Genomic DNA, 54,911 nt, shown 5'->3' with positions numbered 1-54,911 from the left:
AGATACCACACAAGAAAAACAAGAATGACGGCAAGTGTCGTCCATATTGTTTTTCTCATTTTGCTGCTCCTTCAGCAGCGTCTTCCGTTTCGGGTGAGGCGTCGATCCAGACCTTGAACAGCTCGTAGAAGACAGCGAACAGAACCGGTCCCATGAAAATGCCGATCAAGCCGTAGGCCATCATGCCACCGAGAACCCCAATCAGGATCACCAGCATTGGTGTCTCAAGACCTTTTGAGATGAATACCGGACGCAGGAAGCTGTCCATGATGGCGACAGGGATGGCCAATATGGTGAAGACCAAAGCCGCACCACCGGACATCGAGCTCCATGCGTAAATAACTACGGGCAATAGCACCAGACCGGGCCCGATCTGAATGATGGACAGGATCAGGCAGATAAACGCCAGCGTCGCCGCGGAACCAATGCCAAACAGAACCAACAGCAACCACACGACGACAGCTTGAATTGCCGCCACGCCGATGACACCCTTTGTGACATTTCGGATTGTTGCACCCGCCAGAGTCACGAACTCACCCCCGCGTGGCGCAAACACGCGGTTGGCAAATCGTTGCAGGCCCTGAACCAGGTTCGGGCCGGGGCTGAACAGGGCTCCCATGATCAAAACCGAAAGGGCCAGTCCCAAAAGCCCGATCCCGATACCCAGAACCTTACCAAAGAGGGATTTGGTCACTTCCAGGATTTGTGTGCCATATTTGGCCAGCGCACCGTCCAGGTTCCTTTCGAACATCCCCCAGACTTCGGCGATCTTGTTCCCGACTAGGGGCAGCTCCTTGAGACCTTCAGGCGCCGGTGGGACTTTCAATTCACCGCTGTCCGCCTGTTCCGCAAACTCGCCTCCAAGCTCCGCTGCGCCCGATACTGCAGTTGCGACGGGCCCCAATGTCAGAACCAGACCCAGCAAAACCAGAATGGTTGCGGCCAGCGACTTGCGTCCGCCCAACTTGGACTGAAGCCAATCAAAAACCGGATAAAGCGCGACGCAGAGTATCGTCGCCCAGATCACCACGCTTGCCAGCGGCGCGATCATGACCAATGCGCTGTAAAGGAATAACCCAAGAAAAAGCAAGCGAATTGCGAGATCCACAATTCTTGCGTCTTGTGTCTTTTCCATACCGTCCCTCCATTACTCGTTTTCCAAACCTTACACTCAAAAAACGTGATATGTACATTTTTTCAAACATCGTCGCTTGGTATGGGTTTGATGAAGCGTCGAAAAAACGAACTGCGGCTTCAGCACTGCAGTTGTTTTTTGAGCGCAGCGTCAGGGCTACGGTCGTTTTACTCGTCTGCTTTTTTGTCATCCTGAGACAGGATCGTGTCCGCAATCGTGGTTGCCGCAGTCACAAAGACACCCAGTCCGACAATGATATAGACCATGGTAAAAATCTTACCTAACGCGGTCTCGGGCGAGAAGTCACCGAATCCGACGGTCGAAATCGTCACTACGGAAAAGTAGATGGAATCCAGCCAACTCCAGCCTTCTACATAGTGATAAAAAACAGACGCCCAAAGGATCATGCCTAAGGTGAAGGCCAAAAGACTCTTCACCCTGCCGTCCTTCAAGGCGACGCCTATCCCGCGTGTTATTCTGGTTAGTGAGTTCATTACGCCCCCGCCCGCAAAATAAATTCATACATAACAGTATTGGAATGAAATACAAAATTTGGATCGGTATTGGCCGGTGACAGTTCAAAAAATGCGTTCAGGTTCTTCCCAAACATGCCGCGAAGGCAATTTCCGCAATGGGATCGGAATCGGTAAGCTTTTCGAGTATCTCCAGCGCCTCGGCAATCCAATCGACAGACACGTTCCAGGCTTGCTCAGCGGCTTCTGTGCGTTCGACCTGAAGTTCATGAGTGCCCGCATCCAGGTCATCGGCATACTCGATGTTTCTGTAGAGCCCTGAGTAGGAAAAGTTTGCGGATCCGGCGACGGCACCTTTTGGTGAGCTGACGATTTTTGAATGTAGCCGCCGATCCCCAGATATCCCCAACTTGCGTTTGGCAAGCTCTGGATCGAAGACACGTAAATCAATTTTGCCGGTTTTGATGGCGTGTTTTGCCAGCACCGCGATAAGATCGTGATCCTCTTCCACTTGAAGCCCGGAGCGCTCCAGCCAGTAGAGTTTCATTTTTTCGGTGACTGGTATTGGGTTGGTCAGCCTTTTGGATTCGCAGTGTCGATCCCGAACGATATCCGGATCCGGATATCGTTGTCGTTTTCCAGATCCGTCAGCTCGGGCAATTCCTTCATCAAAATTGACAGCGAAGACAAGAAGTCCTGATACCCGGTGACAATCAGACAATCCCCGGAGGTGATATGGGGTCGATAAAGATTGATGACCGGCCGGTCGATATTGGTGCCGACCTTCGCAACCGGTTCGGCATCAAGCTCGCTTTCGGGCTTTTGATTTACTTCGGTGAGCTGCTTTGGCTTGGAACGCAGCCAATCTGGGAGTGATAACAATGAACAAGACTTGGTATAAGTAAGCTTAGTCTAATAGTGATACTGCGGACATCGTCCTTCAAGACATCACCGGCAGAAACATTCGCCTTCCTGAACTTGTCGAAAACGGGCACCGGTTTTGGGGTAAGGCGTGACATGCTACCCAGATTTAAGACCCAAGCCGTTTTAGTGTGGGTTCTGTGTCTTTTTCTTGCCGGTGAACTGTCAAGTTTAACTCTAACTAAATTTGGCCAGAAAAACGAGTTTAGGAGTAATTGGTAAGGTTGCGCCCATTCGGGCCAGATATTGCGTTGACGAAATGCCCAAAGAGTGGCCAGTACTCATCGGTTGCCAGGTTTCATGACAGCCTGCTCCCAATCGTAGATGCCAGCTTGAACTATGCCAATTTGCCGATATGATTCTCCGTGATCGACCCAACCATAGGTGCGGTACGCAATCGGATTCAGCATCTGCCGATGCAAATGTGAACGTGAGATCAAATGGTACAGATATGGTACAAGTAGCCGACAAAAGGATGTGCGCGAAGCAACGACATCATCAACAACCACAATTTCAGGGATAAATGGTAGCGGAGGTCCGTCTTGGACACAAACCCCACACATTAACCCTCTGTAAAATACGGGTGCCGCAACCTTCGAGCGGTAAACCGGAAGGTCAATTGTCGTAGCGGTACACTGACTGGCGAATTCGATCAAAAGAATTTGGCCTTCACCGCGTTGTCCTACGTTGAAGGCCGTCGCAATTGCGGCATGGGGAATGTCCTACATAGCCTCCAAGGTATGCTCGAGGCCATTTCGAATGTGATCTTCCAACAACTTCTTGGCCATATCCGCGTCTCTGGCCAATGCGGCATCGAACATGTGTTTGTGTTCTTTGGCTGCTACCTCACCTCGATAGGTCAGTACGAGCATCTGGTAGCGAAGATACTTGTCATAGATGATTGAGTGAAGGGATAGAAGATTCTTGGAATTGCAGGCTGCTATCATCGCTTGATGAAACTCCGAGTCGTACCTCTTCCAGGTTTCTTTCTCAGATTCATCTCCTTTGAGAAGCCGTTGCTCCATCAAATGCAGCTTATGATGCGCGGCGACAAGGTTCCCCTCCCAATCCGTGTCACCATTCTCGATGGATAATTCCAATGCGTGGCACTCCAGCAGGACACGCAGCTCTGATATCTCGATCAGGTCTTCACGGGAGACCGGTGTAACCAGGAATCCCCGTTGCTCAGGAGCTTCGACAAATCCGTCGCTGGCGAGCCTGTTTAGCGTTTCACGAAGTGTCGAAAGGCTTGCCGAGTAGCGTTCCTTCAAGGCGTCCAGCTTCAGTTTGGAGCCGGGCTGCAACTCCCCGAAGATGATGTCCCGCTTGATGCGCTGATAGGTGCTTGCACCTATCGTAGACGGCTGTTTCGCCATGCGTTTCACCCGATATTATCAGTTTCCTCGTTCAATTAGCATTTTTCAGAGACATCAGCAATCCAAACTGATGTATGGTAAAAATAAAAATATCATACATTATTGCGGAATCGCGAAAACCCCAATACGGTCGTGGCCAAGTTGGGCAAAGCAGCTCGATCGCAATCATCGGTTTCGGGATTTTCCGGACCCTCCGGAAGGAAGCAAAGTGTCTAAGAACTTTCGCATTGCCATTGTCGGCATTGGCCTTGTTGGACGCCGCCACGCAGACGCGATCCGAGCGTTGCGCCATGTTGATCTCGTCGCGGTGGTCGACCCCAGCGATGAAGGCCGTGCTTACGCCGTTGAGCACGGGGCCGCATGTTACGAGACCCTTGAGGAAATGTTTGGAAATCAGACGCCGGACGGAGCTGTTCTTGCGACCCCGACCACGCTTCATGTCGAACAAGGCCTCACGTGTGTTCGACATGGTTGTCCTGTTCTTGTCGAAAAGCCGATCGCCGTGGAAGCCACTGCTGCACTTGAGCTTGTTCAAGCAGCGGAGAAGGCCAATGTGCCACTGATGGTTGGACATCATCGTCGGCACAATCCTCTGATCCGGTCGGCCAAGGAAGCCATTGTCGATGGGAAGATTGGAGATGTGCGCGCTGTCCATGCGAATTGCTGGTTCTATAAGCCAGACGAGTATTTTGATGCTGCGCCCTGGAGAAAGAAACCCGGTGCAGGGCCCATCTCGGTCAATCTGGTCCACGATGTGGATCTGCTGCGGTATCTGGCCGGAGAAGTCGTGACCGTTCAGGCTCAGTCGGCTTCATCGCAGCGGGGTTACGACAACGAAGATGTTGCCGGTGCTCTGTTGACGTTCGAAAGCGGGGCGATAGGGACCATAAGTGTGTCCGACAGCATCGTCGCCCCGTGGAGCTGGGAGATGACGTCTCAGGAATATCCCATCTATCCTGCAACCACTGAGAGTAGCTACATGATAGGTGGCTCTCATGGTTCGTTGTCCGTTCCCGATCTTCGCCTGTGGAGTTACCAGAGTGAGCAAAGGGACTGGTGGACACCTATTTCATCGACCGCGCTGAAGAAGGGTGCGTCTGACCCTCTGGTCAATCAGCTCAGGCACTTTGTTGAAGTAGCTCGGCACGAAGCAGTGCCGATTGTGTCTGGATGGGAAGGGTTCAGAACGCTTCAAGTTATTGAAGCTATTCAGAATTCTTGCAGAACTGGCGAGGCTGTCAGGATAAGAAACCTTCAGGAAACGCAGCAACAGAGATTGCAGGTAATGAAAAATATCTGATATTTTGTAAAACATCTTGCAAAATGTCCAAAATAGGTCAAAACTCTGAATCGCAAAAAAGAAGCATCATGATGTCTCAGGGAGGAGCAAAGTGATTACCAAACTTACCCGCCGGGCTGCTGTATCAGCCCTGGTCGCAACCGGTGTTATGTTCAGCGCAACAGGCGGTGCGCTGGCAGAAGACAAAGTGCAACTTCGCCTCGCAACATCAGGATCGGAGACTGATCAGCGCTCGGTCGCCATGGCCGAGGTTTTCGCGCCCATGGTCGCCGATTTCGCAAGTTATGAACCCAGCTACAACGGCACGATCTTCGCGCAAGGCACTGAGCTGGACGCTATCAGTCGCGGCAATCTGGAGATGTCGATCACCTCGGCGCAGGAGCTGGCGCAGTTCTTCCCCGAGTTTTCGATCTTTACAGCAGGCTATGTCCACCAGGACGCCGCGCATCAGGTGGCTGTCTTCAACGATCCCTTAATGGATGCCTTCAAGCAAAAGGCCGAAGAAGAACTGGGCGTCAAACTACTGTCGGTCATGTATTTGGGCCGTCGTCAGGTGAACCTGCGCCAACCCAAGGATGAACTGACCGTCAGCACTCCGGCTGATCTGGAGGGTGTGAACCTGCGGATGCCGGGCACAGATGCGTGGCAGTTCCTTGGCAAAGCGCTGGGTGCCGCCCCGACACCAATGGCGTTCTCAGAAGTTTACACAGCTCTGTCGACTGGTGCCGTTGACGGTCAGGACAACCCGTTGCCGACCGTGGTTGATGCCAAATTCTACGAAGTGACCAATCAGATCATCCTGACATCGCACTTGGTTGACTTGAACTATATCGCCATCGGCAAAGAAGTTTGGGATGGATTGACACCCGAGCAGCAGGCCAAGGTTCAGGAAGCTGCGGATGCAGCGGCTGAATCCGGTCGCCAGAAACAGCTTCAGAAAGAAGAGGACCTTGTCAGCTTCCTGAAAGAGCAAGGCATGGCGATCTATGAACCCGATCTCGCGGCGTTCCGCGATCAGGTACAGTCTATGTATCTGGACAGCGAGTTCGCTGGCTCGTGGCCTGAGGGCGTTCTGGATCAGATCAACGCTCTGGGCAACTGAGCCCAGCAAGACAAGGGGGGAGAACCATATGAAAGCCTTTATGAAGGGGTTCTCCCGACTGACCGAAGCGATTGCCGGCGGGATGCTGGCGGCAATCTTTCTAATCTTCCTTCTACAAATTCTTCTGCGGTACTTCTTTACCCCCGCCGGATGGACGCTTGAACTCATCGGCATTCTGTGGGTCTGGGTGATCTTCTTCAGTTGCGCTTTCATCGTGCGCGAGAGAGATCACGTGAAGTTCGATATCATCTACCTTTCTGTGCCGATGCGCGTGCGGCAGGTCTTTGCGATGCTGGCGGCCGCAGCGATCGTGGTCGGTATGCTCTACAGCTTCCTTCCGACGTGGGACTACATCGATTGGATGAAGATCCGCAAGACATCGACTGTCCGCAATCCGTTCTCCGGCGAGAAGATACCTTTGCGCACAGTATTCTCGATTTACGCGGTATTCATGCTGGTCGTCGCAGCGCGCTACGCGTGGCTATTCTTCGACGTCATGCGCAATGGCCCCCCAAAGACAGAGTTGGAACTGGTTGTTGGGTACAACGTGGTTGACGACCATCCACGTGTCGACGTCGAAGAGGACGAGGAAGTTAAGAAATGAGTTTTGAACTTCTTTCCTGCCTGCTCGCTCTCTTTCTTCTGGCAGGCATCGGGACACCTATTGGCTATTCCATCCTATTGGCCTCATTAGTGTACCTGGGCACGGCCGGATTGGACGTCGCACTCGCAGGCGAGAAGATCCTGCAGGGCTTCTACAAAAGCACGATTCTGCTTGCCGTGCCTTTGTTCATCGTCGCCGCGAATATCATGAACGCGGGGTCGATCACAGACCGCTTGCTGAACTTCTGCGTCGCTGCGGTCGGTCGGTTCAAGGGCGGCCTTGGGCACGTCAACGTGGTTGCGTCGTTGATTTTCTCCGGCATGTCCGGCTCTGCCGTCGCGGATGCTGCCGGGATCGGCAAGATCATCATTGAGATGATGACCAAGGATGGCCGCTACAGCCGTGGTTACGCAGCCGCAATCACGGCAGCGTCGGCGACGATTGGCCCTATTATTCCGCCCTCGATCCCGATGGTTTTGTACGCGCTCGTTTCCAAGGCCTCTATTGGGTCTTTGTTCTTGGCAGGGATTCTGCCGGGCCTGATCATGGGCGTCGTCCTCATGGCGATGAACTACTATCTGGCTGGAAAGCGGAACTTTGCATTGGAAGAACCTGTTCCTCTGCGCGAGTTGCCGGCTAAAACCGCCAACGCGTTCCCGGCACTGCTGATGCCCGCGATCCTGCTGTACGGTATATATGGCGGCGTCACCACTCCGACCGAAGCCGCCGCAGTTGCTGCATTCTACGCTCTGCTACTGGCAGCGTTGTTCTACCGCGCGCTGACCTTCCGTGGCCTTTATCAAGTGTTCGTCGACAGCGCGCGCTCCTCCGCCGCCGTCGGGGTGGTCATTGGGGGTGCGTTCATTCTGAACTTCATCGTCATTCAGGAACAGATTCCACAGTCGATCTCGGCACTGCTGGAGGGTTCGGATGTTAGCCCGATTGTATTCCTGATCCTCGTAAACCTGCTGATCCTCGCGCTGGGATGCGTTTTAGACGCGACAACGATCATTCTTGTTATCGTGCCCCTCTTCATTCCAACCTGCGAAGCGCTTGGGATTGATCTGGTGCATTTCGGAGTGCTGGTCGTCGTGAACTCGATGATCGGTCTGATCACGCCGCCCTATGGCATTCTGCTCTTCGTTATCAACGCCGTGACGGACATTCCGCTGCGCGAAATCATCTCGGAAATCTGGGCCTTCCTCGCGGTTCTCATCTTCGCCCTGGTGATCATGATGCTGATGCCGGATCTGGTCCTGTGGTTGCCGCGTATGTTTGGATATCAGGGATAATGTGCCTCTCGGTTTCGACAACGTCGATCCCCGGTGATCTGGCCGAAAAACTGAGTGCAATCGCCGACGCGGGGTTCGGAGGTGTCGAGTTACACGAACCGGATTTGACCGCTTTTGACGGACCGCCATCGCAAATTCGGAACATTGCATCAGATCTCGGCCTTAAGATTTGCCTGCTGCAGCCCTTCCATAACCTTGAAGGCCAGTCCGGCGGTGGACGGGAGCGCGCCTTTGATCGACTGAAGCGCAAACTCGACCTGATGAGCGAGCTGGGAACGGAATTGCTGCTTATCGGGTCTGCCTTCGAGGTCGATGTCGCTGCGACCGAAGAACAGGTAATCGCAGATCTTGGCGAGGCGGCCCAAATCGCTAAAGAAATGGGGATGCGTCTGGCCTATATGGGCTTGCCATGGTCGGATCTTATTCACTCGGATGAACAGGCGTTAGGCGTCGTTGATGCTGTCGACAGCCCTAATCTGGGGTTGGCTTTGAATTCCTTCTTCTCGCTTGCCGACGGATCCAAACCAGCCCGCCTTCGGGACATTCCCGGAGAGCGGCTGTTCCATGTGCAACTGTCCGATGCACCCCGGCTTGAGATGGATATACGTCGGCTCAAGCGGCACTTTGGGCTTCTGCCGGGGCTTGGGTCGTTGAACCTTGCGGGCTTCGTTCGCGTGTTGTCCCGCGCCGGATACAAAGGGCCTTGGTCGGTTGCACGCGTCAACGAAGCAGCTCCTCAACCCGGTGGCCGAACACTGGCCCGAGACAGCTACAGGTCGCTGGTGAACCTGTTAGATGAGGTTTCCCGGACCGAGCCGGGAACCGATTTCGGCATCCCGGACTTGCCTGAACGCGTCTATGCGTCAGGCTTTGAGTTCGTTGAATTTACAGCCGACGAAACAAGCGGCGCGCAGCTGGCAGATATGCTGTCAGCAATGTGTTTTCGAATGGAGCGAAAGCATGTGAGCAAGTCCGTCGAGTTGTGGCGGCAGGGCGCGATAAACATCGTTGTGAATACCGAAAAGGAAGGTTTTGCCCATTCGGCGTTCCTGGGTCACGGCCCCTCGGTTTGTGACATGGGGTTGCGTGTCAAAGATGCGGATAAGACTGTTCAGCGGGCGACCGCGTTGGGCGCGCCGAATTTCTCACAGCCGGTGGGAACAGGGGAACTGGATATTCCGGCCATTAGGGGCGTCGGTGGCAACGTCGTTCATTTTATCGATGAGAAATCCGATCTGCATCGGGTGTGGGATATCGAGTTCGAGCCTGTTGCGAAAACCAAAGCGACCCAGCCTGCCGGTCTGCGCCGCATCGACCATCTGGCACAGACGATGCGTAACGATGAGATGCAAAGCTGGCTGCTCTATTACATTTCGACTTTTGAGATGGCAAAAGCCCCGATCGTGAACGTTGCCGACCCGTTGGGTGTTGTGCAAAGCCAAGCCATCGAAAGCCCCGAAGGCGAAGTGCGTTTAAACCTGAATGGTGCAGTTGGGCGTCGAACACTGGCGGCTTCATTCCTTGAAGACGGTTTTGGTGCCGGTGTTCAGCACGTCGCCTTCCAGTCGGACGACATATTTGAAACCTCAGCCCAATTGCGGAAGTCCGGTTTTCCCAGCCTGTCCATCCCAGAAAACTACTACGCTGATCTGCAAGCGACATTCGGGTTAAGTGAAGACCTGATCGCCCAAATGCGCAGGGATAACATACTCTACGATCAGGCGGCGGGTGCCGAGTATTTTCAGATCTACAGTCGTCCTATCTTTAACGGCTTTTTCTTTGAAATTGTTGAGCGCCGAACTGGTTACGCCGGCTATGGCGCGCGTAACGCTGCGTTTCGATTAGCGGCTCAAACGCGACACCACGTGGCGGAAGGAACAACCTAATATGAAGGCCGCACTAATCGGACAAGGGATTTCTGGCTCCATGACGCCTGAGATGCACGAGGCGGAGGGCCGGGCGCAGGGTATCGATCTGAGCTACGGTAGGATCGACACTGTAAAAGAGCCATTTCGTGGAATGTCGGTCGCTGATTTACTGCGCTATTCCGTTGAATTAGGCTGTGCGGCGGTCAACGTGACACACCCCTACAAAGCATCGGTCATTGATCATCTTGATGAGCTTTCCAAGACTGCTGAGGAGCTTCAAGCTGTCAACGCGGTGGTTTTTTGTGACGACCGAATGGTTGGCCACAACACCGACTACATAGGTTTCCACAGTGCCTTCGGAGATTTTTTGGGATCATCGAAGACTGAAACGGTTCTCATGTTTGGTGCTGGTGGCGCGGGCAGTGCAGTCTCTTTGGCTTTGCTTGATTCAGGTGTTCGAGATCTGGAGATCATCGATCCTGACTTCCACCGAGCGCAGGCGCTGGTCAGTCGACTAAAGGTCTTGCGCCCTTATGCAAGGCTTCAGGGTTCCCCCTCGATTTCGTTGGATCGGGTCAAATTTGTGGACGGAGTGGTCAACGCAACACCGCTGGGGATGGACAAGTACCCCGGGTCGGTAATTGATCCATCATTGTTGCGGCCGGGTGCTTGGGTGGCAGATATCGTATATTTCCCGCTCGAGACACATCTTCTGAGCAGCGCCCGCACAATCGGGTTAAAAGTGATGAATGGGGCTGGAATGGCAGTTCATCAGGCTGCAGCGTCTTTTGAAATCTTCACCGGCTGCACCGCCTCAATCAGTCGTCTTCAAAACGTTTTCGATTCACTTCGTCAGCAGCGCATGCGCGAGTTTAGAGGTGCAACGGTATGACAAACGACGAGCAAGCTATCCGCCAATGGTGGCGCACATCTATCATCGACATGAAGCCCGGCCAGATCGCGTTTCGCGGCAACGCAATAGAGGACCTGATCGGGAACGTATCTTTCCCGCAGATGATCTGGCTGATGGTGCGGGGCGACTTGCCCAGCGACGCGCAAGCGCGCCTTTTCGAAGCTGCTTTGGTCGCAGGCGTGGATCACGGCCCACAGGCTCCCTCAATCGCGGCTGCGCGTATGGCTGCCACCTGCGGGGTAGGTCTCAATAATGCGATGGCGACTGCGGTGAACATGCTGGGCGACGTGCACGGCGGGGCAGGAGAGCAGTGTGCAGAGCTGTACAATGATACCGCAGTCCGCATGGATGCGGGAGCTTCGCTGAATGACGCTGTTCGGGATGGCTTGGGCAATTGGCGCGAGACCTACGGCAAGATCGTATCGGGCTTTGGTCACAGGTTTCACAAGCCTGTCGATCCACGCGCACCACGATTGATGCAACTTGTTCGTGATGCGGCGGCAGAAGGCACAGTTTCTGGCCGGTTTGCCGATATCGGAGAAGAGGTTCAGGCCGAACTCGGTCGTCAACGCGGCGGTCGGCCAATTGCCATGAATATCGACGGCGCGACAGCCGTGATCTTCTGCGAACTTGGCTTTCCTGCGCCCTTGTCGCGCGGATTGTTCTGCCTGTCCCGCTCGGTCGGGATACTCGCTCACGCCTGGGAGCAGATGGGGCAGGGCGGTCGCAACAAAGGGCCGATGCCTCCGAATTATTTACCCCTCTACGAAGACAGGAATGATGACACGTGAGACATCGAAATCCTTCCGGGTCGGCCTTATCGGCTGTGGTCGTATCAGTGATATCTATCTAAAAACACTATCCAAATTCTCAAACGTTGAGGTCGTGGCTTGCGCAAGCCTTGATCCTTCGGAAAGCCGCGCCAAGGCGGATCAATACGGCATCGCCAAGGCCTGCACGCCAGATGAAGTGTTTGACGATCCGACGATTGACTGCGTTCTGAATCTGACAATTCCGGCGGCGCATGCCGAAATCAGCCTGCGCGCGTTGGAGGCGGGCAAGCACGTCTATTCCGAGAAGCCGCTGGTTATGAATCGAACGGATGGTAAAGCGATCCTGCACATGGCCTCTGAAAATGGGTTACTGGTCGGTTGCGCACCCGACACATTTCTGGGCGGTCGCTGGCAGACCGTTCGGCGCTTGATCGACGAGGGTGCCATTGGCAAACCGACAGGGGTTTTTGCCCATGTCGGGACCCACGGGACGGAGCGCCACCATCCCAACCCGGATTTCTACTACCAGGCCGGTGGCGGGCCCTTGCTGGACCTTGGGCCATACTACCTGACCGCAATGATTTGCTGCCTTGGTCCCGTTGACCGGGTCGCCGGAATGGCGCGATGCACTTTCGACAAAAGGATGATCGAAAACGGCCCTCGCAACGGCGAATGGATGGACGTCGAGGTCGACACGCACTCCCTAAGCCTGCTGCAGTTCTCCTCCGGAGCTATAGGGTCGATGACCATGAGCTTCGACGTCTGGGACAGCGAAACTCCGCGGTTCGAGATCTACGGTGAAAACGGCACCATCAGCATCCCAGACCCAGACCCGGTTCATGGTGCCAATATCTTTCAAGGGGATGTCTGGCTGAAAACGCGGGAGACCTCGCGCTGGTCTCATCAGCCTCGTCCAACCGGTCGCGAAGACTGGCAGGCGGTCGAAAACAAACACGGGATCAATGAAGACAGCCGTGGGCTCGGCCTTTTGGATCTGGCCCTGGCGGCACAAGAAGGACGCCAACCCCGTGCAAGTGGAGCGCTTGCCTACCACGTTTTCGAGGTCATGGACGCGATTGAACGGGCACCGAAATTTGGCGCCTATCAGACGATAGAAAGCCGTTGCGCGGCTCCGGAGCCTTTGCCGGTCGATTTCCTTAACGATGAGAGGAAGGAGTTGGCGCATGCCGATTGAGACACTCGACTTTGCCCAGCCATTCTTTCGTGTCCAGCACATCACCGATGAAGACAGAATATCTGTCGAGGGTCGCGCAATTGTTCTGAACGTAGGGGAGCGAGACCTTTCGGTCGTGGATCAGAACGTTGCACCGCTTTCGTCTGTCATCGTGCAAGACAGCACGCTTAACAGCGTAGAACGCGCAGTCATTGTCTACGGTTTCGACGCCCATGGTGATGACAATGAGCTGTTCGCATGGGTGAAAGATACATGGCCATCCGCTTTTGATATCCGCCAAGAGGAGCGTCTGCGTGGCGTTAGCCACTACATGTCACCAAAGGTCTTCGTGGGTAACGTCGGACTGACCATGTACCATTCCGGCTCGGTCCCACTGAATGTTGGATTGCACAAGGATCATCCGTTCTGCCCGGTTCCGGGGTTCCGCGAAGTGCACACGCAAATCGTTGGCTTCGGTAAAATGCAGCAATGCCGAGAGCGGGACGTTGAGACGCTTTATCTAGAAGAATTCATGGCTCCGGGCACGACACACAAGCCTATGTATGACGCCAAAGGCAATTATCCCTGGCATCAATACGAGACGATTACCCCCAGCATCTTCATGGCGGTGGAAATGCTGCCGGAAGGCGTACGGGCCCCGGAAATGGAGGTTCAGAATGGCTGAGAGACTTCTACCCGAAGACCTGAACTTTGACGGTCCTTTCCCCCGGTTGTCCCGCCGTTTGCGGCTGGGCGTTGTTGGCGGCGGACGGATCTCTGTCACGCAGGCAACGGCCGCGCGGATGACCGACCAGTGGGAGGTCGCCGCAGGCGCGCTCAGTTCAGATGCCGAGCGCAGCAAGGCGCGCGGGGCCGAGTGGTTCCTGCCTGCCGACCGGTCCTACGCATCGTTCGAGGAGATGGCACAGGCCGAAGCGGAGCGCCCGGATGGCGTGGATGCCGTGATGATCACCACCCCGAACCACGTTCATTTTGAAGCTTCCAAAGCGTTTCTGGAGGCAGGCATTGATGTACTGTGCGACAAGCCCCTGACCAACGAAGTTGCCGAGGCCGAGGGGCTTGAGGAGATCACCGCGCGTACGGGACAAATCTTTGCTGTCGGCTATGCGATGTCGTGTTTTCCAGTAATCCGTCAGGCCAAACAAATCGTGGCGGAAGGCGGCCTCGGTAAAATCAACCAAATCCACGTCGAGTTCATGCAAGACTGGATGACGCCCGATGATGTGGCTGATGCGCCTCATGTAAAGTGGAGGCTGGACCCCAAGATTTCTGGCCCGACCAGTTGTGTCGGCGATATCGGCACCCATGCCGCGCATCTCGCCAGCTTTGTCTCGGGCCTGCCCTTGACCGACCTACGGTCCGAATTTCATGTCTGCGGCGCGCCCAAGCCTTTGGAAGACACGGTGTTCATGTTCACCCGCTATCAAAACGAGGTTCCGGGAACCCTGATGGCGACACGCCTTGCCCCAGGAAACCGGGGTGGGTTGCGGTTGCGGATCTTCGGGAGCAAAGGAGGGCTCGAGTGGGATCTGGAGAATTCGGAGCGCCTGAAGTTCAATCGGTTCGGTGAGCCGGATCGTATCATCAGCCGAGGTCACGGGCACGGCATCGGCCGCGGTGCGGAACGTCTGATCCGTACCGCGCGTGGCTTCCCCGAAGGGATTATCGAAGCCTGGGCCAACCTCTATACGGAATTTGCCATGGCCGTGGCCGCGCGTTGGGATGGCGTTACCGTTCCGGCCGATTGGCTTGCTTACCCCAGTGTCGAACAAGGCGCAGACGGTGTCCGATTCATTGATGCCTCTGTGCGCTCTCACCAGTCCGGAGGTGACTGGGTCACCATCTAATGCTCTGCCAGCATAAAGGTTAAACACGCCCGGGCTATTGCTCGGGCGTTTCTATTTTCTGCTCAGTATTAAAAGTTGATATTTTAAAAAATATCAGATATTTTTTACTACGTGTGATGAATTTAAGATTCGCAGACACGTGGAGCTGTCGTTCATGGTGAAACCCGAAGAGGCTGGCGCAAGCCCCTCTCTTTATTCCTTGGCGCATCTGACGCTGATTGGCTGTACGCCGCCCGAGTTGGTCTATATCGCCGCGCGGGCCGGTTACGATGCCGTCAGCCCTCGGTTCATTCCGATGCATGTGCCCGGTGAATTCACTCAGTCTCCAATCGACAAGGCGCAGGTTCAGGCCACCAAAACGGCTCTCTCAACCACAGGCTTGAAAGTCCTTGATGTCGAGCTTGCGCGCATCACCGAAGATGTCGATCCGCGCAGTTTTGAGCCTTCGTTGGAGGTGGGCGGGGAGCTGGGCGCCAAACGCATGATCATGAGCGCGTGGACAAACACCCGCGATGATCGTGACTTCCTGATCGACGTCTATTCTGAAACCTGCGAACTGGCGGCGCCCTACGGGCTGACAGTGGACTTGGAATTCCCAAGCTTCTCTCGCTTGCGCACTCTGGATGAGGCTCTGGATATTGTCCGCGCCTCTGATCAACCGAATGGCGGTATTCTGGTCGATACGCTTTATCTGCACCTCAGTCGCGTTGATCTCGGAGAGCTTCTGCACGTCCCCTCGGAGTTGTTTCACTTCCTGCATATCTCCGATTGCCTACCCGGGATCGCCGATACGCGAGAGGGCATGATCCAACTGGCCCGCGATGCGCGGCTCTATCCCGGCGAAGGCTGGATTGACTTCACTGGCATCATCGAACGGATGCCGCCCGTCGACTACTCCATTGAATTACCCAACCAAAGCCGCGTTGCCGAGTTGGGATATGAAGAACACGCGCGTCGCTGTCTCAGCCACGCCAAGCGAACATTCGGCGAGGCGCGGTCACAGCGTCGTGTGCCCGATGCTGCAATTCTAAAACACCAAGAGGATCATCATGGGCAAAGAGCTCACTGAAAACGACCGCAACATTGCGGCCGATATGCTGGCACGCGCCCGCGCTGCTATGGCCGAGATCGAGGATTGGGATCAGGACAGGCTGGACCGCCTGTCTCAGGCAATTGCGTGGTATGCTGGTAACGAGAAGACCTTCACGCGTCTGGCCCAGCAGGGCGTGGACGAAAGCGGTATCGGAGATCGCGAAGGGCGCCCTGCGAAGCGATTTAAGATTCACATGGTGCTGCGTGATGTTCTGCGCACGCCCTCGACGGGGATCGTCGAAGTCGACGAAGAAAAGGGGCTCGTGAAATACGCCAAACCTGCTGGTGTGATCGCATCCTTGATTCCCATGACCAACCCTGCGATGACGCCACCGGTGACCGGCGTGTCTGCCGCGAACGCCCGGAATGCGGTCATCTTCAGCCCGCACCCGCGAACCGCCCATACCACCTTTGAAATGGTCGAAGTCATGCGTGCAGCTTGTCGTGCTGCCGGTGCCCCTGAGGACTTGTTTCAGTCCATTCGCAAACCGTCGATCCCATTGACGCAACACCTGATGGAGATCTGCGACCTGACTTTGGCGACGGGAGGCAAGCCCATGGTCAAAGCAGCGTACAGTTCAGGGCGCCCGGCCTATGGTGTCGGCGCGGGCAATTCGTCCATCGTCATCGATGAAACCGCCGATCTGGACATCGCCGCGCAGAACACTCGCATTTCAAAGACCTCCGACTTTGGGTCGGGCTGCTCGGCCGACGGCAACATCATCATCCAGCGCTCAGTCTACGACGATATGGTCAAGGCGCTTCAAGCCGAGGGCGGCTACCTGTGTTCGGATGAAGAGAAGGCCATGCTCGAAGCGGCCATGTGGGATGAAAAGGGAAACCGTACGTTTCCAACCATCGCCTGTCCGCCGCAGCAAACGGCCAAGGTCGCCGGTTTTAACATCCCCGAAGATCGCAAGTTTCTGATGGTTGAAAATCAGGGGCAAATCGGCCCGCAGCATAAGTTCTCAAAGGAAAAACTGACCACTCTGATGGCGCTTTATCACTTCGATACATTCGATGACGCGCTGGATACGGTCAGTCAGATCTATAACACGGGCGGCAAAGGCCATTCCTGCGGCATCTACAGCCACAATGACGATCACATCGACCGGTTGGCGCGTTTGGCTCCGGTCAGCCGCATGATGGTGCGACAGCCTCAGTCCAAGGCCAATGCGGGTGCCTGGACCAATGGCATGCCCATGACCAGCAGCCTGGGCTGCGGCATCTGGGGCGGCAACATCACCAACGAAAACGTCACCATGAAACACATGATGAACTACACTTGGGTCAGCCGTCCGATCCCCGAGGATCGCCCCTCGGAGCCGGACTTGTTCGGTGAGTTCTACGGACAGGAGGTCGCGTGATGGACGGAGCGAAATTGGAAGGCAAAACCGTTGCTGAGCACATCGTCGATTTTCTTGAGCGTCGTGAGGTCAAACACGTGTTCGGTCTATGCGGCCACACGAATATAGCGGTTCTGGCCGCGTTGGCGGAAAGCCCCATCGATTTCGTCACCGTACGACACGAACAAATCGCCAGCCACGCGGCGGACGCCTATGCCCGCGTGACGGGCAAGGCCTCGGTGGTGCTGTCCCACCTCTCCCCGGGACTGACCAATTGCGCCACCGGGGTCGCCAACGCGGCCTTGGACTGTATCCCGATGGTGGTGATCGCGGGCGATATTCCCACGCACTACTACGGCAAACATCCACATCAGGAAGTGAACCTCCATGCCGACGCCGCCCAGTGGGAGATCTATCGACCCTTCGTAAAACGCGCCTGGCGGGTCGACCGCGCAGATTTAATGGCCGAGATTCTTGAAAAGGCGTTCCATCTGGCTGAAAGCGGCCAGCCCGGGCCGGTACTGGTCAATGTCCCCATGGACATCTTTTCAGAGGTGATCCCCTCGGACAGTTTCGACCGTATCCGCGAAAACACGCGCGCTCTCAAGAAACCGTCGATTGACGACGAGACAGCGCGAGAGATTGTCGAAGCGTTGGTTAAAGCCGAAAACCCAGTCGCTTATGTCGGTGGCGGTATCCTTTTGGCACAAGCCAGTGAGGAGTTACGCGAGTTCGTTGAACACATGGGGTTGCCAGTCGCGCATTCCCTGATGGGTAAAGGCGCGTTGCGGGACGACCACCCGCTTGTGCTGGGAATGACCGGGTTTTGGGGCACCGAATTGGTCAACCAGTCCTGCTTGAATGCGGACTACATCTTTGCCGTGGGAACACGGTTCAAAGAGGCTGATTGTTCAAGTTGGTACCCTGGCTACACGTTCAACATTCCAGGATCGAAGGTCATTCATATCGACATTGAGCCGCAGGAGATCGGTCGGAACTATCCCACCGAGATCGGAGTCGTCGCGGACGCCAAGGCCGCATTGCGCGTCCTCAACCGGGTCGCCCGCGAGATGTATCCGGACGGTTTCAAGCGCCCCGCTCTGGAACAGAAGATCGCTGGCTTCCGGACGGACTTCAAAGCGCGCAACGTGGAAATGGCGACCTCATCGGCCTTTCCAATGATGCCCGAGCGTATTCTGGCAGATACCCGCAAGGCACTGCCCGAGGATGCCATCATCACCACGGACGTTGGGTGGAACAAGAACGGTGTCGGGCAACAGTTCGACATTTTGACGCCGGGTTCAATCCTGACCCCAGGCGGGTTCGCGACGATGGGTTTCGGTCCTCCGGGTGCGATCGGCGCGAAACTGGCGGCACCTGATCGCGTTGTCCTCAGTCTGGTCGGTGATGGTGGCTTCGGTCAAAACCCGTCGATGCTCGCAACGGCCGTCGAACTCGATCTGGGCATTATCTGGCTGGTTATGAACAACAACGCCTTCGGAACCATAGCAGGTCTGCAAAAGGCGCATTACGGTCTGACCTATGGAACAACGTTCCCCGGATCAGCCGCAGCTCCCGCAAACGGGCCGGGTTATGCAGACATTGCAAGAGCTTATGGCGCGGAAGGGCACAGGCTCAGCGCTGCTGACGAGTTGTTGCCCGCATTAGAAGCTGCAATTGCCAGCGGCAAACCAACTGTCCTTGATGTCCCAATGATTAACAACCCGACGCCAACTACCGGACATTGGAACATCCTCGACATTTATTCGCCGGACAAGGACGTTTCTCACGTCGCGACCTGACGATACTGAGCGCGGTAAGCCGCGCCAGTCTTTTACTTTCAATAGGCCCAAGTCAGCCAACCCTTCTGAGAGCCTGCAATGCCCCAAGAAGATCTAACTGTTTTTATAGCCTTAGCATATCGTTTTGGCTCACGCCTTACCGCCCCGTGGGACGAAGTGGAACGCGTCAACGCTGAATGGCAACGGCAAGCCCGCCCACAATCAAGAAGGCCGCGAACTCAACTCAGCAGGCAAAATAGACAGAAAGAAACTTGAACGCGCGTTATCAGAAGCCAACAAGCTGCTACCGCGTCGTATCGAACTTTTCGAGATGGGTATTCTTGAAGGAGTCGAAGGTGAGGCAAAGTTCACTGATGGCAAAGAGCGCACTTCGGTTGCCATGGAGTTGTTGGCCAGCTTTGACGAGAAGGAGCAGGCGTTCGAGTTCAATCCGGCGACAGCTTCCAAGTATGTCACGGCACTGGATGAAATGATCTCTTATATGCAAGTACACGACGTCAATCCGAACCCAAAGGCACTTGACGCGGTGCGCGGCTTGATTTCAGAGATCGTTGTGTCTCCGACCTAGGAAGACGGCGTGCCGGTCGAGGTGAAAGGCCGTCTTAGTGCCTTGATTTCAAACCGTTCCAAAAAGGTGGGGGGTTTGGTGGTAGCGGAGGAGGGACTTGAACCCCCGACACGCGGATTATGATTCCGCTGCTCTAACCAACTGAGCTACTCCGCCACGAGTGAGAGGCGATTTAAGGGAGGGGTCCGGCAGGGTCAAGAGGGAAATGGCGGTCCGTGGCGGAATCTTTCACTCTTTGGGCTGACCTGCCGATTCCAATCGGGATGAGCGGCAATTATCGGCAATCTTTCGGATGAACGATGCGCAAATTTCCGGGATGGTGATGAGGATCATATGGCCGTGCTTGCCAGTTTCCTCGTAGGTCAGGCCGAATTCTGTCATCGGAGGGCCGTGCTGCGCGGCTGAGAGGATGGCGTCCTGAGTGCCATAAAGAATACCGCCCGGCACTTGTAATTCAGGGTAGCGGCGGCATTGGTCTTCGATGCTGGTATCCACGCCAACCACGTCCTGCGAGGCTGTGATGAAGGCCGATGGGCGCAGCCCCAGGGCACCCCCCGCCCGGTCCAGGAAATCCGCCGGGGCGGGCTCGGGCTCAAAAACGGCGCTCAGAACATGGGGCGCTGTCTTTGCCGCCAGCGGCACGGCGATCGTATTGCCGATCAGGTTGCGTAACCAGGCAGTCCGGATTTCCAGCGGTTTGAAAACCTGTGGCGGCGCGGGCATTTGCTGTGTCAGCGGGGCCAGCAACGCGAGCCCCGCAATCCGGTCGGGATATTCAAGGGCCATCGCCAGCGACACCGCCCCGCCCAGAGAATGCCCGACCAGAATGACGTCGGTGACCGATTTTTGGTCCAGAAACTCCTGTATCATCCGGGCCTGCTCCGGAAGGGTGCCCAACGACGGGTCGTCCCGGGTAGAATACCCGCAGCCGGGGCGATCAAGGGCAATGACGTGGAAATCGTCCGTCAATTCGTCCATCAGCGCATAGGTGTAATGCTGTAGCTGCCCCGACAGACCGTGGATCATCACGATGGTCTGGTTGGTGGGATCTCCACGCTCGACATAGTGGATGCTGCCGCCATCAACCGCGACCACCTGACCCGGTTGAGGCACCCTTTCGAACCCCTTTTTGGTCAGCCGCCGCGTCCAAAGGTTCATGGCCAGCAGAAAGAGGCCCAGTGCGCCCAGCAAGATCAGGATAGTCGTCATCTACAATTCTCCATTCGGCGTGGGCACTGGACGGTATTGTTCCAAACCCGCCTGCGCCATCCTCTTTTCGTACTCCGCCACGGTGCCGGGCCACAGCGTGGTGTTGCGCCCTTGCGCATCCTGATACCACGATGTGCAGCCGCCAGTCTGCCAGACGCTGTCGGTGTGCCGTTCGCGCATCTCGCGTGTGAACTCATCCTGTTTCGCGGCATCCGGCATGATGACCTTCAGCCCTTTTTTCTTCATCTGCGCCAGAACGCGGCCAATGTGTTTCACTTGGGCTTCAATCATCAGAACAACCGAGTTGTGCCCCAGCCCGGTATGCGGCCCCAGCAATATGAAGAAGTTCGGGAAACCGGCGATCGCGGTGCCCAGATTGGCCTGCATTCCGTCGCCCCAAGCTTTGTGCAGTGTAATTTCGTTGACGCCCGAGATGTCCAGTCGTTGCACCACATCCGTGACGTGAAAGCCGGTCCCCCAGATTAGAACGTCAGCCTGAACCGTGCTGCCATCTGTTGCGATGATCTGGTCGGACTCAATGGATGCCACCCCTTGCGGAACCAGGTGGACGTTGTCGCGGGCCAGTGCCGGGTACCAGTCGTTCGAGCTCAGGATACGTTTGCACCCGATCCGATAACCGGGCGTCAGCATCTTCTGCTTGGTAGGATCCGGGATCGCGCCAGTCAGTGATTTACGCCACATTTTCATTGCGAAATTCACCATGCGCGCCTCGCCGCGAAATACTTTGTGGCGGTACTCAAAAATCATGTAGATCAGCTTGCGCCGCAGGCGTGGCAGCAGGGGGACGTGACGGTAGAGGCGACGTACCCATGGTGCAATCGGGCCGTCAGGGCGCGGCAGGACATAAGGCGGGCTGCGCTGGAAAACGGTGACGTCCGCCGCGGATTTGGCGACTTCGGGCACGAACTGAACCGCGGATGCGCCAGTGCCCACAACCGCGACGCGTTTGCCGGCCAATGGGACGTCGTGTTCCCATTCGGCGGAATGAAAGCAAGGGCCGGGAAAGCTCTCGGCGCCGGGGATATCCGGAATGTTCGGCACATGCAGCGCACCAATTGCCGAGACCAGAAAGCTTGCGGTCCAGTGCTGACCTTCATGTGTTTCGACCTGCCAGCTTGTGCCGTCCCATCTGGCAGATTTCAGGCTTTGGTGAAAATGGCACAGATCGTACAGGCCCTCGGCGCGGGCGATCTTCTGCAGATAGGACTGAATCTCGGCTCCGCCCGCATAAGCCCGGCTCCAGTCCGGGTTCGGGTGGGTAGCCATTGAATAGAGATGCGAGGGGATATCACAGGCAACGCCGGGATAAGTATTCTCGCGCCAGGTCCCGCCGATATCGCCTGCTTTTTCAAGGATGGCGATGTCGGCAACGCCGCGCTTTCGCGCCTCCAGCGCCATGGTCAGCCCGGAAAACCCGGCGCCGACGATCAGCATGTCAGTCACGTTTTCCAACGTTTGCCCCTCCGGTGACGGTCCGATTGAAGCCCCGGGCAGAATAGAAGTTTTATCGCGCGTGTGAACAGGGCGACGTTAGGGCAGTGTAACGGCGGGGCACGTTACCGTCGACGGTTGGCTCAGAACTCCAACCGTTCCGTGCGCCCGTGTTCAAACAGCCGGTAGTTCAGAACATCGGCTTCGGGCACGCCGGCTTCCAGCGCAAAGACAAAGGCATGGGTCAGATAGAAGCAGGCCGCGTCCAGGTCGCGAACGGCTTCACGCTCGTCCGCGGCCTGTGTGTAATAGCGGACAAGGTCTACGTGGTCGCCTCGGGAATGTGCATCCAGCAGCAGCCGATCCAGCGTAGCCCGTTGATCTTGTTCTGTCCGATCCTTCACCCGGCCGTTCCTCAGACTGTCCGGCCGTTTTCGATCTGCGTGGCCACCCAGTGGTGGAAGCAATGGGTCGGTCCATCCATCGCCGGGGAAAACCGCCCGCCGTCAAACAGAACGCCGTGCCGACCTTTCTGCATGCCTTCCACGACGAAAACATCCTCTTCAAAAACGGTTTTCCATAGCTGCGCGTTCGAGGCGCGCAACCCGTCATGCTCGGGCGTTTCGGCTTCGCTCTTGGCGTAATACAGCTCGATATGTTCCACTGTGTTCTCCTGATCGACAGGCTCGAGAACGATGGCAAAGCTGTGGTCGCGCTGGACGCCCAACAGCACATTGGGATACAGCGCGACATATTCCGCGCCCTCATCCCACTTGTCGCTCAGGCCGGCAAAATCCTGCAGCGTGGCACCGTCCTGATCTGTCAGTTGACGGTAAACCAGCGTTCCCTGGCCCGAGTAGTGGTTGCGCGCTTCGATATTATAGTGATCTTCCAGACGGGAATAGCTGTTGAGACCGGGATGCACCCACGGCAAATGATAGCTTTCGCAATAGTTCTCGACTGCGAGCTTCCAGTTGGACTTGACCTCAAGCTTGAAGGACGATGTCTCTCCGCCGTGAAAGATAGGCTGTTCAAATTCGCCCCAGCGTTCCATCAGCGGTCCGTGAACCTCTTCGAAATCGGGTGCGTTGCCGCTGACATTGACGAAGATCACGTCACGCCAGACGTAAGACCGAATCCGAACCAGCCCCAGATCGTCCTTGTCGATATCTTCATGCTTGTTCTGTCCCGGCCCCCCCACATGAGGCGTCGCATGCAGCTTGCCTTTCAGGCTGTAGCACCAGCTGTGATAGGGACAGCGGATGGCACCGCCGATTTTTCTGGGCGTATCCACCAGGATCATTCCACGATGCCGGCAGGTGTTCTGAAACACGCCGATCTCGCCGTCGCGGTCGCGCACGATCAACAGGGGCATACCCAGAAAGTCCACTGGTTTGGCGTCTCCTTCCTCGGGGACGTCCTTGCCAAACCCGATACCAGACCAATTCGAAAACAGGACCGACTGTTTTTCTTCGGCAAAAACCACCGGGTCGATATAATGTTCGTTCGGCAGGCCGTTTGCGATATTCACATCGTTCAGAACGGATGACAGAACACTATGCTTGTTCATCGGGCTCTCCTGACTCTTGGCTGGATGCATTTCAATCGTTTTGACGGAACCGCTGCCCCCGCTTCAATATCAGAAATCCTCATCACAGCTTGACCTGATCTAATCCGAATTCTGACGCACTTCCTGAATGATCCAGTTCTTGAGCGCGCGTGCATTCTCGGTCAGTTCCTCTTCCGGCCGGCCGACCAGGTAGAACTGGTTGGGGGCCGTCAGGCGATGCGGGCCGATCGGAACCAGTTTCCCGGATTGCAACATAGGCCTGATCAGGCGTTGCCATCCAAGCGCCAGTCCTGCGCCCTTGCGCGCAAGCTGCAAGGCCACCGAGTAGCTGTTGACGCGTGTTTCCACCGGGATGTTTCCTGAATACCCCAGAATTTGAAACCAGTCCGGCCATGTCGTCCAGGTCTGATCCTCTGAATCCAGATGAATAAGCCGCTGGGCGGCCAATTGTTCCAAATCCGCCCCCGCAAGTCTTTCGGCCGTGTCCGGGCTGCCGACCGCGATCAGCTGATCTCGGTACAGCGGGGTATGCGACAGCGTAGGGTCATTGTCCTTGCCGTATCGGATGAAGAAATCAATCTCGGGCCGGTTCCTGAAAGGACGATCCTGCGAGATCTGATCGACATTGACTTCAGGCGTTTCCCGCCAGAACCGGATGATGGAGGGTGACAGCCACAATGCGGCGACGGCCGTTGTCGATCCGACGGTCACCTTGCCGCCCGACGTGCGGTCGCGGATCGTCGCCAGCGTTTTTGAGATGCGCCCGAAGGACGTGGACAATGCCTCGTACAATGCCCTTCCGTCCTCGGTCAGGTCCACACCGCGATGCTTGCGTTGAAAAAGCGCTGTATCCAGATCGCCTTCCAGCGCCTTGATCTGATGGCTGACTGCGCCGGGTGTGACTGACAATTCCTCGGCGGCGTTCTTGAAGCTCAGATGCCGTGCTGCTGCCTCGAAGGCGGAAAGGGTGGTCAAAGGCGGCAGTTTATAATGGCGTCTGGACATGCGTAATCAGTACTCGGTTTAGGATCATTCAAGTGAATAATGGAATTTTCTCGGTTGTAGAACTGATTTTGTTAAACAATAGATGCATCTGTCAGTCACAAATGGCGGCTGGGGTCGGCAATGGGTCGGATAGTGTCGGTAAACGCCGAATACGACCGAAATCGACCTTGTATGCAGACGAACCAATGAGGGTCGAGTACAATGGGCTGCAAAAAACGCCGTTGAACAGGTCCGCAGACAGTTTCGGGTTCCGTGCCAATTCTGGGCGTCACCCGTATGAAAAAAAACTGGAAGGCCAGGGCGCAGCACGTGTTTTCGGACCAGGTTGCGCTGAAATCTGTGCGTATGGGAGCGCGCGTTGGCACTTCCCGGGGTTGAAAGGGTTTCATGTGTACCCCGGCCGCATGCCCGGTCGTCAGCTACATCAGGACGTCGGCGCGAAGGCGCATACGCAACCACGTAGACCCCCAAAATAATGACATCGCCATGGAGGAGAGAATATGTCAGTACCCGAACCGTTCACGGATCTCGAGATAGAAACGGCGGATGCCGGTTTCTACGAGAACTACAGCGTCCCGATCGCCCTGATCAGCAAAGGGATCATGGTCGCGCTCGTACTTTGGGCGCTGGTGTTCCCGGCCAATGCGAACAGCACGCTCGGCAGCTGGAACGGCAGGCTGCTTGAAGTATTCAACAGCTTCTACGTTATCATCGTCGGGCTGTTCTTCTTCTTCCTTGCCATCGTTGCGATCCTGCCATCCACCGGCCGGCGGATCATGGGCACACCGGGTGAGAAGCCCGAATTCTCGAATTTCTCGTGGTTCTCGATGATGTTCGGCGCGGGTCTGGGTGTTGGCCTGATGGTGTTTGCCACCGCCGAACCTCTGGGCCTATGGGGCTCGAACCCAGTTGTGGTCTCGGGCGCGGTCGAGGGCAACTCGCCTGAGGCGTTGCAATCCGCATATCGCTTCACATACCTGCACTACGGCTTCCACGCCTGGGCAATCTACGTGGTAACCGGGCTGTCGCTGGCGTATTACGCCTATACGCGCAACATGCCCCTGACGATCCGCTCGGCGCTGACGCCTCTGTTTGGCCGCCTGATGAACGGGTTTCTGGGCCACACCGTGGACGTTCTGGGTGTTGTGGCGACTATTCTGGGTGTCTCGGTCACCATCGGCTACGGCGTCAGCCAGTTCATCGACGGTCTTTATGCCATCACCGGCATGCAGTGGATCATGGATATGGGCGGCGAGGTGCCGACCCCCAGCAAAGTCGGTCTGATTTCGGGCCTGGTCGTCATCATGGGCCTGTCGATCATTTCGGCGGTTTCCGGTGTTGGCCGGGGCGTCAAGTACCTGTCGAACCTGAACCTTGTGCTGTCGATCATCCTGCTGGGCACGTTCATCGTCTTCGGCTCGTTTGTCTTCGCCATGACCACCTACGGCTCGGCGATGGTGGACTACATCCTGCACTTCCTGTCGCTCAGCTTTAATGCCTATGGCCCGCTGTCGGCCGAAGCTTTTGCAGCAGCTCTGCCCGCCGAGGCGCAGGCGCATGCGGCTGACCTGATGGGCGGCGCAACCAATGCCTGGGGCAGCTTTGACGGCTTCAAGGGCGGTCTGGAAGGTGCAGCCGCCGAATTGGACGAAGCCACCCTGACCGCGGCTTATGCAGCAGGCGAGCAGGGCCGTCAGTTCGGCTGGCAGGCAGGCTGGACCACATTCTACTGGGCCTGGTGGATCGCGTTCTCGCCCTTCGTGGGCCTGTTCCTGGCGCGCATCTCAAAGGGTCGCAGCGTGCGCGAGTTCATCCTGGGTTGCGTCTTCGCACCGGCACTTGTCTGCTTTGCATGGATGACCGTTCTGGGCGGCACCGCGATCGATCTGGAACTGGCAGGCGCGGCGGAAGGCGCGATCATCGGGGCGTCGAATACGAACAAACTGTTCGTGACACTGTCCTACATGATCGACGGCGGGCTGCTGTCCATGCTGAACGTCATGTGCGTGATCCTGATCATGACCTTCCTGGTGACCTCTGCGGACTCGGGCATTCTGGTAATGAACACCATCATGTCCGGCGGCAGCCAGGAAACCGGTATCAAGCACCGCATCATCTGGGGTGTGATCCTGACGGCCGTGATCGGCGCACTGGTCCTCGCTGCGGGTGAAAACAACCCAATGGATGCGCTGCGCAATGCGATGATTATCGGTGCACTGCCCTTTACCATGGTGATGGGCCTGATGTGCATCGCGCTGGGCAAGGCGTTGTTCCGCGACGGACAGCGTGAAAAGCACGGTGTCTCTACCCAAGCCGCCGAATAATCGGATAGCGAAAGACAAGATCAGGCGCCGCCCCGACAGGGGCGGCGCTTTTGGTTTTGAAACGGTGTCGGTTCCTGCAAACAGATTTCGGAATCAGTGAGGTGCGCGACCTGCGAATCCCCCATTCTGTCTAACAAGATTGGAGGATTGCCCCATGAACATTCGTACCGCAACGCGCTCGGGCGGACGCTCGGCCCGCCGCGCCAAGCGAACCGCGCCAAACTTTGAGATGTTGCCCGGACTGACCCGGGGCATCCCGCTATGCGAGGTGATGGACGGCGCCCAGGTTGAGCGCATCGACAACGCCTCGATGGACATTCTGGAAAATGTCGGCGTGCAGTTCCGCGACCCCATTGCGCTGGAAGACTGGAAAAAGGCCGGTGCCAGGGTCGAGGGAGAGCTGGTCTATCTGGATCGCGGATTGGTTCGTGAACTGATTGCCACAATCCCTTCGGATTTCACCTATCACGCCCGCAACCCGCAAAAGAACGTGCGGCTGGGTGGCCGGCATTCGATCTTCGTGCCGATGACCGGCGCGCCGTTCCTGCGTGATCTCGACGACGTGCGCCGCAATCCGACGCTGGACGATCTGGCCATGTTCCACAAGCTGAGCCACATGATGCCGGCGCTGCATTCGTCGGCCCATCATATCGTGGAACCCTACGATCACCCGATCAGTCAGCGCCACCTGCGCATCACCTATTCTTCGATGAAACATTCGGACAAGACGTTCATGGGCATGACCACCAGCCCCAAGAACGCCGAGGACGTGATGGACATGTGCGCAATCCTGTTCGGGGAAGAGTTCCTTGAGGATCACCCCGTCACCACCGGCAACTGCAACGGCAACTCGCCATTGGTCTGGGACGAAACCATGCTGGGCGCGATGCGTGCCTTCTGCCGCCGCAAGCAGCCGGTACTGTGCTCGCCCTTCGTGTTGGGCGGTGCCAACACGCCCGCCAGCGTACCCGCAACCGTCGCGCAGCTGAACGCCGAGGCGCTGAGCGCGCTGGCCTACACACAGGTGATCCGCAGGGGCGCGCCCGCGATTTACGGCCACTACCTGTCAACCGTGTCGATGAAATCCGGCGCACCGATGGCGGGCACGCCCGAAATCAGTCTGATGAATTTCATGATCGGTCAGATGGCGCGGTACTACGACGTGCCGTGGCGTACCTCAAACACGCTTGGCGGGGCCAAGACCTTCGATGCGCAGGCCGGTTACGAATCTGCCACGACCCTGCAGGCTGTGATCCATGCCGGGGCCAATTACATCTGGCACTCGGCAGGCTGGAACGAGGCCGGGATGCACTGTTCGGTCGCCAAGTTCATCGTGGATGCTGAACAATGCGCCATGGCCTATCGCATGGCCGAAGGTCCGAAATGGCACGATTTCGATCAGGCTCTTGCCGCGGTGCCGGATGTGGGGCCGGGCGGTCACTATCTGGGTCATCCGCACACACAGGACAATTTTCAGACCGCGTTCTTCATGCCCGAAATGTTCGACAACAATTCGATCGAGCAATGGACGGCTGAGGGCGAGGTTGAGATCACCGAACGCGCTCTGAACCACGCCCGCAAGCTGCTGGCCGAGTATCAGGAGCCCACGCTGGATCTGGCCAAGAACGAGGAACTGCTGGATTACATCGCGCGCCGCGAACGGGAAATACCTGCAGCGGACGAACTGAACCAGACGTATTGATCATCTCTCCCCCCACTGGCCCGCCGGGAATCGGCGGGTCTTTTTTTGATCGGGAAATTGAAATGGAAATGAATGGAAGAAAGGCGCTGGTTACTGGCGCTGCCGGAGGGATCGGCGCAGCAATTGTCCGCCAATTGCGGCAGGCCGGCGCGCATGTTGCCGTGGCGGACAGATCAGTTGACGGGATCGAGGCCGAAGCGCACCTGCCCGGTGATCTCAGGGACGCTTCGTACAGCGACGCGCTTCCCCAAGCGGCCGCGGACCTTCTGGGCGCGCTGGACATCGTGATCAACAATGCGGGCGTGATAACGCGGGGCACCGTCACCGAAACCACGAATGATGACTGGTCACTGTCCCTGGGTGTCAATGTCGAAGCACCGTTCAGAATCTGTCGGGCCGCGATTCCGATCCTGGCCCAATCGGGGGGCGGGGCAATCGTCAATACGGCATCGTGCTGGGGCTTGCGGCCGGGGCCAAACCATGCGGTTTATTGTATGACCAAGGCGGCCATCGCCTCGCTGACGCAGTGCATGGGAATGGACCACGCGCATCAGGGCATTCGCATCAACGCGGTGTGCCCGAATGAAGTGAACACGCCCATGCTGAGGTCCGGTTTTGCAAAACGCGGGTTCGATCCGGATACTGCCGTGGCCGAATTGGGTGCAACTGTCCCCCTGGGACGGATTGCCGAGCCTGATGACATCGCAGATGTCGTCCTGTTTCTTGTCTCGGACGCGGCGCGTTATGTCTGCGGCACATTGGTTGAGGTCAACGGAGGTAAGCCAGTCACATGAACCGATTCCAAGGCAAGGTTGCCCTCGTCACAGGCGGCCGCAGCGGTATCGGCCGTGCCATCGCGGTCAGGCTGCAGCAAGAAGGCGCGCGCGTCTTCACGGCCCAGCGTGGGGCGGACACAGAATTTGAAGGCATCGCTGCGGATTTCACCAGACCTGACAGCCCGGCGCAGGTGATCAATGAACTGATTGCGAAGGCCGGGCGCCTTGATGTTTTGGTCAACAATGCAGGGATGATGCAGGAAGCCTCGGTCGAGGACATGAGCCTGGACGACTGGCAGCGGACCCTGACGGTCAACCTGACGGCACCGTTTCACATGATCAAGGCCGCCTTGTCGCACCTTCGAAAAACGCACGGCAACATCGTCAACACCGGCTCGATCGAAGGTCTGGGCAGCAACCCCGGACATGCGGCCTATGGGGCGTCCAAGGCCGGACTGCACGGGCTGACCCGCGCGGTCGCGGTCGATCACGGGCCCGAGGGCATCCGGTGCAACGCAGTCGCGCCGGGTTGGATCGACACGGACCTGAACGAGGATTTCATCGCCTCGATGCCGGATCCCGAAGCATTTCGCCGGAATATCGGGCGCATCCACCCCGTGTCCAGAACCGGAGCACCGGAAGAGGTTGCGGCCCTTGTCGCATTTCTGGCATCAGATGACGCGGCTTTTGTCACCGGACAGGTCTATACCATCGACGGCGGACGCATGGCAAAGCTCAGCCTGCCGGGATAGGGCAGATCATTCCTTGCCTGACCGCCATTCCTTCCACATCAGGTAGGTGTTGGCGCCCAGCGAGGCGAAGGGTTCGGGCGGCAGGCGCGGAAGCTCCGGTTGGGCCAGAAAATGACTGGCAATGTCCGACCCGCCCTGCAGGATCAGCTCGGCAATGCCCATTCCCTGCAATGTCCCGCGGGCAATGCCCAGCCCGTTTTGGCAACAGGCGGAATAAACCCCGTCGTCCAGTTCGCCAAAAGCGGCCGCGCCATTGCGGCTGAGGCACAGCATTCCGGCCCAGCGGTGTTCCATTTTTACGTCCGGCAAATGCGGAAATCTCTCGCGGAACTTGCGGTCATGCACCCAGCCCGCATTGCGCAGGCGCATGTTTGTGGTCTCGATCGAAGGATGAAAGCTGGAACAGGTCCGGATCAGGATCCGGTCGCCATAACTGCCCGAGATGCGCCGCACGGATGTTCCCATCGGATCTGCCGGTGTCACCGACCAGCGAGATTGCCCACCCAGCGTTTTGATCTGAGCGTCGGTCAGAGGCGCTGACAGTGACGCGTAAAGGCAAATATGCATCAGCCGACTTTGGTAGAACCCAAAGCTTTCGACATGCCCATTGTTGGCCAGCACAATCCGTCCGGTCGTCACCCGGGCTTTTGGGGTCGTGACAACCCAGCCGTTTCCCTGTTTTTCGAAGCCTGAAACCGGTGAGTTTTCGAACACATCAACTTGTCCGGCCAGATGTGCTGACAATGCCCGGATATAGGCTGCGGGCTGGACCATGACAGTCCCCGGCGCAAACAGGCCCGAGGTGTAATGTGGACTGCCCGTGAGTTCCTGCATCTGTTGCTGATCGTAAAGGGTGCAGGGTTCGCCCAGCCGTTCCAGATGCGCGGCATATTCGCGGTTGTGCAGATCGCCTGACGGGGTGGCAGCGGCGTTGAATTTGCCGCAGGGATCGAACACTTCATCGGACAGGACACAGTCCTCGGCCACCTGCCGCGCAAAAGCGATGGCCTTTCGGTTCAGCGCGATGGTGGCCCTGTCGGCCTCAAGCCCGTCGCCCGCGTAATTGTCCGAGGCCAGATCATGCGGCAAATCGATCATGAAGCCCGAATTCCGCCCGGCTGACCCTTCCGCGAACCGCCCGGCCTCAAGCACGGCAATCTTCAGGGAAGGATCAAGCTGGTGCAGGCGTCGCGCCGTGCTGAGGCCCGCAAACCCGCCGCCAACGATGGTGATGTCGGCGCTCAGGTCCTGTTGCATCTCAGGAAGCGGTGTCTGAGCGGGCAGAATGGCATTCCACCCCGCCGCGCCGGTTTGGCGCGGCAGCCGTTTTGCTTCGTACCGGCTCAATCCACTGCCTCGTCCGCATCGTCGGCCAGATCGATCCAGATTGTTTTCAACTGGGTGTACTGGTCGTGTGCATGGACCGAGTTGTCGCGGCCACCAAAGCCCGACTGCTTGTATCCCCCGAATGGTGTGGTGATGTCGCCTTCGCCAAAGCTGTTCACCGTGACTGTTCCCGCCCGGATTGCCCGCGCGCCACGAATGGCGCGTTTGGCATTGGCCGTGAAGATCGAGGCGCACAAACCATAATCGGTGTCGTTGGCGATCTTGATGGCCTCATCAAAGCCCGACACTTCGATTACCGACAGAACCGGGCCAAAGATTTCTTCCCGTGCCAAGGTGGCGTCGTTGCCGGGGACTTCGACGACCGTGGCTTCGACAAAACCCTTTTCCGCCTTTCCGCCAATCACGACGCTATCGGCCTGATCCAGATAGCTGCAAACCTTGTTGTAATGGCCTTCGCTGACCAGCGCACCCATGCGGGTTTCCGGGTCCAGCGGGTCGCCGATGTTCCATTGTTTGGCGTGATGGGCGATGCGCTCCAGCAGCTCGGCCTTCACATCCTTGTGCACGATCAGACGTGATGAGGCCGAGCAGTTCTCGCCCATATTCCAGAACGCGCCATTGACCACGTGCGCCGCCACGCGGTCGAGGTTTTCGGCATCCTCCATCACGATTGCGGGGTTTTTGCCGCCCATCTCCAACACCACTTCCTTGGCGTTGCTTTCGGCGGAGTAGGTCAGGAACCGCTTGCCAGTCACGGTGGAGCCGGTGAAGGACACCATGTCGATATCCATATGCCGCCCGATGGGCTCGCCCACGTCGGCGCCGCCACCCGGAACGATGTTCAGAACACCGCGTGGCAGTCCGGCCTCCATCGCCAGTTCGGCCAGGCGCAGCGCGGTCAGCGTGGTTTCTACCGCCGGTTTCACCACGACCGAACAGCCCGCCGCCAAAGCAGGCCCGATCTTCCACGCCAACATCAGCAGCGGGAAGTTCCACGGCAGCACCAAGCCCACAACACCGATCGGTTCACGCACGACCATGGCAATGTGATCGTCGCTGGCGGGGCTGACCTGATCGTATATCTTGTCGATCGCCTCGGCATGCCATTTCAGGCAGTGGATGGTTTCAGGCACGTCCACGGTTTCGCAGTCATAGATGGTCTTGCCGCTGTCGATGCTCTCCATCACCGCCAGTTCGCGGGCGTTGCGCGTCATCAGCTTGCAAAGCCGGATCAGCACGTCCTTGCGCTGGGACGGGTGCAGTTTCGACCAGCGCCCATCGTCAAACGCCGCGCGCGCCTTTTCGACGGCGAAATCCACATCCTCGGTTCCGCAGGCCGCGATATCGGTCAGCTTATCGCCGGTGGCCGGGTTTACGGTCTCAAACGTCTTGCCGGACATCGCCGGGCGGAATGCGCCATCAATGAACGCGCCGGTCGGCAGCTCCAGATTGGCAGCAATGGATTTGTATTCGTCCCTAGTGTGCAATCCCATGCCTTAACCCTCCGCCACAATGTCTGCGATTTTTTGTCTGAGAACACGCGTCACCTGTTCCAGCGCGCGCTTGTCGTCCTTGTTGAGACCCTTCAGCGGAGGCCGCATCGCGCCCGCGTCGATCCCGTTCATGGTCACGCCATGCTTGATGGTTTGGATAAACTTGCCGCCCTGTTCCAGCACTCGCATCAGCGGCATCATCGCGGACATGATCCGGCGGCCCTTGGCAAAGTTGCCTTCGATCACACAGGCGTTGTAGAGCGCCACATGCTCGGCAGGCAGGAAATTCGACCCACCACAGACCCAGAACGGTGCGCCCCAGGCAAAAAACTCGAGCGCCTGATCGTCCATGCCGCATCCCAGCTGGATATGCGGATAGTCCCGCGCCAGCAGGTGGACCCGGTTGATATCGCCCGAGCTTTCCTTGATGCCGCAGAAATTCCGGCTGCGGCCGACGCGGTCGAGGAACTCTTCGCCCATCATCGTGCCGGTGCGGTGCGGATAGTTGTACAGCATCACCGGCAGGTCTGCCGCCTTGTCGATGGCCAGTGCGTTCAGCGCGTTTTCGCGGTCGGTCGGTACCGAATAGGGCGGGCTGGCCAACAGGATGGCGTCTGCGCCAATCTCGCGCGCGCCCGCGGCCAACGCGATTGAATCCGGTGTCAGCATCGCACCGGTGCCGACCACAAGCGGCAACCGGCTTTTTAACTGCTCATGCGTGAATTTTGCCAGCTCAAGACGCTCGTCAACGGTCTGCGCATAGTTCTCGCCGGTCGAGCCGCCCGAGATCAACCCGTGCACACCATGTGCGATCAGGTATTCGATCACGTCGGACAGGGCGTCCCAGTTGACCCGGCCATCTGCGTGGTAGGGGGTTACGACAGGGGTGTAGATCCCCTCAAATCTGAAAATCGGGTTCATTCCGTCCTCATGCAGGTTTCGACAGGGGCGGGGCACCCATCGGGACATTCAGCGCCTCAGGCATCACAAACAGTTCGATCTGATCGCGCGACAGGTTCCAGTGATCGGTCGCCAGCTGCGAAGCAGCCACTTCATCGCGCGCTTCGATGGCGGCGATGATAGCGTCATGCTGGCGGCTCGCCTCGGACAGGTTTTCGGTCATTTCAACGCTTTGGGGGCGATAAAAGGTCATACCGATGCGGGCGTGATCGATCAGCAGCCGGTTGAACGACGGCAGCAGATAGACATTCGCCGACATCTCGCCGGTCACTTCGTGAAAGCGGTTGTTGGCCAAGGCACGATCCTCGGGCGACCCGGTCCGCAATGCCTCTTTGAACTTTTGCTGCGCCACCTTTAGGTCATCGATCTGCCGGGGCGTTGCGTTCAGGGCCGCCAGACGCAGAATTGCCCCATAGACCATCGGCGCGGCCAGAAAGAAGTCGCGCAGGGTGGTATAGGACATCTCGGACACGCGCGCGCTGCGGTTGGTGCGCAGATCCAAATACCCTTCGCCCGCCAATTGCCTGAACACCTCGCGCAGCGGGGTCCGGGACAGGCCAAAGGCATCCGACAGATGCGCCTCGTCAAGATCGGCACCGGGACGCAGGCGCAGGGTCAGAATGGACACCTTCAGGTGCTCCCTCAGGTCTGCCTTGCGTGATTTGCCGTCTTCTTTCATCCCAAATCCTTTGCCAAGCCCCGATGCATACCCTTGCGAATCGCGTGGGCGCCGAGTAGCTGGCCGATTTGTATTCGATAAAAATACAACTTGTATACAGTAAAAAATAGTGCAGCATCACCGAAACTTCGCCACGGGGTCGCAGGCCGACGCCCAGCAAACGGAAACCGACATGCAGCAGACGCAGCACATCACCTTCATATTGGTTGAGGAATTTTCGCATCTGGCGTTTTCATGTGCCGTCGAGCCATTGAGAATCGCCAATCTGGAAAGCGGGAAAGACCTGTACGAATGGTCCTTTGCATCGGAACATGGCGAACAGGCCGTTTGTTCAAATGGGTCCGTGACGCTGGTCCATTCCGGGCTGGATAAACTGCCCAAAACTGATCAGTTGTTCGTCTTATCCGGTATTCACATGCGCAAACACGTCACGCGCCCGTTGCTGGCTGCTTTGCGTCGCGAGCGTGCCCGCGGAACGCGGATCGGCGCGCTGTGTTCAGGCGCCTGGGTGCTGGCCGAGGCCGGATTCCTGGACGGAATGCAGGCCGCCATTCACTGGGAATACCACGACGCGTTCATGGAAGCCTTTCCCGAGGTGAATCTGGTGCGCAGCGTGTTTACGGCTGACGAAAAGCACATCACGGCATCGGGTGGCACCGCCACTGCGGACCTGATGCTGCACCTGATCGAAAAGGAACATGGCCGGGAACTGTCAGTCGCCGTTGCCGATCAGATGGTCTACAACGCGGTGCGTAATGCCACCGCAAGACAGCGCGTCTCGCTCCAGTCGCGCAACGGGATGCGAAACGCCCATCTGGCCAGGGCAATACGGATCATGCGCGACAGCATCGATGCACCGGTTTCGCCCTCGCAAATCGCCGGAGAAATCGGGATTTCCGCACGCCAGTTGGAGCGGTTGTTTGGTAAATACCTGAACACGTCCCCCAAGAAGTACTGCATGGAGCTGCGTCTGGAACGGGCCCAGAACCTGCTGCTTCAGACCGAGGCCTCGGTCACCGAGGTTGCCTTGGCTTGCGGGTTCGAAAGCCCCGGGCATTTTTCGCGCGTGTACCGATCCAGTTTTGGCGTAACCCCGCATATGCAAAAGACAAAAATCAACTGATTACAAACAACGGCCGGTGCGCCTCGGACGGAATGGAGAGGATAATTGGGCGGGGGGAGCCTCATGACCAGATGACAATCAGACCGGTCAGGCGCTCACCCCCTGACCCTGCCCAGTTACCCCCTCGTTAAAACTGTACTGGTCAAATGGCAGGCAGGATTGATTGTTTTTGTCTCAGGAAAGGGGCGCAACTATTGCCAGATCGTGTCAGTTCTATGTAATTTTTTGTCGTATTTCTTCGAACTGTGGCATCCTCTTAAGAAATGCAGTCAGAAATTGAATAAATGGCCTTTGTTTCGCGCAAGCAGTTGGGTGAGACGGGTCACTCCGCTTCAGAATCGCCGCTCTTGGATTTGCTGTAGCTCTCCCAGATATCCGGACGCCTGTCCCGAGTCAGCTTTTCGGCCATGCTGTGGCGCCATTCAGCGATTCGGCCATGGTGCCCGGACATCAGAACGTCGGGAATCGGCCGCCCCTTCCATTCGGCGGGGCGGGTATATTGCGGATGTTCCAGCAGCCCCGACGAAAAACTCTCATCCTCGGTCGAAGCCTGATTGCCCAGCACGCCCGGGATCAGCCGGACCGTCGCGTCAATAAGGGCCTGTGCTGCAATCTCGCCCCCGGTCATGACGAAATCACCAAGCGAAACCTCCTGAACGCCGTAATGCTCCAGCACCCGTTCATCGACACCTTCGAAGCGGCCACACAGCAAGGTCATGCCGTCACATCGCGCCAGCGACTGCATCATGGCCTGGTTCATCGGCCGGCCGCGCGGACTGAGGTAGATCAGCGGCCAGTTGCCTTGAACGCCCGCCATCGCGTGTTCAATCGCCTCGCCCAGAACATCCGGGCGCAGGACCATTCCGGCCCCGCCGCCGGCCGGCGTGTCATCGACATTGCGGTGCTTGCCGACCCCAAACCGGCGCAGATCGATCGTTTCCAACTGCCACAACCCCTCTTGCAGGGCTTTGCCGGTCAGGCTTTCGCCCAACACGCCGGGGAAGACCGACGGGAACAGCGTGATGATCCTGGCTTTCCACACGCCATGCAGATCGGGTGTCGGCGTTATCAATTCGCGTGGTTTCAGCGTGGGCCGGATCGCCTTGCGGCCATGGGATTTGTTGGGCTTGTCAGTCATGGGGTCCCGTAGATCTCATCCTGCACAGATTCGATGATCGCTGCTTTCTGACGGGTCAGCGCGGCCTCGTCCAGTCGTGACCGGTTCAACGCCAGAAGCTCGGTCAATGTGTCTTCCGGCAGGCTGGGATTGACCTTGTTCGGCGGTACAATCCGGGCGGTTTTGTCTCGTGACAACCTGAGAAACTCTGCAAATGGCGCACCGGGGCCAAAACGGCGCTGTAGCATGTCTTCCAGCCATTCCGACTGCACGGTGACCGATGGCAGCTTGTCCCGAATGTTGTTCACTGTGTCTTCAAGCGAGGGCAGTTGATCAAGGTTGGAACGGAAGGTTTCGAAATCCTGCACCATCCGCGTGCGTTGCAAATCATGCGCCCACAGGCTGCGCAGCCATGCGCCGCGCTGGCGCAGCGACAGATAGAGCGTAATGTCCAGATCCTCTCCGACCAGCCGCTGTCGGATCGAGTCGACGATACACGCGGCCAGATCCGGGGCCGCAGCGTAGCCCTGGCTCAGGTTGCGACTGGGGCGCAGGCCGCTGAAATTCTCTTCGCTCAGGATCAGCCCGCGTTTGGTTCCGAATTCCAGTGTATCCAGAAACTCGCGCATCTGGCCGCCAAACTCGGCCAGCGTTCCCACTGTCCCATAGACCGAGTGACGCGTGGCCGCACCGGACAGCCCCGTCTTGCGGGTCTTGTAAGGCAGCACCAGCGCGAAATGGGGCCAGATCAACTCGCGGTTTTCATACAGGAAGGACTGCGCCGCAGTGGTGCCTGTTTTGTGCAGACCCAGATGCAGCATTATCCGCCGCATTACAGTAGACCCTCCGGCGGGTCGGCGATGATACGACCCTGATCCAGATCGACCGTCGGCACGACCTCAAGCGTGAAGGGCAGCAGAACCGTGGTGTTCATCCCCGGCCCCTGCAGTTCCAGCAGGTCTGCCGCGCCATGGTTCTGCACCGATTTCACCCGGCCCAGAAGCGTGCCGCCGGTGTCATAGACCTCAAGCCCGATCAGGTCCGTATGATAAAACTCGTCATCCGGCAGCGAGGGCAACTGGTCGCGCCGCGCAAACAGGCGCAGGCCCTTGATCGCATCCGCCTGCTCCTTGGTTTCAATTCCACCCAGCCGCGCGGCAAAGCCGTTCTTGATCGTCCGGGTCAGCACAAGCGGATACCGCTCCGCGCCGCTTTCGTCGGTCAGCGGGGAATATGATTCGATGTCTTCGGGGGTCGCGCAGTAGCTTTTCAGCCGCACTTCGCCCCGCACACCGTAAGACCCGGCGATACTGCCTACACAGATCAGATCAGTCATTGGACCCTTCCACCGTCACACAAACTCCGTCCTGCCAGTCTCCGCGCGTGGCACAGGCGTCGCGCTGATTGCTGCGTTCGAAAAACACGCCAACAATAAAAGCGATCATCAGCAGGATGGGAAGCCGCATCAGCCCAAACATAAGTCTATCGCACCTCGACGGTCAGACTGTCCTGACGATTTTCCCAACCGGCACGCTCCAGTTCCGGCGTGTCTGACAACGCCTCGGGCCAGCCGATGCAAAAATACCCGATCAGGCGCCAGCTGCCCGGCACTTTCAGGTCCTGCGTCAACCGGTCGGGGTCCAGAATGGACACCCACCCCAACCCCAGCCCCTCGGCCCGCAGGGACAGCCAGAACAAGGTGATCGCGGTGACGACGGAATAGCGGCGCATCTCGGGCATCGTGCCTGCGCCCAGCCCCAGACCCTTGTCCGTGGCATCGTCGCAGAAGACAGCCAGTTGCACAGCGGCCTCGCGCATGCCCGACAACTTGAGGCTGCTGTAAAGCTGCGCCTTCTCGCCGGAGTATCCGGCAAGGGCCTCGGCATTCGCGGTCTGGAAATTCTCAAGCGCCGCAGTGCGGGCTTTTTCGCTTTTGACGCGGATCACGCGCCAGGGTTCGCTCAGCCCCACGGATGGGGCCAGTCGAAACGTGTCGAGGCAGCGCGTCAGCACTGCCTCGTTCACGGCATCGGCGCGGAACCGGCGCACATCGCGCCGGAGCCGCATCAGCAGATCGAACTGCGTGCGGAAATCATCACTGAAGGTCTGATCCTGCACGCGCCCGCCTTGCTTATTCTTCAGCAGCAGCTTCTTCAGCCGGTGCGGCAGCGGCTTCAGCAGCCTTTGCAGCTTTCTCTTCCGCGCGCTCCTGGGCTTTCTTGCCCGGGGTACCCTTATTGGGGTTGTTGCGCTCGGCCTTGTCGCGTGCGCCGGCTGCTTCCAGCATGCGTGCGATACGGTCGGTGGGCTGAGCACCCTGGTCCAGCCAGTACTGAATGCGCTCCATGTCCATTTTCACGCGCTCTTCGCTGTCTTTCGGCAGCAGCGGGTTGTAGGTGCCCAGTTTCTCGATGAAACGGCCGTCGCGGGGCATGCGGCTGTCAGCAGCCACGATGCGGTAGAAAGGACGCTTTTTCGAGCCGCCGCGGGCGAGACGAATTTTCATTGCCATGGTGGTATCTCCTTTGAATGGCATCACGCCAAAGGCGTGTCTTGTGAAAGCCGGGCAATCCCGGTTTAGTTCTGGTGTTTCTTATGGTGTCGGATGACTTCCTGAATGATGAAGTTCAGGAAAGCCTTGGCGAAATCGGGGTCCAGATCGGCCTCTTTCGCCAGGTCTTCTAACCGTGCGATCTGCGCAGCTTCGCGCGAGGGATCGGACGGGGGAAGGTCGTGTGCGGCCTTGAGCTTGCCAACGGCCTGCGTGTGCTTGAACCGCTCGCCCAGCGTATAGACAAGGATCGCGTCCAGCCGGTCGATGCTCTCGCGGTGATCCTTCAGCAACGCAGCAGCCTGTGTCACGGGGTTGGTCATCGGCCGGTCCTTTCGGAGGTCATTGGGTTAATCTGCGGGTGGCGCCAGATCTGGGCCTTTTTGCCCAGCAATTCACCGTCGCGCTCGTAGGTGGCCCCAAGCCGCCCGGCCAGGGCGCGCGAGCGGTCGTTCGCGTGGGCAATGTACGAAATGACGCCGTTCAGGCCCTGGTGCCGCGCCGCATAGGCCCGGGCCGCGTTCGCAGCCTCATAACCCAGACCTTTGCCTTCGGCCTCGGCCATCAGGGTCCAACCCAGTTCGGGTTCGGCCCAGCCGGGGACATCAATCATACCGGCCCATCCCACGAAGGCGCCACTGGCCTTTTCGGTCAGATGCCACAGGCCATAGCCTCTCAGTGCCCAGTGTCCCAGCCGGCTTGCCAGTGAACTCCAGCAGGCGAATTCATCCTTGGGTCCGCCAACCATATGGCTGCGTTCGGTCGCAAAGAATGCGGTCATTGCGGGCAGATCACCCAATTCGGGCGCGCGCAGGATCAGGCGCTCGGTTTCAATCGAAGGGATGGTGAATGTCGTCATGCGAGCCCCTCCGAAATCTGGTCGGGGCCAGGATGGCGGTACACCAGTTCGGTGCCGTGCGAGACGTTTTCGAAACTGCGCTCGTACTGCGCGCCCAGCCGCTCGGCCAGCGCGATCGAGCGTTCGTTGCCCGGAAAGATGTTCGAGCTCAGCGTTTCGAACCCCAGAACCTCATAGGCATAAAGGCGCACCTCTTCAGCGGCCTCACGGGCAAATCCCTTGCCTTCGCTTCCGGCGAACATGACCCAGCCCAGTTCCGGTTCGGGCCAGCCCTCCGGCGACCACAGTCCGACAAAGCCCACTGGCTGGCCGTGATGCGTTTCAACGGTCCAGAAGCCGTAGCCGTGCAGAACCCAATGGCCGATCATGCTGGCAAACCAGCGCCACGCCTGATTGCGGTCCAGCGGGCCGCCAAAGCCCCAGCTGCGGTCCTTGTCGGCAAAGAAATCCGCGACATTGTCGAAATCCCGCGCCTCGGGTCCGCGCAGGATCAGGCGTTCGGTTTTCAGGGTAGGAATGCAGAGGTCTATCATGCGTAGGCCTCCATCCCGCCATTCACCAGATCAGCCGGGGCAGGGTGCCGCCAGATTTCGGTTTTGCCGAATTTGGGGTGGTCATAGTGATATTCGAACTGCGCCCCCAGACGTTGGGCCACCGCCTTGCTGGCGTGATTATCCAGATCGATCAGCGAAATCGCCGTTTCCCACCCCAGCACGTCATAGGCATATGCCCGTGCGGTCAGCGCGGCTTCGGTCGCATAGCCCTTGCCGGTGGCGTGGTTCATCAGTGTCCAGCCGACCTCGGGCTCGGGCCAGCCTTCCGGACACCAAAGACCGATCCGCCCGACATAGGTGCCGGTGTCCTTTTCATCGACACTCCAGTACCCGTAGCCGCGCAACGCCCAATGGCCCAGAAGCGAGGCAACCAGACGCCATGTCTCATCCCGGCGCAGCGGACCGCCGACATATCTCGCGGCATCGCTGGCGAAGAACGCTGTATCGGCGTCAAGATCCGCTTCCGACGGCGCGCGCATAATCAGGCGCTCAGTCTCAAGGGTGGGTATGGCCAACGCAAGTGTCATGCCTGCACCTCGCCATAACGCCAGACATGCTGATCCGCGCCAAACGCGTGCTCTGCATTCACGTCCCGCACAGCGCCCAGCCGTTTGGCAAGTGCATTTGATCGGGTGTTGGATGCCGACACATAGCTAACGAAGCAACCCGATCCGAGAAGATCAAAGCCGAAATCGCGAACCGCGGCACAAGCTTCGGTCGCATAGCCCTGCATGCGATGATCGGCTGAAAACAGATAGCCAAGCTCGGGTTCCTGATCGCCCCATTCGAGACCCAGAACGACAAAGCCAATGGCCACTTCCTGATCTCTCAATGCGGCCGTGAACAGGCCATGGCCATGCAGAAGCCAACCGGATGAATAGTACGAGAACTCGGTCCAGGCTTCCTGGTCGGTATCGCCAAAGCTTTCCTTGCAGATCGCTTTCCATAGCGGCAGATCATTCAGGGTAGGAGCACGCAGAACCAACCGCCGGGTCTCAAGGACCGGCAGAGCCGCGCGATACCGCGCTGCTGCCATCGCCGCCTTTCCGGACGGGGGCTGGGTGCAGCGTGCTGGCGTCACTTTTTCTTTCCGAACCCGCTGAGACCCGGGGGCAGAGCCATGCCGCCACCCATTCCAGGCATTCCGGGCATCTTGCCGCCCATTGCCTTGGCGGCCTGTTCCAGCGCCTTGGGGTCCATGCCAGCGGCCATTTCTTCGGGCGAGGGGCCACCTTTGCCGAACATGCCTTTCATGGCCTGTTTCAGCATCTTGCCTTTGCCCATCTTGCCCATCTTCTTCATCATGTCCGACATCTGCCGATGCATCTTGAGCAGCTTGTTGAGGTCGCTGACCTCCATTCCCGAACCGGCTGCAATCCGTTTCTTGCGGCTGGCCTGCAACAGCTGAGGATTGGCGCGCTCGCGCTTTGTCATCGACTGGATCATGGCGATCTGCTGGCGCAGAATCTTGTCGTCCAGACCGGCCTGATCCATCTGCTTGGCCATCTTGCCCATGCCCGGCATCATGCCCATCATGCCCTGCATGCCGCCCATCTGGATCATCTGCTCCAGCTGCATCTTCAGGTCGTTCATATTGAACTGACCTTTGACCATGCGCTTCATCATGCGCTCGGTCTGTTCCATCTCCATCGTTTCCTGGGCCTTTTCGACCAGAGCAACTATGTCGCCCATGCCCAGAATACGACCGGCGATCCGGTCCGGCTCGAAGGTTTCGAGCGCATCCATCTTCTCGCCCAGACCGACAAAGCGGATCGGCTTGCCGGTCACGGCGCGCATCGACAGCGCCGCGCCGCCGCGCCCGTCACCGTCCATCCGGGTCAGGACCACGCCCGAGATGCCGACCTTGGCGTCGAATTCTTCTGCCACCTCGACGGCGACCTGACCGGTCAGGCCGTCGACCACCAGAAGGGTCTCGCGTGGGTCGACCGCATTGCGGACCTGCTCGACCTCGTCCATCAGGACTTCGTCGATATGCAGACGGCCCGCGGTGTCGAGCATGTAGACATCATAGCCGCCCAGCGTTGCCTGCTGCTTGGCGCGTTTGGCGATATCGACAGGTTTCTGGCCTGGCACGATCGGCAGCGTATCGACGCCAACCTGCGTGCCCAGAACGGCCAGCTGGTCCATCGCCGCCGGGCGATAGACGTCCAGCGAGGCCATCAGGACCTTCTTGCCCTCTTTCTCTTTCAGGCGTTTGGCGAGCTTACCGGTGGTGGTCGTTTTACCCGAGCCCTGCAGACCGACCATCAGGATCGGGGCAGGTGGGTTGTCGATCTTCAGCTTGCCGGGGTCTTCTTCGCCACGCAGGGTATCGACCAGTGCGTCATGCACGATCTTGACGACCTGCTGACCGGGGGTGATCGACTTGGTCACTGCCTGCCCGGTCGCCTGTTCCTGCACCTTCTTGACGAATTCGCGGGCCACCGGCAGCGAGACGTCGGCCTCAAGCAGCGCAACGCGAACCTCACGCAGGGCGGTTTTGACGTCTTCTTCGGACAGAGCACCCTGTTTGGTCAGCCGGTCAAAGACGCCGGAAAGGCGTTCGGATAGATTTTCAAACATGCCTTCGGCCTCCTATGCCGTTTATCTGGTGGCACCTCCAAGGTAGGAAGCACCGGTTAAATGCACAATTGCCCCCACGGGCGTAACACGCTGGTGGGGGGCGATCCCTGAACGACTCAAGGGACCGGAAGATCGAGAGGCTTCCGGATGTTTGAGGGGGCTTTAGGCCGATTGACTGCCGGAGTCAACCTTGCGGGTCGGCAACCAGTTGTTAACGGCGTCAACCATGCGGTGTGATCCGCGCCCGCTGACATAGGCTTCGACAATCGGGTGGCGTCCAGCGCTCATTCCTTGGTTCAAAATCAGCACCGGCCGGTGAAGGTTGGAAGACCCGTTTTTGCCGGATGATCGCGTGGTTTCGATCTCTGCGTGGGACAGGTCCGCCAGCTTGTGCTCGACAGTGTCATAGCCAAAGACGGACTGACGGCGGATCAGGATACTGTTGGTGCGGCGGTCCAGTATGACCTGTACGCGGCGGACAAACGCGCAAAAGGCACCGAACCCCATCCCGCCACCGAACAGGGCGAAGAAGATACCGAATATAATCCCCTCGCCGCCTTCGCTGACCATGAACAGGCCGACGCCGACAAAGGCGAGGATGAAGAAGACCAGCATAACACCAATAAACCAGGGCGTGTTGGACAGGATCAATTGGTCCGGGGTATTGCGCGTCACCTTCATGCCGGCACGCTAACACCGAATTCTGGCACTGTCGTGGCTTGAATTCATCGCCATGTTGCGCCAAGAGCGCGCCAAACAGGAGGTTTCCATGGACGCATCATCCGCCTATCAGGACACGCTACCGTTCAGCTCTGACGCGTTGCTGGCGCAGTTGGATGATTGGGGGCTGTCCTATCGCCTGCATACCCACGTGCCACTGCGCACGGTCGAGGAGTCTCAGGCGGTCGAGGACCAGTTCATGATGCCGGGTGAAAATGCACTGCGGCTCAAAAACCTCTATCTGCGCGACAAGAAAAAGCGGAACTATCTGGTGACGCTGGAGCAAAACCGCGAGATTGATCTCAAGGCGCTGGGCGCCGAGCTTGGTATCGGGAACCTGTCCTTTGGCTCGGCGGATCGCCTGATGCAGAACCTTGGCGTCCGCCCCGGCGCGGTCAGCCCGCTGGCGATGATCAATGGTGTTCAGAACAACGTTCGGTTTTTCATGGATGGCACCGCGCGGCAGGCCGATGTGATCTACCTGCACCCGCTGGTGAACGACCGGACTGTGGCAATGGCGCGCGCCGACCTGATGGCGTTCTTCGACAGGATCGGCTGCCAGGTCACCTGGCTGCCCTGAGCGCAGGCCCGACGGCGCGGGCTTCCGGCAAAGGAACTAGGGAACAGAAAAAGCTAAGGGCTTCTTGCGGCGGGCTCGCGGTTTCTGCCAATCAAAAAATGTCCGGCCTACGCTTTTTGGACGAAGGCCGGACGTCTCGTTTGCGGCGGGCGACGGCCGGTCAGGCTGCCAGTTCCTGAACCGCCTTGTGGGCGTTGCTAAGCGACGTTTCGGCGTCCAGAGCCAGTTGGTCGGCGGCAACGACATCGACGTCATGGATGCCGACAAAGCCCAGCACATGCTTGGCGTAGTCGGTGGCAAAGTCGATCTCGGAGCCGACAGCAGTACCGCCCGAAGCAATGGCCAGAATGGCGCGCTTACCCTCCAGCAGGCCTTTTGGACCGTTTTCGGAGTACGAGAAAGTAAGCCCGGCTCTGGCAACCAGATCGATCCAGGCTTTGAAAGCGGCCGGAACCGAAAAGTTGTAGATCGGCAGGCCAATCACGATGATGTCGGACTGCTGAAGTTCGTTCACCAGTTCATCCGACAGGGCCAGTTGGTCACGCTGGACCGCGTCACGCTGATCGGCGGGGGTGAAGTTGGCATTGATCCAGTCTTCGGTCAGCAGCGGCAGCGGCGAGGCCAGGTCGCGGCGGATGATGCGGCCGGCCTTCAGGTGGTTGACGATCCGGTTTGACAGGTCGCGGGTGGCGGATCCTTCGCGGCGGGCCGAGGCGTCGATATGCAGGATGGTCTTGGTCATGTCATTGTGTCCTATTGATGTGGAATTCGCGTCTGCCGCCAATATGAGCGTTGCGTGGATGAACAAAACTCTGATAAGCCAACAGTCATTGTTGGAATTTGCACAGTGGATTTGATGCAGTGGACAATTGGGACGAAGTCAGAACCGCCTATCAGGTGGCACGCATGGGCACGGTCAGTGGCGCGGCAGAAGTTTTGGGTGTGCATCACGCGACCGTCATCCGTCACATCGACGCGATCGAGGCACGGCTGGGTGTAAAACTGTTCCAGCGTCACGCGCGCGGCTATACGGCAACGGATGCGGGCGAGGATCTTCTGCGCGTCGCACAGGCGACCGAAGATCAGTTCAATCAGCTGGTCGGGCGGATGAAAGGGCGTGGCGACGACGTATCGGGCGAACTGGTGGTGACGTCGCTGGCCTCGCTGGCGCCGCTGGTTGTTCCCGCCTTGACCGAGTTTCAGACTGCGCATCCGGGCCTGATCGTGCGTTACCTCACCGGCGACCGGCTGTTTCGGCTGGAATACGGCGAAGCGCATGTGGCCATTCGTGCCGGCGCCGCCCCGGATCAGCCGGACAATGTGGTGCAGCCCTTCATAACGCAGGAGGTGGGGCTTTATGCCAGCAAGTCTTACGTAGAGCGGCATGGCAAACCGGCACGTATCGAGGATTTCGCTGACCACTTTTTTGTCAGCACCGACGATGAAAACAGCCGTGCTCCGTTTTCGAAATGGTTGCGCGCGACAGCTCCGGCGCAGGCGATAACCTTTCGCTGCACCAACAACTTCTGCATGCGCGAGGCGGTTCTGTCCGGTGCCGGTATCGGCTTTATGGCCCGGTGGGAAGCATCGCGCGATCCGGAATTGGTCGAGGTTATGGAACCACTGCCCGAATGGTCGGGCAAGCTGTGGCTGGTCACGCATGTCGACCTGCACCGCACAACGAAAGTTCAGGCGTTTTTGTCCTTCCTCAAGGAGCAGGCCAAAGGCTGGCAGCCGTGACGTTTCAGGCCCGCGGGCATCTGGCGATGCTTGTGTTTTCCATGCTGGTGGCCGGCAGTTTCTCGCTGGGCTCACTCATAGCAAACCAGATTGCGCCTTCGGCGATCACGGCGGCCAGGTTCGCCATTGCGGCACTGGTGATCGGTGCCGTGGCGATGGCGACAACCGGCCTGCCACGCAGCGCCGCGCGCGCACCCTGGCGGTATTTCGTGCTGGGCGGGCTGTTCGCCACCTATTTCGTGCTGATGTTTTACGGCCTGAAAACCGCACCGCCGGTCAGCGCTGCTGCGGTGTTCACCCTGACACCGGTATTGTCCGCCATCGCGGGTTGGTTTCTGTTGCGCCAGATCACCACGCCCCGCATGGCGCTGGCCCTGGCGGTTGGGGCCGTCGGGGCGCTTTGGGTGATTTTCCGGGCTGACTGGCAGGCGTTCAGGGCCTTCGAGATCGGCGGCGGAGAGATCATCTATTTCTGGGGCTGTGTCGCACATGCGGTTTACACCCCGATGATACGCCGCCTCAACAGGGGTGAACCCGCCGTGGTCTTCACCTTTGGCACCCTTGTTGCGGGTTGCCTGATCCTGACGATCTACGGCTGGTCCGACATACGGGCGACGGATTGGGCAAACCTGCCTGCCATTGTGTGGATCGGGTTGCTCTATGTCTCGCTTTTTGCCACTGCCGCCAGTTTTGTGCTGGTGCAGTTTGCCTCGCTGCATCTGCCCTCGGCCAAGGTGATGGCCTATACTTATCTGACACCCAGCTGGGTCATCCTGTGGGAGATCGCGCTGGGCAACGGCACCCCAGTTGCACTGATCCTTGTGGGCGTGGTTATGACATGTGTCGCGCTTCTGATGTTGCTGAGGCCGGAAGAACCCGCAGGCGCAGTGCCTGCGACGGACACGGACGCAAATCCGGGCAAAACCGGCCCTTGAGGCAGATCAAGGTACATATATTCGAATTTCTCCATGCTTTTGGGCAAGGAGGAAGTCATCATGTACAACCACATCATGTTCCCCGTCGATCTGCATCTGCCGCCCGAGGTCCGCAAGGCGGCTGACGTCGCCGCGCAGGTCGCCCAGTGGCAAGGGGCCAGGATCACCATCGTCAGCGTGACCGGAACCCAACCGGGCGAACCCGGTCAGTCCGAGGCGGCCATCAATCAGGACCTACAGGATTTCGCCAGTGAACTGGCCGAGAAAAGCGGTGCCGAAGTGGCGTTCCGCAATATTCATTCCGTTGATGTCGGCGCTGAACTGGACGGTGATCTGACCCGTGCAGCCGACGAGATCGGCGCAGACCTGATTGTGGTGGGCACCCATGCCCCCCGGATCATGGACTATATCTTTTCAAGCCACGCCGGCTATCTGGCAAAACATGCCAGCGTGTCGGTGTTTGTCGTCCGGTAAGCTGGTTTAGTCCTCGGGCGTGGGCAGTTCAATCTCCAGAAATCGTTCGAACGCATCCAGGTTGACCGGTTCGAACTGCCCGAAGCCCTGCATCCAGACGGATGCCGCCCGCAGCGCATCGGGTTCCAGCTTGCACCATTTCACGCGGCCCCGTTTTTCCTGCGAGATCAGCCCGGCCCTGGTCAGGATGACCAGATGCTTCGAGATCGCGGCCAGCGACATCTCGAACGGCTCAGCCACGTCTGTGACCGCCATATCATCCTCCAGCAGCATCGCCAGAATGGCGCGCCTGGTCGGGTCGGCGAGGGCAGCAAATACGGTGTCGAGTTGGTCGGACATTTGTCTTTCCTAATACGCCGCATCCGGTTTGACAATTTCCGCCAAACCGTCACTGTGCCCCGGCGACCGGACGGGGGAATGCAATGGCACTCAGATACTGGCTGGTGATCAGCATCCTTGGCATCGGCTGGGGCATGTCCTTCATGTTCAACGCCATTTTGCTGCGGGAACTGGGGCCGCTTTCGGTGTCGATGGGCCGGGTCGCCTTCGGTGCGCTGGGGTGCTGGGTTTACGTCGCGGGCGCCCGCCTGCCGGTTCATCTGACCACAAGGAGGGCGCTTGGGCTGTTGGGCTTTGGTGCGCTCAGCTATGCCGGACCATTCGCGTTTTACGCACTGGCACAACAGCATATCGCTTCAGGCGTTGCCGGGATCGTCAACGCAACGACACCTGCCTTTGCTGTCATCGTCTCGCATTACTGGCCGGGTGGTGAGCGCGCGACATGGCTGAAATCTCTCGGGGTCGTCTGCGGCTTTTCTGGCATTGTGCTGCTGTCATTGCCTGTACTGCGCGCCGGGGCGACGTCCGAGTTCTGGGCCATCCTGCTGACCGTTTGCGCCCCGATCTGTTATGCGTTCTCCTTCAATCTCGCGCGGGCTTTCCGCGACATGCAACCCGTGGTGCTGGTTGCGCTGGCCCTGACAGGTGCGACGCTGGCCATCACACCGCTTGCGCTGTGGCAGGAAGGGCTGCCACATGTGACGCGGACCGAGACATGGCTGTCGCTGATGATGATCGGATTTGTTCTGACCTCGGCCGCCTTTATTGCCTTCTACTGGCTGTTGCCCAAGGTCGGACCCACCAACATGTCGACCGTGACGCTGGTTGCACCGGTCTCGGCGCTGGTGCTGGGAACTTGGGTGCTGGGAGAGGTGCTGCTGCCCGAACATCTGATGGGCATGGCGGCGATCCTGCTGGGCCTGTTGCTGATCGACGGGCGTATTGTTCGGCGCTGGCGGCTCAGGGTGCAGGACAAAGATCAACCAACAGGTTGAATATGCGGAATCCGGCATTTTGCCGGGGATTGGGCAATTCGCGACGATCATGCGGGATTCTAATTTGAAAATATTATTAATAATAACAGTAACTTGAGTGGCAAAATGCTGACCCTTCAAGATCGTTGACTCTGCGCCCCGTGCGCCTTAGCACCATGCCCAAGACTGTGCGAGGAAAACGCCCGTGACCGATGACGACCAAAAGCAGCGTATGGCGCAGCTGGAGGCCAAGATCGATGCGGCGAAAAAGGCCAAACAGCCAAAGGCCCGCGCAGATGCTGACATTTCCGGGGGCGAGCTTGCCTGGAGGATGGTCATCGAAATGGTATCCGGTCTGGGGATCGGATTTGGCATCGGATACGGGCTGGACAGCCTGCTCGGGACGATCCCGATCTTTCTGGTGCTGTTCACATTGCTGGGCCTTGTCGCGGGCGTGAAGGTTATGCTCCGCAGCGCGAAAGAGGCTCAAGAGAAACAAGCGGCGGCGACGGCTGCCGAGAAGGACGAGAGGGACTGAACGTGGCGACTGAGACCACCGCAGCAGAAGGCAGCAGCCTGGTATTCCACCCGATGGACCAGTTCATCGTCAAGCCGTTGTTCGGCGACGGTGCGGTGGGCATGTTCACAGTCACCAACGTGACGCTGTGGCTGTTCTTCGCGGTGCTGGCTGTTGCGGCTCTGCTGGTTCTGCCCACATCCAAACGCGCGATTGTGCCCAGCCGGATGCAGTCGATCGCCGAGCTGACCTACGGCTTCATCTACAAGATGCTGGAAGACATCTGCGGCAAGGAAGGCGTCAAGTTCTTCCCCTATGTCATGACCCTGTTCATGTTCATCGTCTCCGCGAACTTCCTGGGCCTGATCCCAACCTCGTTTACAACCACGTCACACTTCGCGGTCACCATCCCGCTGGCGCTGGCCGTGTTCCTGACCGTGACCATTCTGGGTTTCGTCAAGAACGGTGCCGGGTTCCTGGGCCTGTTCTGGGTCTCGAGCGCGCCACTGGCACTGCGCCCCATTCTGGCGATCATCGAGCTGATTTCGTACTTCGTGCGCCCCGTCAGCCACTCCATTCGTCTTGCCGGTAACGTCATGGCAGGCCACGCGGTTATCAAGGTGTTCGCGGGCTTTGCCGCGGTTGCCGTAATCTCGCCCGTGTCCGTTCTGGCGATCACCGCAATGTACGGCCTCGAGGTCCTGGTGGCCTTCATCCAGGCCTACGTATTCACCATTCTGACCTGTGTTTATCTGAAAGATGCGCTGCATCCTTCGCACTAAGGTCCGATACCCCAACATCGAAACTTCCAATTCGTAAGGAGATACATCATGGAAGGCGATCTCGCACACATCGGCGCAGGCCTGGCAGCAATCGGTTCCGGCGCAGCCGCAATCGGGGTGGGCAACGTTGCAGGCAACTTCCTGGCCGGCGCCCTGCGCAACCCTTCGGCGGCTGCATCGCAGACCGCAACCCTGTTCATCGGTATCGCATTCGCAGAAGCCCTGGGGATCTTCGCATTCCTGGTCTCGCTGCTGCTGATGTTCGCCGTCTAATCTGCGGAACCTGATCCTTACGCGCAGGTGGGTCCAAGCCATAGCGGCCCACCTGTTGTAAAGACAACGTTCCGACGGAGGACATCATGGCGACTGAACCCATTAGCGAAGAAGTAGTTGGCTCGTGCGTCGACTCCTATGGCTCAGCCATCGGGATGCCGCAGCTCTGCTTCGATTGGTTCCCCAACCAGATTTTCTGGCTGGTCATTACGCTGGTCGTCATCTTTCTGGTCCTGTCCCGCGTGGCCTTGCCGCGCATCGCGGCAATCCTGGCTGAACGCCAGGGGACCATTACAAATGACCTGGCTGCGGCCGAAGATCTGAAGGCCAAAGCGGTCGAGGCTGAAGAGGCCTATAACAAGGCGCTGGCCGATGCCCGTGCCGAAGCGCAGCGTATCGCTGCCGAAGCACGCGCCGAAATCCAGGCCGATCTGGATGACGCGATTGCCAAGGCGGACGCGGAAATCGCTGCAAAGGCGGCTGAATCGGAAAAGGCAATTGCCGATATCCGTGCCGGTGCGCTGGAAAGCATTCAAGTGGTTGCCAAGGATACGGCAGCTGAACTGGTTACCGCACTGGGCGGCGAGGCGGATGCCAAAGCCATCGACGGTGCCGTTGACACGCAGATGAAAGGATAAGTGACATGCGCAACACTCTTGCTCTTATCCTGACCCTCGGTGCCGCCAGCCCGGCTCTGGCCGCGAGCGGCCCGTTCTTCTCGCTTGGCAATACCGACTTTGTCGTCCTTCTGGGCTTTATCGTCTTCATTGCGGTCCTGTTCTACTTCAAGGTTCCCGGCCTGATCGGCGGTGCCCTGGACAAACGGGCCGAAGGCATCAAGTCGGAACTCGACGAAGCCCGCGCCCTGCACGAAGAAGCCCGCAGCCTGCTGGCCTCGTACGAGCGCAAGCAGCGCGAGGTGCAGACTCAGGCAGACGCGATTGTGGCGGCGGCGAAAGACGATGCGGCACTGGCGGCGGAACAGGCCAAGGTCGATCTGGAGAAGTCCATTGCACGCCGTCTGGCAGCTGCACAGGATCAGATCGCATCGGCCGAAGCTTCGGCCGTGAAGGAAGTCCGTGATCAGGCCATTACGATTGCGGTATCCGCCGCGAACGCCGTTCTGGCCAAGCAGATGACTGCGACGCAGGCCAACAAGCTGATCGACGCATCCATTGCCGACGTTGGTGAAAAGCTTCACTAACCGTATCACATTGTGATCAAGGAAAACCCGAAAGCCGCTGGCCTTCGGGTTTTTTGTTTCCGTACAGTCCCGAGTTAAGCCGTCAGGGCTTGCCGGTTTCATGCTCCAGTCGCTGTTGGGCGATCGCCTCGTTCCGCAGCGCTTTCTGCTGATCTGCCAGACACTGTTCAACAAAGCTCAGATGCTGCTCGACCGCCTGCCGCGCCCCCTGCGGATCGCGGTCCTGCAGGGCGGTATTGATGGCGCGGTGCTGTTCCAGAATGGCCTCTCGGTTGGTGCGTTGCTGAAACATCACCTGTCGGTTGTAGAAGACGCCCTGACGCAGCAGATCGTACATCGACCGCATCATGTGCAGCATGACCACGTTGTGGCTGGCCTCGATGATCGCCATGTGGAACTGCGCGTCCAGGATTGCCTCTTCCTCGGCGGCGTTGCGGGCATGGGCGGCTTCCATCTTGTCGATGATCGCCTGCACCACCTTCAGATCGCTTTCTGATCCCAACCGGGCCGCGCGTTCGGCCGCCAGCCCCTCCATATCCCGCCGAAACGACAGATAGTCGAACACGGCCTCGTCATGGCTGCCGAACAGGCGGATCAGACCCGGCGAGAAGGCCGAGCCCAGAACATCGGCAACATAAATGCCAGATCCCGCTTTGGCCGTCAGCAACCCCTGATCCTGCAATTCCGATATCGCGTCACGCAAAGACGGGCGCGAGACACCCATCCGGTCGGCCAGTTCCCTTTCGGCCGGCAGGCGCTCTCCGGGGCGCAGGATCCCGCGCAATATCAGCAATTCGATCTGCCGGACCACGGCCAGAGATAGCTTTTCGCTTTGAACTTTGTGAAAGGGCATCGGTCATCACGTGAAATTGGTCAACTAACATGACCACGTATTCGGCCCATGTGCAAGAATGCGCCATCACGATGATTGAAATAAAAGGTCAGCAATGTTGACTTTAATGCAAACGTGAATAGCGTGCCGCCGTGACAGGGCTGAGGAGGTTGATTGTCATGGACAAGCTTTATGCCACCCGCGCATCCCGGATGAAGGCATCCGAGATCCGCGAATTGCTGAAACTGCTGGATCAGCCGGACATCATTTCCTTTGCCGGCGGCATACCGGACCCGGCGGTGTTCCCGGCGGACGCCTTTGCACAAGCCTTTCAGGCGGCGTTGTCCCCCGAACAAAGGGCGCAGGCTCTGCAGTATTCGGTCAGCGAAGGCTACGTGCCGCTGCGCCAGTGGCTGGCGGATCATATGCGTGCGATCGGGGTCGAATGCGGCATCGACAACATCCTGATCACCTCGGGGTCGCAGCAGGCGCTGGATTATCTGGGTAAGCTGTTCCTGTCGCCCGGGGACACGGCCCTGGTCGGGTGGCCCACCTATCTGGGCGCGCTGGCGGCGTTCAATGCCTACGAGCCGCGTTTTGACCAGCTCAGCATCAATGGCAACCGCGGGGCCGACGAATATGCAGCGGCAGCAGGTCAGGGCGCGGTCAAGTTTGCCTACCTGTCCCCGGATTTTGCCAACCCCACCGGCGAAACGGTCGACCTGCGTGGGCGCGAAACCCTGCTGGATCTGGCCGAGGATCTGGACTGCGCGATAATCGAGGACGGCGCCTATCAGGCCCTGCGCTATGACGGCGATCCGATCCCGCCCGTTCTGGCGCTGGAACTGGCCCGCAAAAGGTCGATCGAAGCGTGCCGCACCATCTATAGCGGAAGCTTCTCGAAAACCCTGTCGCCGGGCCTGCGCATGGGTTGGGTGGTGGCGGCCAAACCGGTGATTTCACGGCTGGTGCTGATGAAACAGGCCGCAGATCTGCATTCGGCCACGATCAACCAGATGGCGGTGCACCAGGTGGCACAAGCCTGTTTCGACACGCATATACCCTTGCTGCGCCGCGTCTATGGCGCGCGTCGCGATGCGATGCTGGCGGCGCTGAAGGAGCACATGCCTGAGGGTGTCACATGGACCCGCCCCGAAGGCGGCATGTTCATCTGGCTGACCCTGCCGAAAGAGATCAACGGCGCCGACCTGCTGGCGCGGGCATTGCAGACGGTGAAGGTTGCCTTTGTTCCGGGGCACGCGTTTTTCCCCGACGGCTCTGGCACAAACACCATCCGCCTCAGCTTCTCAAACTCGGACGAAGAGACCATCAGTGAAGGCGTACGCCGGTTGGGCGAGGCCCTGCGCGCCTGATCCGGAAAGGAAGCGTTAACCAGATTGCCGCAAGACTGCGGCATGATCCGTTTGCTTGCCCTGTTGCTGCTGGCGGCCTGTTCGGCTGGCACGCCCTATTTTCGCAACCTCCCTGCCACCCGCGTTGCCGTCAACGGCAGCGTGTTCGATGTGCGTGTGCGCAACGAACTGGCCGAGGCGGTGCGGGTGAACACGCAATATGCCCCGCGTCTGGGACCGATCCGCGATCGCGCGGCGCTGGCCATGGCGCAAGTATCGGGCTGCCCGATCCTGGACGTGCTGGGCGATGCCGCAGTGACGGTCGGCGTTCTGGGCTGCGACCGGGAAATGGGCGAGCGGCTATTGCTGACGGCGATCTCGCGTCCGAACTATGAATGTATCAGCTATGGGGGATTCGACTATGCGGTGTATGAATGCACCCCTTATTGAAACGCGCGGATTGTTGCGAGATTTGGCAAGATATTGTGGATAACTCGGATCATTGGTCCATATACTGCGTATCTCC

Annotated in this window: 62 protein-coding genes and 1 tRNA gene (1 of these 63 only partly in view); 31 read left to right on the top strand and 32 right to left on the bottom strand. The window is 58.4% G+C overall.

The window, feature by feature from the left end; translation table 11 throughout:
* From ACR0J8_RS15825 to ACR0J8_RS15800, 6 genes are all read right to left on the bottom strand, one after another.
* Positions 1-59 carry the 5' portion of an HlyD family secretion protein gene (locus ACR0J8_RS15825; RefSeq protein ID WP_170612212.1) on the bottom strand. It extends 1,006 nt beyond the left edge of the window, so 59 of the gene's 1,065 nt are visible here — the first part of the coding sequence; the start codon lies at positions 57-59; its stop codon lies off the left edge, out of view.
* The gene (locus ACR0J8_RS15820; protein WP_170612210.1) at positions 56-1,135 is read right to left on the bottom strand and encodes an AI-2E family transporter; all 1,080 of its coding nucleotides are present in this window, start codon (positions 1,133-1,135) and stop codon (positions 56-58) included. The genes ACR0J8_RS15825 and ACR0J8_RS15820 overlap by 4 nt, the downstream gene beginning before the upstream one ends.
* 167 nt (positions 1,136-1,302) lie before the next feature.
* Positions 1,303-1,572: a potassium channel family protein gene (locus tag ACR0J8_RS15815; RefSeq protein WP_480526114.1), complete on the bottom strand. Its 270-nt coding sequence runs from the start codon at positions 1,570-1,572 to the stop codon at positions 1,303-1,305.
* A gap of 154 nt (positions 1,573-1,726) precedes the next feature.
* Positions 1,727-2,155, bottom strand: a complete 429-nt coding sequence (locus tag ACR0J8_RS15810; RefSeq protein WP_480526116.1) for a phospholipase D family protein — start codon at positions 2,153-2,155, stop codon at positions 1,727-1,729.
* A 26-nt stretch (positions 2,156-2,181) separates the two neighbouring features.
* A complete protein-coding gene (locus ACR0J8_RS15805; protein WP_480526117.1) occupies positions 2,182-2,490 on the bottom strand; it encodes a hypothetical protein in 309 nt (102 codons plus the stop codon).
* Between the two features lie 761 nt (positions 2,491-3,251).
* Complete coding sequence (locus tag ACR0J8_RS15800; RefSeq protein WP_480891063.1) at positions 3,252-3,905, bottom strand: GntR family transcriptional regulator; 654 nt, start codon at positions 3,903-3,905, stop codon at positions 3,252-3,254.
* Here ACR0J8_RS15800 and ACR0J8_RS15795 point away from each other — a divergent pair.
* The 14 genes from ACR0J8_RS15795 to ACR0J8_RS15730 all read left to right on the top strand — a co-directional run bounded on the left by ACR0J8_RS15795 (position 3,904) and on the right by ACR0J8_RS15730 (position 19,607).
* The gene (locus tag ACR0J8_RS15795; RefSeq protein WP_480526119.1) at positions 3,904-5,205 is read left to right on the top strand and encodes a Gfo/Idh/MocA family protein; all 1,302 of its coding nucleotides are present in this window, start codon (positions 3,904-3,906) and stop codon (positions 5,203-5,205) included. The two genes, ACR0J8_RS15800 and ACR0J8_RS15795, sit on opposite strands and share 2 nt — an antisense overlap.
* Before the next feature lie 91 nt (positions 5,206-5,296).
* On the top strand, positions 5,297-6,307 hold the full coding sequence (gene dctP, locus ACR0J8_RS15790) for a TRAP transporter substrate-binding protein DctP (protein ID WP_480526121.1): 1,011 nt from the start codon (positions 5,297-5,299) through the stop codon (positions 6,305-6,307).
* Positions 6,308-6,335: 28 nt separating this feature from the next.
* On the top strand, positions 6,336-6,911 hold the full coding sequence (locus ACR0J8_RS15785) for a TRAP transporter small permease (RefSeq protein ID WP_170429693.1): 576 nt from the start codon (positions 6,336-6,338) through the stop codon (positions 6,909-6,911).
* Positions 6,908-8,203, top strand: a complete 1,296-nt coding sequence (locus tag ACR0J8_RS15780; protein ID WP_170328647.1) for a TRAP transporter large permease — start codon at positions 6,908-6,910, stop codon at positions 8,201-8,203. Before ACR0J8_RS15785 ends, ACR0J8_RS15780 begins: the two co-directional genes overlap by 4 nt.
* Positions 8,203-10,089, top strand: coding sequence for a bifunctional sugar phosphate isomerase/epimerase/4-hydroxyphenylpyruvate dioxygenase family protein (locus ACR0J8_RS15775; protein ID WP_480526123.1), 1,887 nt, complete (start codon positions 8,203-8,205; stop codon positions 10,087-10,089). Before ACR0J8_RS15780 ends, ACR0J8_RS15775 begins: the two co-directional genes overlap by 1 nt.
* Before the next feature lies 1 nt (position 10,090).
* The gene (locus ACR0J8_RS15770; protein ID WP_480526125.1) at positions 10,091-10,963 is read left to right on the top strand and encodes a shikimate dehydrogenase; all 873 of its coding nucleotides are present in this window, start codon (positions 10,091-10,093) and stop codon (positions 10,961-10,963) included.
* A complete protein-coding gene (locus ACR0J8_RS15765; protein WP_480526126.1) occupies positions 10,960-11,775 on the top strand; it encodes a citryl-CoA lyase in 816 nt (271 codons plus the stop codon). Before ACR0J8_RS15770 ends, ACR0J8_RS15765 begins: the two co-directional genes overlap by 4 nt.
* Complete coding sequence (locus tag ACR0J8_RS15760; RefSeq protein WP_480891057.1) at positions 11,765-12,952, top strand: Gfo/Idh/MocA family protein; 1,188 nt, start codon at positions 11,765-11,767, stop codon at positions 12,950-12,952. Before ACR0J8_RS15765 ends, ACR0J8_RS15760 begins: the two co-directional genes overlap by 11 nt.
* Positions 12,942-13,616, top strand: coding sequence for a hypothetical protein (locus ACR0J8_RS15755; RefSeq protein ID WP_480526130.1), 675 nt, complete (start codon positions 12,942-12,944; stop codon positions 13,614-13,616). The genes ACR0J8_RS15760 and ACR0J8_RS15755 overlap by 11 nt, the downstream gene beginning before the upstream one ends.
* Complete coding sequence (locus tag ACR0J8_RS15750; RefSeq protein ID WP_480891054.1) at positions 13,609-14,799, top strand: Gfo/Idh/MocA family protein; 1,191 nt, start codon at positions 13,609-13,611, stop codon at positions 14,797-14,799. The genes ACR0J8_RS15755 and ACR0J8_RS15750 overlap by 8 nt, the downstream gene beginning before the upstream one ends.
* 154 nt (positions 14,800-14,953) lie before the next feature.
* Complete coding sequence (locus ACR0J8_RS15745) at positions 14,954-15,868, top strand: sugar phosphate isomerase/epimerase family protein (RefSeq protein ID WP_480526133.1); 915 nt, start codon at positions 14,954-14,956, stop codon at positions 15,866-15,868.
* Positions 15,849-17,258, top strand: a complete 1,410-nt coding sequence (locus ACR0J8_RS15740) for an aldehyde dehydrogenase family protein (RefSeq protein ID WP_480526135.1) — start codon at positions 15,849-15,851, stop codon at positions 17,256-17,258. Before ACR0J8_RS15745 ends, ACR0J8_RS15740 begins: the two co-directional genes overlap by 20 nt.
* Complete coding sequence (locus ACR0J8_RS15735) at positions 17,258-19,039, top strand: thiamine pyrophosphate-binding protein (RefSeq protein ID WP_480526137.1); 1,782 nt, start codon at positions 17,258-17,260, stop codon at positions 19,037-19,039. The genes ACR0J8_RS15740 and ACR0J8_RS15735 overlap by 1 nt, the downstream gene beginning before the upstream one ends.
* A 124-nt stretch (positions 19,040-19,163) precedes the next feature.
* The gene (locus tag ACR0J8_RS15730; RefSeq protein ID WP_480526139.1) at positions 19,164-19,607 is read left to right on the top strand and encodes a hypothetical protein; all 444 of its coding nucleotides are present in this window, start codon (positions 19,164-19,166) and stop codon (positions 19,605-19,607) included.
* 79 nt (positions 19,608-19,686) lie between these two features.
* On the opposite strand, the gene ACR0J8_RS15725 is transcribed toward ACR0J8_RS15730, so the two are convergent.
* The 6 genes from ACR0J8_RS15725 to ACR0J8_RS15700 form a co-directional block, all read right to left on the bottom strand.
* Positions 19,687-19,763 (bottom strand) — tRNA-Met (locus ACR0J8_RS15725).
* A gap of 72 nt (positions 19,764-19,835) precedes the next feature.
* Complete coding sequence (locus tag ACR0J8_RS15720) at positions 19,836-20,816, bottom strand: alpha/beta fold hydrolase (RefSeq protein ID WP_480526167.1); 981 nt, start codon at positions 20,814-20,816, stop codon at positions 19,836-19,838.
* Positions 20,817-22,280 carry a flavin-containing monooxygenase gene (locus ACR0J8_RS15715; RefSeq protein ID WP_480526302.1) on the bottom strand — a complete coding sequence of 488 codons (1,464 nt, stop codon included), beginning with the start codon at positions 22,278-22,280 and terminating at the stop codon, positions 20,817-20,819.
* Positions 22,281-22,411: 131 nt separating this feature from the next.
* The gene (locus ACR0J8_RS15710; RefSeq protein WP_480526169.1) at positions 22,412-22,672 is read right to left on the bottom strand and encodes a hypothetical protein; all 261 of its coding nucleotides are present in this window, start codon (positions 22,670-22,672) and stop codon (positions 22,412-22,414) included.
* A gap of 11 nt (positions 22,673-22,683) precedes the next feature.
* Entirely contained in the window at positions 22,684-23,838 is a 1,155-nt protein-coding gene (locus ACR0J8_RS15705; RefSeq protein WP_170805921.1) for an aromatic ring-hydroxylating oxygenase subunit alpha, read from the bottom strand.
* 99 nt (positions 23,839-23,937) lie between these two features.
* The gene (locus ACR0J8_RS15700) at positions 23,938-24,843 is read right to left on the bottom strand and encodes a LysR substrate-binding domain-containing protein (RefSeq protein ID WP_480526171.1); all 906 of its coding nucleotides are present in this window, start codon (positions 24,841-24,843) and stop codon (positions 23,938-23,940) included.
* Between the two features lie 500 nt (positions 24,844-25,343).
* Between ACR0J8_RS15700 and ACR0J8_RS15695 the strand changes: the two genes are divergently transcribed.
* The 4 genes from ACR0J8_RS15695 (at position 25,344) to ACR0J8_RS15680 (ending at position 30,397) form a co-directional block, all read left to right on the top strand.
* Positions 25,344-27,167 (top strand): BCCT family transporter, encoded by a 1,824-nt coding sequence (locus tag ACR0J8_RS15695; RefSeq protein ID WP_170681632.1) that lies wholly within the window; start codon positions 25,344-25,346, stop codon positions 27,165-27,167.
* Between the two features lie 154 nt (positions 27,168-27,321).
* The gene (locus tag ACR0J8_RS15690) at positions 27,322-28,869 is read left to right on the top strand and encodes a trimethylamine methyltransferase family protein (protein ID WP_480891048.1); all 1,548 of its coding nucleotides are present in this window, start codon (positions 27,322-27,324) and stop codon (positions 28,867-28,869) included.
* A 62-nt stretch (positions 28,870-28,931) separates the two neighbouring features.
* On the top strand, positions 28,932-29,663 hold the full coding sequence (locus ACR0J8_RS15685) for an SDR family NAD(P)-dependent oxidoreductase (protein WP_480891044.1): 732 nt from the start codon (positions 28,932-28,934) through the stop codon (positions 29,661-29,663).
* On the top strand, positions 29,660-30,397 hold the full coding sequence (locus tag ACR0J8_RS15680) for an SDR family NAD(P)-dependent oxidoreductase (protein WP_480891038.1): 738 nt from the start codon (positions 29,660-29,662) through the stop codon (positions 30,395-30,397). Before ACR0J8_RS15685 ends, ACR0J8_RS15680 begins: the two co-directional genes overlap by 4 nt.
* A 6-nt stretch (positions 30,398-30,403) precedes the next feature.
* On the opposite strand, the gene ACR0J8_RS15675 is transcribed toward ACR0J8_RS15680, so the two are convergent.
* The 4 genes from ACR0J8_RS15675 to ACR0J8_RS15660 are packed head-to-tail and all read right to left on the bottom strand — an operon-like array spanning position 30,404 to position 34,876.
* Positions 30,404-31,744, bottom strand: coding sequence for an NAD(P)/FAD-dependent oxidoreductase (locus ACR0J8_RS15675; RefSeq protein ID WP_480526179.1), 1,341 nt, complete (start codon positions 31,742-31,744; stop codon positions 30,404-30,406).
* On the bottom strand, positions 31,741-33,237 hold the full coding sequence (locus tag ACR0J8_RS15670; RefSeq protein WP_480526181.1) for an aldehyde dehydrogenase: 1,497 nt from the start codon (positions 33,235-33,237) through the stop codon (positions 31,741-31,743). The genes ACR0J8_RS15675 and ACR0J8_RS15670 overlap by 4 nt, the downstream gene beginning before the upstream one ends.
* Before the next feature lie 3 nt (positions 33,238-33,240).
* Positions 33,241-34,158 (bottom strand): dihydrodipicolinate synthase family protein, encoded by a 918-nt coding sequence (locus tag ACR0J8_RS15665; protein WP_480526183.1) that lies wholly within the window; start codon positions 34,156-34,158, stop codon positions 33,241-33,243.
* Positions 34,159-34,165: 7 nt separating this feature from the next.
* On the bottom strand, positions 34,166-34,876 hold the full coding sequence (locus ACR0J8_RS15660) for a GntR family transcriptional regulator (RefSeq protein WP_170612034.1): 711 nt from the start codon (positions 34,874-34,876) through the stop codon (positions 34,166-34,168).
* Between the two features lie 172 nt (positions 34,877-35,048).
* Between ACR0J8_RS15660 and ACR0J8_RS15655 the strand changes: the two genes are divergently transcribed.
* A complete protein-coding gene (locus tag ACR0J8_RS15655; protein WP_480891095.1) occupies positions 35,049-35,999 on the top strand; it encodes a GlxA family transcriptional regulator in 951 nt (316 codons plus the stop codon).
* Positions 36,000-36,321: 322 nt separating this feature from the next.
* Here the strand turns inward: ACR0J8_RS15655 and trmD are convergent, their stop codons facing one another.
* From trmD to ACR0J8_RS15590, 13 genes are all read right to left on the bottom strand, one after another.
* Complete coding sequence (gene trmD / locus ACR0J8_RS15650; RefSeq protein WP_480891035.1) at positions 36,322-37,137, bottom strand: tRNA (guanosine(37)-N1)-methyltransferase TrmD; 816 nt, start codon at positions 37,135-37,137, stop codon at positions 36,322-36,324.
* Positions 37,134-37,949 carry a hypothetical protein gene (locus tag ACR0J8_RS15645; protein WP_480526189.1) on the bottom strand — a complete coding sequence of 272 codons (816 nt, stop codon included), beginning with the start codon at positions 37,947-37,949 and terminating at the stop codon, positions 37,134-37,136. The genes trmD and ACR0J8_RS15645 overlap by 4 nt, the downstream gene beginning before the upstream one ends.
* Entirely contained in the window at positions 37,949-38,452 is a 504-nt protein-coding gene (gene rimM / locus ACR0J8_RS15640; protein WP_480526191.1) for a ribosome maturation factor RimM, read from the bottom strand. Before rimM ends, ACR0J8_RS15645 begins: the two co-directional genes overlap by 1 nt.
* Positions 38,445-38,594: a hypothetical protein gene (locus tag ACR0J8_RS15635; protein WP_170612024.1), complete on the bottom strand. Its 150-nt coding sequence runs from the start codon at positions 38,592-38,594 to the stop codon at positions 38,445-38,447. The genes rimM and ACR0J8_RS15635 overlap by 8 nt, the downstream gene beginning before the upstream one ends.
* Before the next feature lie 4 nt (positions 38,595-38,598).
* Positions 38,599-39,234, bottom strand: coding sequence for a 5,6-dimethylbenzimidazole synthase (gene bluB, locus ACR0J8_RS15630; RefSeq protein ID WP_480526193.1), 636 nt, complete (start codon positions 39,232-39,234; stop codon positions 38,599-38,601).
* A gap of 13 nt (positions 39,235-39,247) precedes the next feature.
* The gene (rpsP, locus tag ACR0J8_RS15625; protein ID WP_480526195.1) at positions 39,248-39,628 is read right to left on the bottom strand and encodes a 30S ribosomal protein S16; all 381 of its coding nucleotides are present in this window, start codon (positions 39,626-39,628) and stop codon (positions 39,248-39,250) included.
* 65 nt (positions 39,629-39,693) lie between these two features.
* The gene (locus tag ACR0J8_RS15620) at positions 39,694-39,990 is read right to left on the bottom strand and encodes a chorismate mutase (protein WP_039541590.1); all 297 of its coding nucleotides are present in this window, start codon (positions 39,988-39,990) and stop codon (positions 39,694-39,696) included.
* Entirely contained in the window at positions 39,987-40,526 is a 540-nt protein-coding gene (locus tag ACR0J8_RS15615; RefSeq protein WP_480526197.1) for a GNAT family N-acetyltransferase, read from the bottom strand. Before ACR0J8_RS15615 ends, ACR0J8_RS15620 begins: the two co-directional genes overlap by 4 nt.
* On the bottom strand, positions 40,523-41,059 hold the full coding sequence (locus ACR0J8_RS15610; protein WP_480526199.1) for a GNAT family N-acetyltransferase: 537 nt from the start codon (positions 41,057-41,059) through the stop codon (positions 40,523-40,525). The genes ACR0J8_RS15615 and ACR0J8_RS15610 overlap by 4 nt, the downstream gene beginning before the upstream one ends.
* Complete coding sequence (locus tag ACR0J8_RS15605; RefSeq protein ID WP_480526201.1) at positions 41,056-41,607, bottom strand: GNAT family N-acetyltransferase; 552 nt, start codon at positions 41,605-41,607, stop codon at positions 41,056-41,058. Before ACR0J8_RS15605 ends, ACR0J8_RS15610 begins: the two co-directional genes overlap by 4 nt.
* The gene (locus ACR0J8_RS15600; protein WP_480526203.1) at positions 41,604-42,161 is read right to left on the bottom strand and encodes a GNAT family N-acetyltransferase; all 558 of its coding nucleotides are present in this window, start codon (positions 42,159-42,161) and stop codon (positions 41,604-41,606) included. The genes ACR0J8_RS15605 and ACR0J8_RS15600 overlap by 4 nt, the downstream gene beginning before the upstream one ends.
* A complete protein-coding gene (gene ffh, locus ACR0J8_RS15595; RefSeq protein WP_480526205.1) occupies positions 42,158-43,663 on the bottom strand; it encodes a signal recognition particle protein in 1,506 nt (501 codons plus the stop codon). Before ffh ends, ACR0J8_RS15600 begins: the two co-directional genes overlap by 4 nt.
* Positions 43,664-43,825: 162 nt before the next feature.
* Positions 43,826-44,344: a hypothetical protein gene (locus tag ACR0J8_RS15590; protein WP_480526206.1), complete on the bottom strand. Its 519-nt coding sequence runs from the start codon at positions 44,342-44,344 to the stop codon at positions 43,826-43,828.
* An 88-nt stretch (positions 44,345-44,432) separates the two neighbouring features.
* Between ACR0J8_RS15590 and ACR0J8_RS15585 the strand changes: the two genes are divergently transcribed.
* A complete protein-coding gene (locus ACR0J8_RS15585; protein ID WP_480891025.1) occupies positions 44,433-44,963 on the top strand; it encodes a prolyl-tRNA synthetase associated domain-containing protein in 531 nt (176 codons plus the stop codon).
* Between the two features lie 160 nt (positions 44,964-45,123).
* Here the strand turns inward: ACR0J8_RS15585 and ACR0J8_RS15580 are convergent, their stop codons facing one another.
* Positions 45,124-45,705 carry an FMN-dependent NADH-azoreductase gene (locus tag ACR0J8_RS15580; protein WP_480526210.1) on the bottom strand — a complete coding sequence of 194 codons (582 nt, stop codon included), beginning with the start codon at positions 45,703-45,705 and terminating at the stop codon, positions 45,124-45,126.
* A 119-nt stretch (positions 45,706-45,824) separates the two neighbouring features.
* On the opposite strand from ACR0J8_RS15580, the gene ACR0J8_RS15575 reads away from it, so the two are divergent.
* Genes ACR0J8_RS15575 through ACR0J8_RS15565 form a run of 3 tightly spaced genes read left to right on the top strand, consistent with a single transcriptional unit; the run spans position 45,825 to position 48,112 of the window.
* Positions 45,825-46,703, top strand: coding sequence for a LysR family transcriptional regulator (locus ACR0J8_RS15575; protein WP_480526212.1), 879 nt, complete (start codon positions 45,825-45,827; stop codon positions 46,701-46,703).
* On the top strand, positions 46,700-47,638 hold the full coding sequence (locus ACR0J8_RS15570) for a DMT family transporter (protein WP_480526214.1): 939 nt from the start codon (positions 46,700-46,702) through the stop codon (positions 47,636-47,638). Before ACR0J8_RS15575 ends, ACR0J8_RS15570 begins: the two co-directional genes overlap by 4 nt.
* A gap of 60 nt (positions 47,639-47,698) precedes the next feature.
* Entirely contained in the window at positions 47,699-48,112 is a 414-nt protein-coding gene (locus ACR0J8_RS15565) for a universal stress protein (RefSeq protein ID WP_170612001.1), read from the top strand.
* A 6-nt stretch (positions 48,113-48,118) separates the two neighbouring features.
* Here ACR0J8_RS15565 and ACR0J8_RS15560 read toward each other — a convergent pair whose 3' ends face one another.
* Positions 48,119-48,451 (bottom strand): ArsR/SmtB family transcription factor, encoded by a 333-nt coding sequence (locus ACR0J8_RS15560; RefSeq protein ID WP_170619201.1) that lies wholly within the window; start codon positions 48,449-48,451, stop codon positions 48,119-48,121.
* A gap of 83 nt (positions 48,452-48,534) precedes the next feature.
* Here ACR0J8_RS15560 and ACR0J8_RS15555 point away from each other — a divergent pair, with 83 nt between their 5' ends.
* From ACR0J8_RS15555 to ACR0J8_RS15530, 6 genes are all read left to right on the top strand, one after another.
* A complete protein-coding gene (locus tag ACR0J8_RS15555) occupies positions 48,535-49,446 on the top strand; it encodes a DMT family transporter (RefSeq protein WP_480891020.1) in 912 nt (303 codons plus the stop codon).
* Positions 49,447-49,630: 184 nt separating this feature from the next.
* On the top strand, positions 49,631-49,963 hold the full coding sequence (locus tag ACR0J8_RS15550; protein WP_170611995.1) for an AtpZ/AtpI family protein: 333 nt from the start codon (positions 49,631-49,633) through the stop codon (positions 49,961-49,963).
* A 2-nt stretch (positions 49,964-49,965) separates the two neighbouring features.
* The gene (locus ACR0J8_RS15545; protein WP_170611993.1) at positions 49,966-50,724 is read left to right on the top strand and encodes a F0F1 ATP synthase subunit A; all 759 of its coding nucleotides are present in this window, start codon (positions 49,966-49,968) and stop codon (positions 50,722-50,724) included.
* A 48-nt stretch (positions 50,725-50,772) separates the two neighbouring features.
* Positions 50,773-50,997, top strand: coding sequence for a F0F1 ATP synthase subunit C (locus ACR0J8_RS15540; protein WP_005981269.1), 225 nt, complete (start codon positions 50,773-50,775; stop codon positions 50,995-50,997).
* An 86-nt stretch (positions 50,998-51,083) separates the two neighbouring features.
* On the top strand, positions 51,084-51,635 hold the full coding sequence (locus tag ACR0J8_RS15535) for a F0F1 ATP synthase subunit B' (RefSeq protein ID WP_480526220.1): 552 nt from the start codon (positions 51,084-51,086) through the stop codon (positions 51,633-51,635).
* 5 nt (positions 51,636-51,640) lie between these two features.
* Entirely contained in the window at positions 51,641-52,201 is a 561-nt protein-coding gene (locus tag ACR0J8_RS15530) for a F0F1 ATP synthase subunit B (protein ID WP_170611989.1), read from the top strand.
* 82 nt (positions 52,202-52,283) lie between these two features.
* On the opposite strand, the gene ACR0J8_RS15525 is transcribed toward ACR0J8_RS15530, so the two are convergent.
* Positions 52,284-53,054 carry a FadR/GntR family transcriptional regulator gene (locus tag ACR0J8_RS15525; protein WP_321250922.1) on the bottom strand — a complete coding sequence of 257 codons (771 nt, stop codon included), beginning with the start codon at positions 53,052-53,054 and terminating at the stop codon, positions 52,284-52,286.
* 158 nt (positions 53,055-53,212) lie between these two features.
* Here ACR0J8_RS15525 and ACR0J8_RS15520 point away from each other — a divergent pair, with 158 nt between their 5' ends.
* Both ACR0J8_RS15520 and ACR0J8_RS15515 read left to right on the top strand, forming a co-directional pair.
* Entirely contained in the window at positions 53,213-54,406 is a 1,194-nt protein-coding gene (locus tag ACR0J8_RS15520; protein ID WP_480891015.1) for an aminotransferase-like domain-containing protein, read from the top strand.
* 42 nt (positions 54,407-54,448) lie between these two features.
* Positions 54,449-54,835: a hypothetical protein gene (locus ACR0J8_RS15515; protein WP_170611984.1), complete on the top strand. Its 387-nt coding sequence runs from the start codon at positions 54,449-54,451 to the stop codon at positions 54,833-54,835.
* Positions 54,836-54,911 lie beyond the last annotated feature (76 nt).

Source organism: Ruegeria sp. N11 (assembly GCF_056531525.1).
Note: the sequence above shows the minus strand (reverse complement) of the source record. Positions and strands in the feature narration are given on the sequence as shown.

What these genes read in the sequence shown, in the direction of transcription:
- ACR0J8_RS15820 (WP_170612210.1), bottom strand. Translation starts at nt 1,135, where the DNA reads ATGGAAAAGACACAAGACGCAAGAATTGTGGATCTCGCAATTCGCTTG.
- ACR0J8_RS15810 (WP_480526116.1), bottom strand. Translation starts at nt 2,155, where the DNA reads ATGAAACTCTACTGGCTGGAGCGCTCCGGGCTTCAAGTGGAAGAGGAT.
- ACR0J8_RS15795 (WP_480526119.1), top strand. Translation starts at nt 3,904, where the DNA reads ATGCGTTTCACCCGATATTATCAGTTTCCTCGTTCAATTAGCATTTTT.
- ACR0J8_RS15800 (WP_480891063.1), bottom strand. Translation starts at nt 3,905, where the DNA reads ATGGCGAAACAGCCGTCTACGATAGGTGCAAGCACCTATCAGCGCATC.
- ACR0J8_RS15785 (WP_170429693.1), top strand. Translation starts at nt 6,336, where the DNA reads ATGAAAGCCTTTATGAAGGGGTTCTCCCGACTGACCGAAGCGATTGCC.
- ACR0J8_RS15780 (WP_170328647.1), top strand. Translation starts at nt 6,908, where the DNA reads ATGAGTTTTGAACTTCTTTCCTGCCTGCTCGCTCTCTTTCTTCTGGCA.
- ACR0J8_RS15775 (WP_480526123.1), top strand. Translation starts at nt 8,203, where the DNA reads ATGTGCCTCTCGGTTTCGACAACGTCGATCCCCGGTGATCTGGCCGAA.
- ACR0J8_RS15770 (WP_480526125.1), top strand. Translation starts at nt 10,091, where the DNA reads ATGAAGGCCGCACTAATCGGACAAGGGATTTCTGGCTCCATGACGCCT.
- ACR0J8_RS15765 (WP_480526126.1), top strand. Translation starts at nt 10,960, where the DNA reads ATGACAAACGACGAGCAAGCTATCCGCCAATGGTGGCGCACATCTATC.
- ACR0J8_RS15760 (WP_480891057.1), top strand. Translation starts at nt 11,765, where the DNA reads ATGACACGTGAGACATCGAAATCCTTCCGGGTCGGCCTTATCGGCTGT.
- ACR0J8_RS15755 (WP_480526130.1), top strand. Translation starts at nt 12,942, where the DNA reads ATGCCGATTGAGACACTCGACTTTGCCCAGCCATTCTTTCGTGTCCAG.
- ACR0J8_RS15750 (WP_480891054.1), top strand. Translation starts at nt 13,609, where the DNA reads ATGGCTGAGAGACTTCTACCCGAAGACCTGAACTTTGACGGTCCTTTC.
- ACR0J8_RS15745 (WP_480526133.1), top strand. Translation starts at nt 14,954, where the DNA reads ATGGTGAAACCCGAAGAGGCTGGCGCAAGCCCCTCTCTTTATTCCTTG.
- ACR0J8_RS15740 (WP_480526135.1), top strand. Translation starts at nt 15,849, where the DNA reads ATGGGCAAAGAGCTCACTGAAAACGACCGCAACATTGCGGCCGATATG.
- ACR0J8_RS15735 (WP_480526137.1), top strand. Translation starts at nt 17,258, where the DNA reads ATGGACGGAGCGAAATTGGAAGGCAAAACCGTTGCTGAGCACATCGTC.
- ACR0J8_RS15720 (WP_480526167.1), bottom strand. Translation starts at nt 20,816, where the DNA reads ATGACGACTATCCTGATCTTGCTGGGCGCACTGGGCCTCTTTCTGCTG.
- ACR0J8_RS15705 (WP_170805921.1), bottom strand. Translation starts at nt 23,838, where the DNA reads ATGAACAAGCATAGTGTTCTGTCATCCGTTCTGAACGATGTGAATATC.
- ACR0J8_RS15700 (WP_480526171.1), bottom strand. Translation starts at nt 24,843, where the DNA reads ATGTCCAGACGCCATTATAAACTGCCGCCTTTGACCACCCTTTCCGCC.
- ACR0J8_RS15695 (WP_170681632.1), top strand. Translation starts at nt 25,344, where the DNA reads ATGTCAGTACCCGAACCGTTCACGGATCTCGAGATAGAAACGGCGGAT.
- ACR0J8_RS15690 (WP_480891048.1), top strand. Translation starts at nt 27,322, where the DNA reads ATGAACATTCGTACCGCAACGCGCTCGGGCGGACGCTCGGCCCGCCGC.
- ACR0J8_RS15685 (WP_480891044.1), top strand. Translation starts at nt 28,932, where the DNA reads ATGGAAATGAATGGAAGAAAGGCGCTGGTTACTGGCGCTGCCGGAGGG.
- ACR0J8_RS15680 (WP_480891038.1), top strand. Translation starts at nt 29,660, where the DNA reads ATGAACCGATTCCAAGGCAAGGTTGCCCTCGTCACAGGCGGCCGCAGC.
- ACR0J8_RS15670 (WP_480526181.1), bottom strand. Translation starts at nt 33,237, where the DNA reads ATGGGATTGCACACTAGGGACGAATACAAATCCATTGCTGCCAATCTG.
- ACR0J8_RS15665 (WP_480526183.1), bottom strand. Translation starts at nt 34,158, where the DNA reads ATGAACCCGATTTTCAGATTTGAGGGGATCTACACCCCTGTCGTAACC.
- ACR0J8_RS15660 (WP_170612034.1), bottom strand. Translation starts at nt 34,876, where the DNA reads ATGAAAGAAGACGGCAAATCACGCAAGGCAGACCTGAGGGAGCACCTG.
- ACR0J8_RS15655 (WP_480891095.1), top strand. Translation starts at nt 35,049, where the DNA reads ATGCAGCAGACGCAGCACATCACCTTCATATTGGTTGAGGAATTTTCG.
- trmD (WP_480891035.1), bottom strand. Translation starts at nt 37,137, where the DNA reads ATGACTGACAAGCCCAACAAATCCCATGGCCGCAAGGCGATCCGGCCC.
- ACR0J8_RS15645 (WP_480526189.1), bottom strand. Translation starts at nt 37,949, where the DNA reads ATGCGGCGGATAATGCTGCATCTGGGTCTGCACAAAACAGGCACCACT.
- rimM (WP_480526191.1), bottom strand. Translation starts at nt 38,452, where the DNA reads ATGACTGATCTGATCTGTGTAGGCAGTATCGCCGGGTCTTACGGTGTG.
- ACR0J8_RS15635 (WP_170612024.1), bottom strand. Translation starts at nt 38,594, where the DNA reads ATGTTTGGGCTGATGCGGCTTCCCATCCTGCTGATGATCGCTTTTATT.
- rpsP (WP_480526195.1), bottom strand. Translation starts at nt 39,628, where the DNA reads ATGGCAATGAAAATTCGTCTCGCCCGCGGCGGCTCGAAAAAGCGTCCT.
- ACR0J8_RS15620 (WP_039541590.1), bottom strand. Translation starts at nt 39,990, where the DNA reads ATGACCAACCCCGTGACACAGGCTGCTGCGTTGCTGAAGGATCACCGC.
- ACR0J8_RS15615 (WP_480526197.1), bottom strand. Translation starts at nt 40,526, where the DNA reads ATGACGACATTCACCATCCCTTCGATTGAAACCGAGCGCCTGATCCTG.
- ACR0J8_RS15610 (WP_480526199.1), bottom strand. Translation starts at nt 41,059, where the DNA reads ATGATAGACCTCTGCATTCCTACCCTGAAAACCGAACGCCTGATCCTG.
- ACR0J8_RS15605 (WP_480526201.1), bottom strand. Translation starts at nt 41,607, where the DNA reads ATGACACTTGCGTTGGCCATACCCACCCTTGAGACTGAGCGCCTGATT.
- ffh (WP_480526205.1), bottom strand. Translation starts at nt 43,663, where the DNA reads ATGTTTGAAAATCTATCCGAACGCCTTTCCGGCGTCTTTGACCGGCTG.
- ACR0J8_RS15590 (WP_480526206.1), bottom strand. Translation starts at nt 44,344, where the DNA reads ATGAAGGTGACGCGCAATACCCCGGACCAATTGATCCTGTCCAACACG.
- ACR0J8_RS15585 (WP_480891025.1), top strand. Translation starts at nt 44,433, where the DNA reads ATGGACGCATCATCCGCCTATCAGGACACGCTACCGTTCAGCTCTGAC.
- ACR0J8_RS15580 (WP_480526210.1), bottom strand. Translation starts at nt 45,705, where the DNA reads ATGACCAAGACCATCCTGCATATCGACGCCTCGGCCCGCCGCGAAGGA.
- ACR0J8_RS15565 (WP_170612001.1), top strand. Translation starts at nt 47,699, where the DNA reads ATGTACAACCACATCATGTTCCCCGTCGATCTGCATCTGCCGCCCGAG.
- ACR0J8_RS15560 (WP_170619201.1), bottom strand. Translation starts at nt 48,451, where the DNA reads ATGTCCGACCAACTCGACACCGTATTTGCTGCCCTCGCCGACCCGACC.
- ACR0J8_RS15555 (WP_480891020.1), top strand. Translation starts at nt 48,535, where the DNA reads ATGGCACTCAGATACTGGCTGGTGATCAGCATCCTTGGCATCGGCTGG.
- ACR0J8_RS15540 (WP_005981269.1), top strand. Translation starts at nt 50,773, where the DNA reads ATGGAAGGCGATCTCGCACACATCGGCGCAGGCCTGGCAGCAATCGGT.
- ACR0J8_RS15535 (WP_480526220.1), top strand. Translation starts at nt 51,084, where the DNA reads ATGGCGACTGAACCCATTAGCGAAGAAGTAGTTGGCTCGTGCGTCGAC.
- ACR0J8_RS15530 (WP_170611989.1), top strand. Translation starts at nt 51,641, where the DNA reads ATGCGCAACACTCTTGCTCTTATCCTGACCCTCGGTGCCGCCAGCCCG.
- ACR0J8_RS15525 (WP_321250922.1), bottom strand. Translation starts at nt 53,054, where the DNA reads ATGCCCTTTCACAAAGTTCAAAGCGAAAAGCTATCTCTGGCCGTGGTC.
- ACR0J8_RS15520 (WP_480891015.1), top strand. Translation starts at nt 53,213, where the DNA reads ATGGACAAGCTTTATGCCACCCGCGCATCCCGGATGAAGGCATCCGAG.
- ACR0J8_RS15515 (WP_170611984.1), top strand. Translation starts at nt 54,449, where the DNA reads ATGATCCGTTTGCTTGCCCTGTTGCTGCTGGCGGCCTGTTCGGCTGGC.